General features: G+C 69.2%; 36 protein-coding genes and 3 riboswitches. Of the genes, 13 read left to right on the top strand and 23 right to left on the bottom strand.

Translation table 11 applies throughout. The annotated features are described in order from the left end of the window. Window positions 1–461: 461 nt before the first annotated feature. Complete coding sequence (gene dapD, locus NCG93_RS01505) at window positions 462–1,418, top strand: 2,3,4,5-tetrahydropyridine-2,6-dicarboxylate N-succinyltransferase (RefSeq protein WP_194413666.1); 957 nt, start codon at window positions 462–464, stop codon at window positions 1,416–1,418. Window positions 1,419–1,474: 56 nt separating this feature from the next. Here the strand turns inward: dapD and NCG93_RS01500 are convergent, their stop codons facing one another. Further along, complete coding sequence (locus tag NCG93_RS01500) at window positions 1,475–2,044, bottom strand: TetR/AcrR family transcriptional regulator (RefSeq protein WP_194413665.1); 570 nt, start codon at window positions 2,042–2,044, stop codon at window positions 1,475–1,477. A gap of 183 nt (window positions 2,045–2,227) precedes the next feature. Here NCG93_RS01500 and NCG93_RS01495 point away from each other — a divergent pair, with 183 nt between their 5' ends. Continuing rightward, complete coding sequence (locus NCG93_RS01495) at window positions 2,228–3,670, top strand: MFS transporter (RefSeq protein WP_194413664.1); 1,443 nt, start codon at window positions 2,228–2,230, stop codon at window positions 3,668–3,670. Window positions 3,671–3,778: 108 nt separating this feature from the next. On the opposite strand, the gene NCG93_RS01490 is transcribed toward NCG93_RS01495, so the two are convergent. From NCG93_RS01490 to NCG93_RS01465, 6 genes are all read right to left on the bottom strand, one after another. Beyond that, window positions 3,779–5,077, bottom strand: a complete 1,299-nt coding sequence (locus NCG93_RS01490) for a citrate synthase (protein WP_194413663.1) — start codon at window positions 5,075–5,077, stop codon at window positions 3,779–3,781. 188 nt (window positions 5,078–5,265) lie between these two features. Next, window positions 5,266–6,387 (bottom strand): succinyldiaminopimelate transaminase, encoded by a 1,122-nt coding sequence (gene dapC / locus NCG93_RS01485; protein ID WP_194413662.1) that lies wholly within the window; start codon window positions 6,385–6,387, stop codon window positions 5,266–5,268. Window position 6,388: 1 nt separating this feature from the next. After that, window positions 6,389–6,709: a ferredoxin gene (gene fdxA, locus NCG93_RS01480; RefSeq protein WP_018170155.1), complete on the bottom strand. Its 321-nt coding sequence runs from the start codon at window positions 6,707–6,709 to the stop codon at window positions 6,389–6,391. A 38-nt stretch (window positions 6,710–6,747) separates the two neighbouring features. Then, the gene (locus NCG93_RS01475) at window positions 6,748–7,113 is read right to left on the bottom strand and encodes a DUF6113 family protein (RefSeq protein ID WP_194413661.1); all 366 of its coding nucleotides are present in this window, start codon (window positions 7,111–7,113) and stop codon (window positions 6,748–6,750) included. A 32-nt stretch (window positions 7,114–7,145) separates the two neighbouring features. Then, window positions 7,146–7,460 carry an AzlD domain-containing protein gene (locus NCG93_RS01470; RefSeq protein ID WP_194413660.1) on the bottom strand — a complete coding sequence of 105 codons (315 nt, stop codon included), beginning with the start codon at window positions 7,458–7,460 and terminating at the stop codon, window positions 7,146–7,148. Then, the gene (locus NCG93_RS01465) at window positions 7,457–8,230 is read right to left on the bottom strand and encodes an AzlC family ABC transporter permease (protein WP_194413659.1); all 774 of its coding nucleotides are present in this window, start codon (window positions 8,228–8,230) and stop codon (window positions 7,457–7,459) included. The genes NCG93_RS01470 and NCG93_RS01465 overlap by 4 nt, the downstream gene beginning before the upstream one ends. 207 nt (window positions 8,231–8,437) lie before the next feature. Here NCG93_RS01465 and NCG93_RS01460 point away from each other — a divergent pair, with 207 nt between their 5' ends. Next, complete coding sequence (locus NCG93_RS01460) at window positions 8,438–10,513, top strand: pectate lyase family protein (RefSeq protein ID WP_194413658.1); 2,076 nt, start codon at window positions 8,438–8,440, stop codon at window positions 10,511–10,513. A gap of 64 nt (window positions 10,514–10,577) precedes the next feature. Here the strand turns inward: NCG93_RS01460 and typA are convergent, their stop codons facing one another. Together typA and NCG93_RS01450 are read right to left on the bottom strand one after the other, a co-directional pair. Beyond that, a complete protein-coding gene (typA, locus tag NCG93_RS01455; RefSeq protein ID WP_194413657.1) occupies window positions 10,578–12,488 on the bottom strand; it encodes a translational GTPase TypA in 1,911 nt (636 codons plus the stop codon). Between the two features lie 90 nt (window positions 12,489–12,578). Further along, window positions 12,579–14,378: a dipeptide ABC transporter ATP-binding protein gene (locus NCG93_RS01450; RefSeq protein WP_194413656.1), complete on the bottom strand. Its 1,800-nt coding sequence runs from the start codon at window positions 14,376–14,378 to the stop codon at window positions 12,579–12,581. Between the two features lie 32 nt (window positions 14,379–14,410). On the opposite strand from NCG93_RS01450, the gene NCG93_RS01445 reads away from it, so the two are divergent. Continuing rightward, complete coding sequence (locus NCG93_RS01445) at window positions 14,411–15,019, top strand: PH domain-containing protein (protein WP_194413655.1); 609 nt, start codon at window positions 14,411–14,413, stop codon at window positions 15,017–15,019. A 10-nt stretch (window positions 15,020–15,029) separates the two neighbouring features. On the opposite strand, the gene NCG93_RS01440 is transcribed toward NCG93_RS01445, so the two are convergent. From NCG93_RS01440 to NCG93_RS01430, 3 genes are all read right to left on the bottom strand, one after another. Further along, window positions 15,030–16,217 (bottom strand): ABC transporter permease, encoded by a 1,188-nt coding sequence (locus NCG93_RS01440; RefSeq protein ID WP_194413654.1) that lies wholly within the window; start codon window positions 16,215–16,217, stop codon window positions 15,030–15,032. Window position 16,218: 1 nt separating this feature from the next. After that, the gene (locus NCG93_RS01435) at window positions 16,219–17,736 is read right to left on the bottom strand and encodes an ABC transporter permease (protein ID WP_194413653.1); all 1,518 of its coding nucleotides are present in this window, start codon (window positions 17,734–17,736) and stop codon (window positions 16,219–16,221) included. Between the two features lie 173 nt (window positions 17,737–17,909). Next, window positions 17,910–19,754 (bottom strand): ABC transporter family substrate-binding protein, encoded by a 1,845-nt coding sequence (locus tag NCG93_RS01430; protein WP_194413652.1) that lies wholly within the window; start codon window positions 19,752–19,754, stop codon window positions 17,910–17,912. 197 nt (window positions 19,755–19,951) lie between these two features. Between NCG93_RS01430 and NCG93_RS01425 the strand changes: the two genes are divergently transcribed. Together NCG93_RS01425 and NCG93_RS01420 are read left to right on the top strand one after the other, a co-directional pair. Beyond that, on the top strand, window positions 19,952–20,782 hold the full coding sequence (locus NCG93_RS01425; RefSeq protein ID WP_252787401.1) for a CPBP family intramembrane glutamic endopeptidase: 831 nt from the start codon (window positions 19,952–19,954) through the stop codon (window positions 20,780–20,782). Between the two features lie 266 nt (window positions 20,783–21,048). Further along, a complete protein-coding gene (locus NCG93_RS01420) occupies window positions 21,049–22,080 on the top strand; it encodes a type IV toxin-antitoxin system AbiEi family antitoxin domain-containing protein (RefSeq protein ID WP_194413650.1) in 1,032 nt (343 codons plus the stop codon). Between the two features lie 110 nt (window positions 22,081–22,190). Here NCG93_RS01420 and gcvP read toward each other — a convergent pair whose 3' ends face one another. From gcvP to glyA, 5 genes are read right to left on the bottom strand one after another with little or no spacing between them, the layout of a single operon-like run. Next, window positions 22,191–25,100, bottom strand: coding sequence for an aminomethyl-transferring glycine dehydrogenase (gene gcvP / locus NCG93_RS01415; RefSeq protein WP_194413649.1), 2,910 nt, complete (start codon window positions 25,098–25,100; stop codon window positions 22,191–22,193). Continuing rightward, window positions 25,097–25,480, bottom strand: coding sequence for a glycine cleavage system protein GcvH (gcvH, locus tag NCG93_RS01410; RefSeq protein ID WP_194413648.1), 384 nt, complete (start codon window positions 25,478–25,480; stop codon window positions 25,097–25,099). Before gcvH ends, gcvP begins: the two co-directional genes overlap by 4 nt. After that, entirely contained in the window at window positions 25,477–26,616 is a 1,140-nt protein-coding gene (gene gcvT / locus NCG93_RS01405; RefSeq protein ID WP_194413647.1) for a glycine cleavage system aminomethyltransferase GcvT, read from the bottom strand. The genes gcvH and gcvT overlap by 4 nt, the downstream gene beginning before the upstream one ends. Before the next feature lie 12 nt (window positions 26,617–26,628). Further along, a complete protein-coding gene (locus NCG93_RS01400; RefSeq protein WP_194413646.1) occupies window positions 26,629–27,996 on the bottom strand; it encodes an L-serine ammonia-lyase in 1,368 nt (455 codons plus the stop codon). After that, entirely contained in the window at window positions 27,993–29,315 is a 1,323-nt protein-coding gene (gene glyA / locus NCG93_RS01395; RefSeq protein ID WP_194413645.1) for a serine hydroxymethyltransferase, read from the bottom strand. Before glyA ends, NCG93_RS01400 begins: the two co-directional genes overlap by 4 nt. Before the next feature lie 41 nt (window positions 29,316–29,356). Then, window positions 29,357–29,447: riboswitch (glycine riboswitch) on the bottom strand. After that, window positions 29,448–29,536, bottom strand: a riboswitch (glycine riboswitch). Between the two features lie 206 nt (window positions 29,537–29,742). Beyond that, a riboswitch (glycine riboswitch) is annotated at window positions 29,743–29,831 on the top strand. Window positions 29,832–29,972: 141 nt separating this feature from the next. Here glyA and NCG93_RS01390 point away from each other — a divergent pair. The 4 genes from NCG93_RS01390 to NCG93_RS01375 all read left to right on the top strand — a co-directional run bounded on the left by NCG93_RS01390 (window position 29,973) and on the right by NCG93_RS01375 (window position 33,674). After that, window positions 29,973–30,734, top strand: coding sequence for a DUF5058 family protein (locus NCG93_RS01390; protein ID WP_194413644.1), 762 nt, complete (start codon window positions 29,973–29,975; stop codon window positions 30,732–30,734). Between the two features lie 32 nt (window positions 30,735–30,766). Further along, window positions 30,767–31,507 (top strand): hypothetical protein, encoded by a 741-nt coding sequence (locus NCG93_RS01385; protein WP_252787400.1) that lies wholly within the window; start codon window positions 30,767–30,769, stop codon window positions 31,505–31,507. 40 nt (window positions 31,508–31,547) lie between these two features. Further along, window positions 31,548–33,011 (top strand): M20 family metallopeptidase, encoded by a 1,464-nt coding sequence (locus NCG93_RS01380; protein WP_194413643.1) that lies wholly within the window; start codon window positions 31,548–31,550, stop codon window positions 33,009–33,011. A gap of 63 nt (window positions 33,012–33,074) precedes the next feature. After that, complete coding sequence (locus NCG93_RS01375; RefSeq protein WP_194413642.1) at window positions 33,075–33,674, top strand: TetR/AcrR family transcriptional regulator; 600 nt, start codon at window positions 33,075–33,077, stop codon at window positions 33,672–33,674. 3 nt (window positions 33,675–33,677) lie between these two features. Here NCG93_RS01375 and NCG93_RS01370 read toward each other — a convergent pair whose 3' ends face one another. The 6 genes from NCG93_RS01370 to NCG93_RS01345 form a co-directional block, all read right to left on the bottom strand. Beyond that, a complete protein-coding gene (locus tag NCG93_RS01370; protein WP_194413641.1) occupies window positions 33,678–34,850 on the bottom strand; it encodes a MarP family serine protease in 1,173 nt (390 codons plus the stop codon). 110 nt (window positions 34,851–34,960) lie between these two features. Next, entirely contained in the window at window positions 34,961–35,827 is an 867-nt protein-coding gene (locus tag NCG93_RS01365) for an ABC transporter ATP-binding protein (RefSeq protein ID WP_194413640.1), read from the bottom strand. Beyond that, complete coding sequence (locus NCG93_RS01360) at window positions 35,824–36,723, bottom strand: ABC transporter ATP-binding protein (protein ID WP_194413639.1); 900 nt, start codon at window positions 36,721–36,723, stop codon at window positions 35,824–35,826. The genes NCG93_RS01365 and NCG93_RS01360 overlap by 4 nt, the downstream gene beginning before the upstream one ends. After that, window positions 36,720–37,793 carry an ABC transporter permease gene (locus NCG93_RS01355; RefSeq protein WP_372495929.1) on the bottom strand — a complete coding sequence of 358 codons (1,074 nt, stop codon included), beginning with the start codon at window positions 37,791–37,793 and terminating at the stop codon, window positions 36,720–36,722. Before NCG93_RS01355 ends, NCG93_RS01360 begins: the two co-directional genes overlap by 4 nt. Before the next feature lie 10 nt (window positions 37,794–37,803). Beyond that, window positions 37,804–38,799 (bottom strand): ABC transporter permease, encoded by a 996-nt coding sequence (locus tag NCG93_RS01350; RefSeq protein WP_194413638.1) that lies wholly within the window; start codon window positions 38,797–38,799, stop codon window positions 37,804–37,806. A gap of 43 nt (window positions 38,800–38,842) precedes the next feature. Then, the gene (locus NCG93_RS01345; protein ID WP_194413637.1) at window positions 38,843–40,519 is read right to left on the bottom strand and encodes an ABC transporter substrate-binding protein; all 1,677 of its coding nucleotides are present in this window, start codon (window positions 40,517–40,519) and stop codon (window positions 38,843–38,845) included. A gap of 255 nt (window positions 40,520–40,774) precedes the next feature. Here NCG93_RS01345 and NCG93_RS01340 point away from each other — a divergent pair, with 255 nt between their 5' ends. From NCG93_RS01340 to nadB, 3 genes are all read left to right on the top strand, one after another. Further along, window positions 40,775–41,479: an NUDIX hydrolase gene (locus tag NCG93_RS01340; protein ID WP_194413636.1), complete on the top strand. Its 705-nt coding sequence runs from the start codon at window positions 40,775–40,777 to the stop codon at window positions 41,477–41,479. Between the two features lie 23 nt (window positions 41,480–41,502). After that, window positions 41,503–42,855, top strand: a complete 1,353-nt coding sequence (nadA, locus tag NCG93_RS01335) for a quinolinate synthase NadA (protein WP_194413635.1) — start codon at window positions 41,503–41,505, stop codon at window positions 42,853–42,855. Continuing rightward, a partial coding sequence (nadB, locus tag NCG93_RS01330) for an L-aspartate oxidase (RefSeq protein ID WP_252787399.1) occupies window positions 42,852–44,536 on the top strand: 1,685 nt, incomplete at its 3' end. The genes nadA and nadB, both read left to right, overlap by 4 nt.

The following is a 44,536-nucleotide window of genomic DNA, read 5'->3' as shown; positions in this document are numbered from 1 at the left end:
AGGACCCCCACCAACCAAACAAATGGTCAGCGAGGATACAAAAATTGGCATTTGACAAGTGCACGCTGTTGAGTTCTCAAAGATCGGACGCACCAACGCTCAGGTCTCTCAACCTTCGCCGCTGGGCAACTTCTCTATCTTACACATCTCGTTTCGCCTGTCAAACCGACGCTGCGAGGTACAAGACCCCACCACGACGCCGACCGACGCACAAGAGTGGAAGACACCCATCCTAAGCCGAAACCGGCAGACTCACCAGGAGCAGTTCGGATGGGGTTGTTCACTGCTTGAGGGGAGCCAGGCCTTCCGGCCTTCCGCTCTACCCTTTGGGGCGAACAAGTAATACTTTACGTGCGACCCGCCCACCCGTCGAATCCAACCCGCACCCCGGGCGTGTCGCACCCCCACAACCGCGGAAACATGCGGAACCTGGCGCGGGGGACCGCGCTACCGTTGATGCCATGACCGAAGAACGATGGGTGTGGGGCATCGGCCTCGCGACGACCGCTGAAGACGGAACCGTGCTCGACACCTGGTTCCCCTCCCCTGCGGCAGGGCGGATCCCCTCGGGGTTCGATCCGCAACTGGCACCGGACTCGCTCGATCACCTTGCGGTCGCCGATCCTCGCCGGGCCGTCACGTCGGAGGTGGTGGCGGTCGAGATCGATCTCGACGCAGCGCCGTCATCGACACCCGACGCGTACCTGCGGCTTCACGCGCTCTCGCATCTGCTGGTCCGCCCGAACGAGGTGAACCTCGACGGCGTCTTCGCCCATCTGCCCAATGTCGCTTGGACGACCGCCGGTCCGGTCCACCCGGACGCCCTGACCCGCCTTCGTCCTTTCCTCGCGCGCGACGGCATCCAGGTGCAGGGGCTCGACAAGTTCCCGCGTCTCCTCGATTACGTCACTCCCGCGGGAGTCCGCATCGCCGACGCGTCGCGCGTGCGGCTCGGCGCATACCTGTCTCCCGGCACAACCGTCATGCACGAGGGATTCGTGAACTTCAACGCCGGCACGCTGGGCCAGAGCATGGTCGAGGGCCGTATCTCGCAGGGCGTGGTCGTCGGCGACGGCAGCGACATCGGCGGCGGCGCCTCGATCATGGGCACTCTCTCAGGCGGCGGGACGCACAAGGTCTCGGTCGGCGCGCGCACGCTCCTGGGCGCCAACGCCGGCATCGGCATCTCGCTCGGCGACGACTGCGTGGTGGAGGCCGGACTCTACGTGACCGCGGGGACGAAGGTGGTGCTGCCGGATGAGCCTCGGCGTGCGGACGGCTCCCTCGCGACGGCAAAGGGCGCGGACCTCTCCGGGCGCGCGGGCCTGCTGTTCCGCCGCAACTCGCTGACGGGTGCCGTCGAGGCCGTGCGCCGCAGCGGCGTGGGCGTCGCCCTCAACGAGGCGTTGCACGCCTGATACGCGCGACTCGACAGCGTTCCGGGCGCCCACTCAGGCGGCGGATGCGCCGGTGATCAACGCCGGATGGCGTTGATCGCGAGATTCAGCACGCGCTGGCGCTGCGCGTCGTCGTCGAAGGACGCGACCGCCGCGACGCCCGACACGAGCTTGACCACATCGCCGATGGTGATGTCGGGGTCGACTTCACCCGCGGCCTGTGCGCGCTCGAGCAGAGGCTCGCCGGCCGACAGCATGATGGCGCGGCATTCCGTGAGCACCGGCGACCGGCGGTTCAGTCCGTCCAGCAGCGCGTGCTTGGTGCCGACATACGTCACGAAGCGGTCGAGCCAGGCGCGCAGCGCGTCCCAGGGCTCGAGGTCGACAACCTCGTCCGCCGCGCGCGCGAGCGCATCGACCTCGCCGAGGTAGAGCGTCTCGATCAGGTCGTCGCGCGTCGGGAAGTTGCGGTACAGGGTGCCGATACCGACGCCCGCACGACGGGCGATGTCCTCGAGGGAGGCTGCCGACCCCTCCTCGGCGAACGCCTCGCGCCCGGCGACGACCAGTGCGTCGAAGTTCCGCGCCGCGTCAGCACGCTGGGGACGCCGCACGTCCAGGGCGGACACCCGCTCGACCACCGACATCCCAGCTCCTCCCGTGTTGCTCCGGCCCGATGCTCTGCGTCGACAGATTCGAGGACCGCAAGTTCTGGTTGCGAACCGGAGGCAACCTCCGCTAATGTTCAAAGCGGAGGCTTCCTCCGTTCGGAGACCTACCTCCACTTTACTCCGCATTCATCGGATCCGCACCCATCGGAAGGCCCGTCGATGCCCACCATCCCCTTCACCCCTCGCGCAGCGTTCGCGGCGATCGCCCTCAGCGTCGCCTCGCTCGCGCTGCTGCAGAACCTCGTCATCCCCGTCATCCCCTTGATCGCCGCCGACTTCGGCGTCACGGCGGATGCGGCATCCTGGACCAACACCTCGTGGCTGATCGCCGCCGCGGTGGCCACTCCCCTGCTGGGACGGATCGGCGACTTGCGCGGCAGGCGCAACACGTTCCTCGCGGTGCTCGGCGTCGTCGCGATCGGCGACATCGTCGCGTCGTTCGCCCCGAATCTCCAGATCCTCATCCTCGCTCGCGTGCTGCAGGGCATCGGCGGCGCGCTCTTCCCGCTGGCGTTCGGACTGCTGCGCGACGTGATGCCCCGCCACCAGCTCACCGGAGCGATCGGCGCGACCAGCGCGATCATCGGCATCGGCGGGGCGGCGGGCAGCGTGCTCGCCGGCCCCCTCGCCGAGCTGCTGGGCTGGCAAGGCATCTTCGCCGTGCCGTTCCTGGCGGCCGTGGCCGGGATCGCGCTGACCGCGATGCTCGTTCCGCCGGCAGGGCTGCGCGCCACCGGAAGCGTCAACGTCGTCTCGGCGGTGCTGCTCTCGGGGTGGCTCATCGCCCTGCTGGTCCCGCTGAGCTCGGGTGCCCGCTGGGGCTGGACCTCGCCGCTCACACTGGGCATGTTCGCAGCGGCCGCTGTGCTCATCGCGGCCTGGGTGTTCTCGGAGCTGCGCTCCGCCGATCCCCTCGTCGACCTCCGTCTGATGGCGACGCGAGCCGTCTGGCCCGTCAACGCCGCCGCGCTCCTCATCGGCGCCGCCGCCTTCGGCTTCTGGGGTTACCTGCCGCAGTTCCTCGAGACGCCCGTCGCCTCGGGGTGGGGGCTCGGGCTCGGCGTTCAGGCCGCCGGCCTGGCGCTGCTGCCCTTGCTGATCGGCATGTCCAGCGTGGGCTTCGCGACCGGCGCCATCGCACGCATCATCCCGCTGCGGCTGATGATGGGGCTCGGCGCGCTGCTCATGGCGGCCGGTGTCGTGTTCGCCGTCTTCGACCACGACACGGTCCTGACAGTGGCCATCGCGGGCGGGGTCTTCGGAGTGGGCATCGGACTCGCCTACGCCTCTACCGCCAGCATCATCGTCGAGAGCGTGCCTGCCGACCGCACCGGCATCGCGACGGGCGTCAATGCCAACCTCCGCACCATCGGCTCGGCGATCGGCTCGGCGCTCACGACCGCGATCGTGTTCGGCTCCGTCGCCCCGGGCGGGTCGCCCGCCGTCGACGCGTACGCCGTGGCCTGGCTGACGCTCGCCGCGGGTGCCGTCGTCGCGGCCGTCATCGTGCTCGCTGTCCGGCCGCGCCGGCGGACCGATGCCGCGGCCAGCTCCTCAGACGAGGAGGCCGCCGACCAGCCCGCCCTCGCCGAGGTCGCCTGACGACACTGCCGCTCGACCGACGAACGGATGCCGCGCCCCGGTGGGGCGCGGCATCCGCATTCTTGTCCGACGATCAGCGTCGAAGCGCGTTCGGAAGACCGGGTGAGGTCAGGAGAGACCCGGGTAGTTCCGCTCCTCGGCGCCGATGTACAGCTGCTGGGGGCGGCCGATCTTCGTCTGCGGGTCGCCGGCAGCCTCACGCCACTGTGCCAGCCAGCCCGGCAGGCGCCCGATGGCGAACAGGACGGTGAACATGCGGGTCGGGAAGCCCATCGCCTTGTAGATCACGCCGGTGTAGAAGTCGACGTTCGGGTACAGGCGACGCTCCTGGAAGTACGCGTCGTTGAGCGCGATCTCTTCGAGCTCCTTGGCGAGGTCGAGCAGCGGGTCGCTGACGCCGAGCGCGGTCAGCACCTCGTCGGCCGACTCCTTCACGAGCTTGGCCCGCGGGTCGTAGTTCTTGTACACCCGGTGCCCGAAGCCCATGAGCTTCACGCCGTCTTCCTTGTTCTTCACCCGCTCCACGAAGCGCTGAACGCTCTCGCCGGAATCGCGGATGCGCGCCAGCATGTCGAGCACCGCCTCGTTCGCGCCACCGTGCAAAGGCCCGTAGAGCGCGTTGATGCCTGCCGAGATCGAGGAGAACTGGTTCGCGCCGGTCGAGCCGACGAGCCGCACGGTCGACGTCGAGGCGTTCTGCTCGTGGTCCTCGTGCAGGATGAGCAGGCGTTCGAGCGCCCGGGACATCACCGGATCGACCTCATAGACCTCGGACAGCACACCGAAGTTCAGCTTCAGGAAGTTGTCGACGAAGCCGAGCGAGTTGTCGGGGTAGAGGAACGCCTGACCGATGCTCTTCTTGTGCGCGTACGCCGCGATGACGGGCAGCTTCGCGAGCATGCGGATGGTGTTGAGCTCCACGTGCTCGGGGTTGTTCGGGTCGGACTGGTGCTCGTAGTAGGTCGACAGCGCCGACACCGCGGACGACAGCACCGACATGGGATGCGCCGTGTGAGGCAGGGCCGAGAAGAACCGCTTGAGGTCCTCGTGCAGCAGGGTGTGCCGCCGGATCTTCTCATCGAACTCGCCCAGCTCGTCGGCCGTCGGCAGCTCGCCGTAGATGAGCAGCCACGCCACCTCGAGGTACGTGCTGTTCTTCGCCAGCTGCTCGATCGGGTAGCCGCGGTAGCGCAGCACGCCCTGGTCGCCGTCGATGTACGTGATCGCGGACTTCGTCGCCGCGGTGTTCACGAAACCGTAGTCGAGGGCGGTGTAGCCGGTCTGGCGGGTGAGGGTGGACAGGTCCACGCTCGGCGAGCCGTCGGTGCCCCGCAGCAGCGGGAACTCGGCGGACCTTTCACCGATTGTGAGGGTGGCCTTCTCCTGCTGGGTGCCCGCGTCGCTCACGGCGCCTCCTCGCGATTTCTGGTCGTACCGGGGGTGTCGTCCGGTCCTGACCGGCACCGTGGGGCGGGCTGTGTCAGAACGGAGGGGCGGGACGGGGGATGCCGCGTCGCCGCGTTCTTACAGCCTAGTGCGCCGTCGCGCCTACTGCTGACACGGCCAAAGGGACGCGGCATCCGATAGAGGAATCCTCAGACGGACGCGACGGCCGCCGCCCGCAGGCGCTGCGCCGCCGCGGAGACGCGCTCGTCGGTCGCAGTGAGGGACAGGCGGATGTGCTGCGGGAAGTGCACGCCGTAGAAGTGACCGGGGCCGGCGAGGATGCCGAGCTCGGCGAGGCGACCGACACTCTCCCAGGCGTCGCGACCCTCGGTCGCCCACAGGTACAGGCCCGCCTCGCTCGCGTCGATGCGGAAGCCCGCCGCTTCGACCGCGGGCCGGAGGATCTCGCGCCGGCGACGGTAGAGCTCCTTCTGCGCCGCGACGTGGACGTCGTCCTCGAGGGCCGCGGACATCGCTGCCTGCACCGGCAGCGGCACCATGAGGCCGAGGTGCTTGCGGGCCGTGAGGAGGCGCGCGACGATGTCGCGGTCGCCGGCCAGGAAGGCGGCGCGGTAGCCGGCGAGGTTGGACTGCTTGCTCAGCGAGTACACCGACAGGATGCCGCGCAGGTCGCCGCCCGTCACCCGCGGGTCGAGCGCAGAGGGAACCGGCTCGTGGTCCCACGGGGCATCCCATCCGAGTTCGGCGTAGCACTCGTCGGACGCGAGCACCGCCCCGAGCTCCCGGGCCCGCGTGGCCGCCGCCCGCAGGGCGTCGACCCCCAGCACACGACCGTCGGGATTGCCGGGCGAGTTCAGCCAGACGAGGCGCGTTCCCTCGGGCCACTCCACAGGGTCGTCGGACGCGACCGGCGTGGCGCCGACCAGTCGAGCCCCGACCTCGTACGTGGGGTACGCCGCACGCGGATGGACGACGACGTCTCCCGCACCGAGGCCCAGGAGCAGCGGCAGCAGCGCGACGAGCTCTTTCGAGCCGACGGTCGGGAGCACATCCTCCGGCGTCAGGCCCGATACGCCGCGGCGTCGCTCGTACCAGTCCGCGATCGCCGCGCGCAGGGACGCCGTGCCGACGGTCTGCGGGTAGGCGTGAGCGTCGGTCGCGGCGCGCAGCGCGTCGGCGACGACATCGGGCGTCGGATCGACCGGCGACCCGATGGACAGGTCGACGATGCCGTCGGGGTGCGAGCGGGCCCGCTGCGCGTACGGCGCGACCGCGTCCCAGGGGTAGTCCGCGAGGTCGGCGACCCCCACGTCAGTGTTCCTGGGGCGGGAGCGCCTCGATGATCGGGTGGTCCTTGTGGATGACGCCGACCTTCGCCGCGCCGCCGGGCGACCCGATGTCGTCGAAGAACTCGACGTTGGCCTTGTAGTAGTCCTGCCACTCGTCGGGCAGGTCGTCCTCGTAGTAGATCGCCTCGACGGGGCACACCGGCTCGCACGCGCCGCAGTCGACGCATTCGTCGGGGTGGATGTACAGCGACCGGTCGCCCTCGTAGATGCAGTCCACGGGACACTCGTCGATGCAGGCGCGGTCCTTGACGTCCACACAGGGCAGGGCGATCACGTACGTCACGCGATCAGTCTACCGGCGAGCCGTCGTCGCTCGTCCGCTCAGACGGTGGTGCGCACCCGATCGGGCCAGGCCACGGCGAGCGCCACCAGGATCGGCACGGCGAAGGTCCAGAACACCGCGAGGCCCGTCTGCGGCACGACCACCGAGCCCCCGGGTCCGCTTCCCGAGAAGACCAGCGTCGAGATCATCATGCCGGCGCCGGTGGCGAGGGTCGCCCATCGGTCGGAGGTGAGCAGTCTGACCGCGAGCAGCAGCGCCGCCGATCCGACCACCGCCAGGATGAGCCCGAGCGGGAACCAGCCGATCTCGTAGGCGTGGGCGACCGTGCCGGCCACCCCGTAGACCAGCCCGACGAGCAGCGCGATGATCCAGCTGCCGATACGGGCGGGGACGGAGGAGCGCATGACTCGATGCTACCGACCGCCTCCGTGCCGGCCTACGCCGCCCAGCCCCAGAGCCGCAGCATCGCCGCCACCAGCGCCGCAGCCACCACGACGACGAGGAACGGCGCCCGCAGCAGCAGCAGCCCCGCGGCCACCAGCACCGCGGGAACACGGGCGTCGACGACGACGGCCTGGCCGACGGCGAGGGTCTGCACCGCCACGAGGGCTGCGAGCAGCGCCACCGTCAGCAGATCGGCGATCCGCAACGGAGTGGGCGCCTCCACCCAGCGGGCCGGGATCAGGTAGCCCACGGTCTTGAGCCCGACGCACACGATGGCAGCGACGAGCACAGCGGTCCACATCGTCACGGCAGCCCCTCCCGTTCCGCGACGTCGTCGGGCTCGACGGCATCCGTAGCGGTGCTCCTGCCGAGCCAGTTGGTCCAGCCCACGACGATCGCAACGACGGCCGCGACGATCACGGGCAGACCCGGCATGAGCACCGGCGTCAGCACCGTCGCGACGACCGCGGCCGCGACGCCGACCACGATCGGCTGGCGGGCTCGGAGCCGCGGCCAGAGCAGCGCGAGGAACGCAGCCGCCGCAGCGGCATCGAGCCCGTAGGCCCGCGGGTCGCCGAGCACGTCGCCGAGGAGGGCGCCGGCCAGGGTCGAGAGGTTCCAGCCGACGTAGATGCCGATGCCGGTGACCCAGAAGCCGAGCGTCCGCGCCCGCGCCGTGCGCTGCGCGAGGGAGACGGCGGTGGACTCGTCGATCGTGAACTGCGCGGCGGCGGCACGACGCCAGAACCCGGCGCCGATCACAGGCGACATGCGGATGCCGTACGCGACGTTGCGGACTCCCAGCAGCGCGGCGGAAGCGATCGCCGACGGCGCCGCGGCCAGTCCCCCGGCGGCCACGATGCCGACGAACGCGAACTGCGACCCTCCGGTGAACATCACGAGACTCAGCACGCACGTCTGCCAGATGTCCAGTCCCGCGGCGACCGCGAGCGCTCCGAACGAGATGCCGTAGGCACTTGTGGCGAGGGCGACGCCGAGGCCTTGGCGCACCGCCCGCTTCGCCTCGCCGGCGCTGTGCGCGTCGTCGAAGTGCGGGTCCAGGGTCACCTTCGTCATGCTAGCGACGCGCCCGACAGGGATCGCCGTCCACTGCCGGACGCGCGGCCCGCCTGGCGCGCCGGCGCCCCATCGCACTCCGCCAGGTGGGGATTGCGCTTTCCTGCCTTCGCGACCATGCTGGTCGCACACGCAGAAAACGCTTCCTCGCTTGTGGGTGCCGCCACCCGTTCTCATCACGGATTCTGCCCTGGACGAAGGAGTCCCATGAGAACGACGCTGCCCGCGCCCGCCGGCGCACCGCACGGCCGATCGTCGCGCCGATCACTCACCGGAGGCATCGGCCTGGCGACCGCGCTGGCACTGGCCGCCGCGCCGGTGATGGCTGCACCCGCGGCCGCCGCGCCGGTGCCCGGCATCCCCTCCCCCGCCGTGGATCTCGGGCACGAGGTGATCACCCCGGGTGACGGCTGGGCGTCGTGGACCGGGCCGACGTACCCGGAGCGCGTCCAGCGGATCGCCGAGCCCGTCACCGGAGGCAGCACCGCCGCCGCCGCAGAGGTGTACGTCGTGGACGACTGGCAGCAGCTGCGCGACGCCCTCGCCGGCGCACCGGGCGGATCGCAGAACGACGCGCGGTACAACCAGGTGCCGAGGATCGTCTATGTGACCGGCACGCTCGACCCCTGGCTGCGAGCCGACGGCACGCGGACCACCTGCGACGACATCGCCGCCCAGGTCACGGTCGCCGGCTCGGGCGCGCACTTCGACATGGACGACTACATCGCGGCGTTCGGTCCCGGCATCGATCCCTCCGGGCCCCTCGAGCAGGCACGCGTCGAGGCGGCCGCGCTGCAGGCGAAGATCACGCTTCAGCACATCGGCTCGAACGTCACGCTCGTCGGCGTGGGCGACGATGCGCGCGTCGTCGGAGCTTCCCTGCGCATCCGCGACGCGCACAACGTGATCGTGCGCAATCTGACGCTGTCGGACGCGTACGACTGCTTCCCGCAATGGGATGCCGGTGACGCCGGCGGCAACTGGAACTCGGCCTACGACAACCTGTCGGTCTGGACGTCGACGAGCGTGTGGGTCGACCACAACACGTTCGATGACGGCGCACACCCCGCTGCCAGCCTCGACACCGTCTACGGCCGACCGTTCGAGGTGCACGACGGACTGCTCGACGTGACGCACGGGTCCGACCTCGTGACGATGTCGTGGAACTGGCTGCAGCATCACGACAAGACCGACATCATCGGCTCGTCCGACTCTCGGACGCAGGACCGCGGCCAGCACCGCGTCACGCAGCATCACAACCGCTGGACGGACATCGGGCAGCGCGGTCCCCGCGTGCGCTTCGGCGACGTGCACGTCTACAACAACCTCTACGAGCAGACGGATGCCACCACCGCGGCCTCCTCGGCGGACCACCCGTTCTTCCAGTACTTCTGGGGCGCGGGCAAGGAGAGCAGCATCGTGGCGGAGGCGAACGCCGTCGAGCTCGTCGACCCGTCGAGCGCGTCGCGCATCATCGCAGGCTGGGGCGGAACGCAGCTCCGCGCGAGCGACACGCTCGTGAACGGCGCGCCCGTCGACGTGCTGGCCGCCTACAACGCCACGGCGGCGAGCCCGCTGTCCGCCGACGTGCGATGGGACCCGGCCGACGCGTACCCCTACGCCCTCGACGCCGCCGACGACGTGGCGGACATCGTCCGCGCAGGCGCGGGCGCCGGCATCCTCTCGTCCGGCACTCCCGTCGCGAGCGATGCACCTGGATCGTTCGCCGTCTCGGACGACAACGGGCGCGACACGGGGCTGCGTGACGGCGACTACCGGATCCTGGCCGACCTCTGGTGGGGGCAGAACGCGACAGTCGTGAAGCTGTACGAGAACGGCGTGCTCGTCGACGCCCAGTGGGTCGACGGCACGTCACCCGCCGCGCAGCACGCGGCATTCGACATCGCCGGGCGCATCGACGGCACCTTCGAGTACACGGTCGTGGCGCTGAATCCGCACGGAGCGACGACCTCGCGCACGCACACGGTGAGGGTGACGGATGCCGCTCCCGGCCGAGCCGTGCTCACGGCGTCCGGCGCGCGAACGGGCACCGTGACGGTCAGCGCCGACCTCTGGTGGGGCACCAACGCGACGCAGTACGTGCTGCTCCGGAACGGCGTCGAGATCGACCGGCAGTCGCTCGCCGCGGCGACCCCGGGCGCCCAGCATGCGGTCACCATGGTGGGAGAGCTGGCTCCCGGCACCTATGAGTTCACCGCGCTGCTGTCGAACGCGGCCGGGTCGACAGAAGCCCGCCCGGTCACCGTGACAGTGCGCGGCTGACAAGGATGCCGCGGCCGGTGCCTCTGAGAGGCGCCGGCCGCGGCATCCGTATGACAGTTCTTGGTTACGCGTTGGCGTCCTGGCGCTTCAGGCGTGCCGTCGCACGCGCACGCTCGGTGGCGTCGAGGTTCACCTTGCGGATGCGCACGATCTCGGGCGTGACCTCGACGCATTCGTCATCGCGCGCGAACTCCAGGCTCTCTTCGAGCGACAGCTGCCGCGGCGGCGTCATCGACTCGAACGAATCCGAGGTGGAGGAGCGCATGTTGGTGAGCTTCTTCTCCTTGGTGATGTTCACGTCCATGTCGTCGGCGCGCGAGTTCTCGCCGATCACCATGCCCTCGTAGACCTCCTGCGTGGGCTGGACGAAGAACGACATGCGCTCCTGCAGGGCGATGATCGCGAACGGCGTGACGACACCGGAGCGGTCGGCGACGATCGAGCCGTTCTGGCGTGTGACGATGTGACCCGCCCACGGCTCGTAGCCGTGCGAGATCGCGTTGGCGATGCCCGTGCCACGGGTCGTGGTGAGGAACTCGGTGCGGAAGCCGATGAGCCCGCGCGACGGCACGATGAACTCCATCCGCACCCAGCCGGTGCCGTGGTTCGTCATGTTGTCCATGCGGCCCTTGCGCGCGGCCAGCAGCTGCGTGATGGCGCCGAGGTATTCCTCGGGCGCATCGATCGTGAGGTGCTCGAACGGCTCGTACGTCTTGCCGTCGACCTTCTTGGTGACGACCTGCGGCTTGCCGACGGTCAGCTCGAAGCCCTCGCGGCGCATGTTCTCGACGAGGATCGCCAGTGCGAGCTCGCCGCGGCCCTGCACCTCCCACGCGTCGGGGCGACCGATGTCGACCACCTTCAGCGACACGTTGCCGATGAGCTCGCGGTCCAGGCGGTCCTTCACCATGCGCGCCGTGAGCTTGTGCCCCTTCACCTTGCCGACCAGCGGCGAGGTGTTCGTGCCGATCGTCATCGAGATGGCGGGGTCGTCGACCGTGATGCCCGGCAGCGGGCGCACGTCTTCGGGGTCGGCGATCGTCTCGCCGATCGTGATGTCTTCGAATCCGGCGATCGCCACGATGTCGCCGGGGCCGGCGCTCTCCGCCGGGTAGCGCTCGAGTGCGCGCGTCTTGAGGAGCTCGGTGATGCGGGCGTTGCTGGTGCTGCCGTCCGCGCGCACCCAGGCGACGGTCTGGCCCTTCTTGAGCGTGCCGTTGAAGACGCGCAGCAGCGCGAGGCGACCGAGGAACGGGCTCGAGTCGAGGTTCGTCACCCACGCCTGCAGGGGCGCCTCATCGTCGTACGACGGGGCCGGGACGTGCTCGAGGATCGCCTCGAACAGCGGCTCGAGATCGTCGTTGTCGGGCAGGGTGCCGTTCTCGGGGCGGTTGCGTGAGGCGGCGCCGGCCCGGCCCGAGGCGTAGACGACGGGAACGTCCAGAAGCGCGTCCACGTCGAGGTCGGGCACGTCGTCGACGAGGTCCGACGCCAGGCCGAGCAGCAGGTCGTGCGCTTCTTCTTCGACCTCGGGGATGCGCGCGTCGGGGCGATCGGTCTTGTTGACCAGCAGGATCACGGGCAGCTTCGCCTCGAGCGCCTTGCGGAGCACGAAGCGCGTCTGCGGCAGCGGACCCTCGCTCGCGTCGACCAGCAGGACGACGCCGTCGACCATGGACAGACCGCGCTCGACCTCACCGCCGAAGTCGGCGTGCCCGGGGGTGTCGATGACGTTGATCGTCACCGGCACGTCGGTGTGGACGCCCTTGTACGTGATCGCGGTGTTCTTCGCGAGGATCGTGATGCCTTTTTCACGCTCGAGGTCGTTCGAGTCCATGGCGCGCTCCTCCATGTGCTCGTGCGAGCCGAAAGAGCCGGTCTGGCGCAGCATGGCGTCGACGAGGGTGGTCTTGCCGTGGTCGACGTGAGCGACGATAGCCACGTTGCGGAGGTCCGGACGGAGGGCGCGCGCCATGAGGGAATCCTTGAAAGAGTATGGGGATGCCGGAATGCCGGCACCCCCATTCTATTAGGCGCTCCTGTGTGTCGCCTTTCGGCGACCGCGTCAGCCCTCCAGACCGGCCCGCAGCAGGGCGGCACGCGCCTCGCGGCGCACGCGCTGCTCTTCGGGGTTAGGAACCGGAACCGCGGCGATGAGCCGCTGCGTGTACGGGTCCTTCGCACCACGGAGGATCTCGTCGCGGGTTCCGGCCTCCACCAGCTTGCCGTGGTGCATCACCGCGATGCGGTGGGCCAGGATGTCGACGACGGCGAGGTCGTGGCTGATGAAGAGGCAGGCGAACTGCAGCTCGCGCTGCAGCTCCTGCAGCAGGTCGAGGAAGCGCGCCTGGACCGACACGTCCAGCGCCGAGGTGGGCTCGTCGGCCACGAGCAGCTCCGGCGCGAGCGCGAGCGCCCGGGCGATGCCGACGCGCTGACGCTGACCACCGGAGAGTTCGTGCGGGAACCGGTTGCGGTACGACGCGGGCAGCTCCACCTGGCTGAGGAGGCTCTCGACGCGGCGGTCGAGATCCTTGCCCTTCGCCTGACCGGCCAGCAGGATCGGCTCGCCGATCGACTGGCCGATGGGCATGCGCGGGTTCAGCGACGAGGCCGGGTCCTGGAACACGATCCCGGTGCGGCGGCGGATCGCGAACAGGTCCTTCTGCGACGCGTGGGAGATGTCCGTGCCGACAGTCGTGAGCTTGCCCTCGGCGATCGGCAGGAGCCCGATCGCGGCGCGCCCCAGTGTCGTCTTGCCGGAACCCGACTCGCCCACGAGTCCGACGATCTCACCCTGATAGATGGCGAGGTCGATGTCTTCCGCCGCCCGGAAGGCGGGAATCCGGCCGCGCTTGGGATAGTCGATCGCGACGCCTTCGAAAGCGAGCACCGGCGTCCGCGTCTCGATGATCTCGTCCGCCGCCTCGCTCGCACGCTCGCGGATCGACGACACCGAGGGCACCGTCGAGGTCGCGGTCGCGATCTCCGCCGGGCCGGCTTCCGCGTCCTCCAGAACGCCGAGGCCGAGGTGGGGCACCGCCGCCAGCAGCTGCTGGGTGTACGGGTGCTCGGGCGCGTGGAAGATCTTCTCCACGGAACCCGACTCGACGACCACGCCGTTCTTCATCACCATGATGCGGTCGGCCAGGTCGGCCACCACGCCCATGTCGTGCGTGATCAGGATGATCGCCGAGTCCAGACGCTTGTGGAGGTTGCGGAGCAGGTCCAGCACCTCCGCCTGCACCGTGACGTCCAGCGCGGTCGTGGGTTCGTCGGCGATCAGCAGCAGCGGATCGCACGAGATCGACTGAGCGATCATCGCGCGCTGGCGCTGGCCGCCGGACAGCTGGTGCGGGTACTTGTGGAAGGACTGCTCCGGGTTGGGCATCTCGACCATCCGCAGCAGCTCGACGGCCTTCTCGCGCGCCTCGTTGGGCGACAGCGAGCGGTCGTGCGAACGCAGCGCCTCCATGATCTGGAACCCGATGGTGTACACCGGGTTCAGCGCCGTCATCGGCTCCTGGAAGATGACCGCGATCTCGTTGCCGCGGAGGGAACGGAGCGTGGCGTCGTCGACGCCCCGCAGCTGGCGCCCCAGGAGCTTGATCGAGCCCGTGACGCGTGAGTTCTCGGGCAGCAGGCCCAGCAGAGCCATCGAGCTGGTGCTCTTGCCCGACCCGGACTCGCCGACGATCGCGAGCACCTCGCCGCGGCGGACGCGGTAGTTCATGTCGATCGCGGCCGGGTAGAACTCGCCTTCGACCCAGAACTCCACGCCGAGATTGTCGACCTCGAGGATGGTCTCGGGGACGGCGCCGTGCGAGGCGGTCAACTCGGCGTCGATGCCCGTTGTGTCAGTCATTCAGTGGTGTCCCATCTGCGAAGCTTGTCAACATGTCGTTCCAGGAAGTCCGCTACAGGCCGGTTTTCGGCCGCGTCCTCGCCCTCGTGACCGTGGTCGTGTGCGCCCTCGGCGCCGTGGCTCTGTTGGTGACCGATCCCGCGTCGACACTGCGATACATCTGGCCGGTCCTGCTGGTGGGCGTGCTCGCCTGGGCCGTGTTCTGGCGACCGAGCCTGCTCGTCCAGGAGCACGGCATCACCGTCGAGAACGTCCTGCGCACGAGCTTCGTGCCCTGGCCCTCGATCACCGCCATCGACACCCGCTACTCGCTGACGCTGCACACGGCGAACGGTCGCATCGCGGTGTGGGCCGCGCCGGCGCCGGGACGGCATCGCACACTCGGCCTCGCCCCGAAGGACTTCGACGGAGTGGGCGAGACGGCCCAGGGCTCGGTCGGCGAACTGCGCCCTGCCGACGCGCTCACGACGCCCAGCGGCAACCTGGCCCAGCTCATCCGCGGTCGCTGGGAGCGGCTGCGCGATGCCGATGCCTTCGCGCCCGGAGTGGACCCGGATGCCACCACGACCACGTGGCACTGGGCGACGATCACGGTGGTCGTGGCGCTGACCGCGGCCACCGTGATCGGTCTGCTGGTCTAGCAGTCGCACGTCACCGCTCCGGATCGAGCGGCTTGTGCTGTACGTCGCCCGGCTCCTCGCGGCGAGGATCGTTGAAGTTCACGATGTCCTCGCCCGCGTAGGCCGTCTGGATCCCGACGTCCACCATGTGGGCGTCCGTCGAGGGCGTCGTGTCGACGCTCGGCGCGAGGGGGCCGCTGGCCCGCCCGGCGCGCGCCATGGCCCGTTCGGTGGGCATCTTCTTCTGGCGCGGGTCGAACGCGTCGCGCAGACCGTCGCCGATGAAGTTCACGCACAGCGCGATGGCGATGATGAAGACGCCGGGCCACCAGAAGATCCACGGACGCGTCGAGAACGCCGCCTGGTTCTCGGAGATGATCTTGCCCAGCGAGGTGTCCGGTGACTGCACGCCGAACCCGAGGAAGCTCAGCGACGACTCCAGCAGGATCGCACCCGCCATGAGCAGCGTGGCGTTGACCACGATCACCCCGACGGAGTTCGGCAGGATGTGGCGGAAGATGATGCGTCGGTCGCGGGCGCCGGAGACGCGCGCGGCGTCCACGAACTCCCGCTCGCGCAGCGTCAGGAACTCGCCGCGCACCAGTCGCGCCATCGTCGTCCAGGCGAACAGGCCGATCACGACACCGAGCACCGCCGCGCCTAGGCTGCCGAACGCGTTGCCGAGCACGGAGCCGATGACGATCAGCGGGATGGTGATGATGATGTCGGTGAAGCGCATCAGCACCGAGTCGGTCATCTTGCCGTAGTAGCCGGCGATGGCGCCGACCACGACGCCGATGATCGAGGCGACGACGCCCGCGATGACCATGACCATCACCGACTGCTGCGTGCCGCGCATCACGACGGCGAAGATGTCGCGACCGACCTCGTCCTGACCGAACGGGTGGTCGCCGAACTGCAGCGGCCACAGCGTCATGGTCGGCACGCCGTTGTTCACCTTCGGCGGGATCTCGTCCCACGAGTACTGCCACCAGCCGGGGATGCGCAGACCCCAGAGGTTCACACCCACCGACGTGAACGCCAGGATGATGATGAAGGCCAGGACGATCATCGAGATCAGCGCCGCACGATGCCGGAAGAACCGCCGGCGGACGATCTGACCCTGACTGAGACCTTCGGTCTCCTTCTGCTCGATCGTGACCTCGGCCTTGGCCTCGTTCTCGCGGGCGTCGGGCTCATTCATGGTTGTGGTGTTCATGTCAGCCCACCTTGATTCTCGGGTCGAGGGCCGCATAGACGAGGTCCGCGATGAGGTTGAAGATCACTGCCAGGGTGCCGGTCACCACGAAGAACGCCATCACGGGGTTCGGGTCGTGGGCGTCCAGGGCGGTCACGAACAGTCGCCCCATGCCGCTCCAGCCGAAGACTGTCTCGGTGACGACGGCGCCGCCGATGATGGCGCCCACGTCGAAGGCGATGATCGTGGTGATCGGGATCAGCGCGTTGCGGAAGGCGTGACGCACGACGACCGTGCGCTGGGTGAGACCCTTCGCCCGCGCCGTGCGGATGTAGTCCTGATTCATCACCTCGAGCAGGCTCGCGCGGGAGTAGCGCGTGTAGCTGGCGAACGAGATCAGGATGATCGCGATCGTCGGCAGCAGCAGGTGGGTGAACAGGTCGATGCCCTGCACCCAGAAGTTGCCGCCGAGCCCCGGCGTCGACGCACCCACCGTGGCGATGGGGCGACCACGCACACGGCTGGAGTTCGAGTAGGCGGCCCAGTACGACATGTACTTGTCGAGCGCAGTGAGGGCCGCCACCAGGAAGCCGACGATCGCGGTGGTCCGCACGACGGGCGCACGATCGGGGCTGCCCATGAACCAGCCCACCGCGCCGGAGACGACCACCGCGAGCAGGGCGAGCGCGAGGAACACCCACATCGTCATGCCGTTGAGGATGTAGTTCATCATCGGCGAGTACAGCGCGATGCCGATGGCCGCGACGATCAGCGAGGCGTACACCGCCTTGCGGTTGCGCAGGCCCGTCGAGACGGCGGTGACACCCACGGCGATGCCCACAGCGAGGAAGGCGTAGACGACGATCCCGATGCTCGGGTCCGCGAACCACTCGGTGACCGACAGGAACGTCAGCACCGCAGCCGTGGCCAGCGTGGCCACACCGAGGACGATGAGGCGTCGTCGCCATCGTCCGCCGATCAGCGACATCCAGATCAGACCCGTCACGATCGACATCCCGATGATGACCGGGACGGTGATCGTAGGACTGGCCAGCCAGTTGTTCATCCGGATCGCGCCGTACTGCTTGAGCAGCACCGCGACCCAGAAGATCGGCAGCGAGAAGAACAGGAAAGCCAGCAGCGTCACGCCGTAGTCGAAGCCGGTGTACTGGCGCAGAGCCGAGACGATGCCGACCGAGATGCCGAGCACGATGGCGACGACGGTCGCGGTCGTGACCAGCGTCAGCGTCGACGTGATCGCGTTGCCCAGCAGGGCGTTGACCGCCTGGTTCTGGATGCTGACGCCGAGGTCGCCGCGGAAGAGCCCGGCGAGCCACAGGAAGTAGCGCAGGGGCGGCGGGACGTCGAGGTTCAGGAGCTTGGTGCGGGCTTGGATCAGCTCCGCTTTGTTCGGGGCGTTGCCCTGCCGAAGGTCCTCTAGGGGATCGCCCGAGAAGGACACCAGCAGATACATCAGGAATGTCGCGGCGAAGAGCACGAAGATCGACGCGATCAACCGCCGGATGATGAATGAAGCCATGGTGTGGCCGCCTGCCAATCGATGAATCAGCGCAGGAGCGGAACCGGCGAGACGTCGGTCCATGCTCCGCCGCTGGGAGGAGTCTAACGCGGTGGGGTGCAGGCCCCTTCGGGGACCTGCACCCCACCTCGGTCACTGACCGAGCGTGAACTCGGCGTGTGCCGTGTCGGTGATTACTCCTCCGAGCCGCTGTCGGCGACCTGCCAGTCCCAGGCGTTCCAGAACACCGTGGGGGCGAGGATGGACGACGTCACGTTGGTGACGCGGTCGCTGACGGCCGTGACCTCAGGGAACTGGAAGATGGTGACTCCGTAGAAGTCGGACCACAGCGTCTTGTCCAGCTCGATCTGAAGGTCGATCTTCTTCTGCTCGTCGAACTCGGTGTTCAGCTGCGCGATGACGTCGTCCGCCGGCGCGCTCGAGTAGAAGTTCATGTTGTTGATGCCGCCGGTCTCGAACGTCGGAAGCGAGTTCGTCACTCCGAGGCTCGTCGACTGCCAGCCGAACAGCGACGCGTCGTAGGCGCCGGGCGTACCGAGCAGGCCGCCCCACTCCTCCGAACCGCAGTCCGTCACGTTGAAGCCGGCCTGAGCGGCCGAAGCCTGGATCAGAGCGAACTCGTTGACACGGCGCGGGTTGTTCGACGCGTACAGGATGCAGACCGAGGTGTCGGTGATGCCCGACTCGGCCAGCAGCGCCTTGGCGCCCTCGATGTCGACATCGGCGTAGGCGTCGGAGCCGTTGGCCTCGACGGACTCGTCGTAGCCCTCGGCACCCGGGACGAAGATCTGCGAGTTACGCACGATCGCCTCGTCGCCGATGATCGGCTTGATGAGCGTGTCGACGATCTCCTGACGCGGGATCACCTTCATGAACGCCTCACGAGCCTTCGCGTTCGAGAAGATGTTCTGCGGGTTCTTGCCCTGGTCGAACTGCAGGTCGACGTGCTCGTACGTGCCGCCGAGGCTGGTGTCGACGGTGATGCCGTCGATGCCGTCCAGAGCGGTGGTGATGTCGGCGGTCGCCTGCGGCTGGATGATGTCGACCTCGCCGTTCTCCAGCGCCTGCACGGCGGCAAGCGGGTCGGAGATGAAGCGGATCGTGATCTCTTCGATGTTCGGCGCGTTGTCTCCGGTGTACTCCGGGTTGGCCGTCAGCGTGACGTACTGGTCGGCGACGTAGTCGCTGATCATGTACGGGCCGCTCGCGACGACGAGGTCGGCGTCGTCAGGCATCTCGGTGAAGTTGAAGCCCGAGTTCCAGAACGCCGAGACGGGCGCCAGGTCAGCGGCGTCGTTGTTCTCGATCGCGTCGAGGACCGCCTTCGAGGCCTCTTCGTTGTCGTCGATGCCGAGGGCCTTCTTGCCGACGATGTGAGCCGGCAGCATCGAGCCCATGGTCGCGAATGCGAGCTCCCAGTCCACGTACGGGGCGTCGTACGTCAGGGTGACGCTGCGACCGTCGTCGCCGACCTCAGGCGTCGCCGAGACCAGGCCGAGGCCCGACGTCGGGGTGGCGCCGGAGTCGAAGTAGACGACGTCGGTGGGGAACTCTTCGGTGAACTCACCGGTGTCCGGGTCGGTGAAGTCCGCCGGGTCGAAGTCAGGGGTGTCCAGCGCGCGCGACAGGGCGGCCCAGTGAAGCATGAGGTCCGACGCGTCGACGGGAGCGCCGTCCGACCACTTGGCATCCTCGTTGATGGTGTACTTCACCGTCAGCGGGTCTTCGCTGACCATCTCGTAGGAGCCGAACGACGTGTTCTCCACCAGCTCCGGAGTGTTGTTGTAGTAGTTGAAGCCGTCGAGCACCAAGTAGTTGATGTTGTTGTTCGCAGTGGCGTTACCGAATGACGTGTTGCCGTTCATCGAGTAAAAGGCCTGGTTCCACGCGGCGGTGATCGACGAGCCCTCAACGAGACCGGAGTCATCGTTGTTGCTGTCGCCACCACCGGCGGCGCAGCCCGAGATCACCAGTGCGCCGGCTGCGGCGAGTGCCACCGCAGCCGAGATGCGCTTCATTCTCACTGTTCCTCCTGTGCAGGGTTGTGCGGGCACGCCGGGCATGAACCCGACGGCGCGCGGATGGGAAAACGATAAGCACCAGTGGTGAGATGGTCAAAACGATCGGGGAAAACGTTACAGAGCCTTAACTCAATCGACCCGGAGTGTGACAATCTGACAAGATGACGCCCGCAAACCCGCCCACAGGCGTGAGAGTGTCCACTAAGGTGGCTGCGCCCGATAGTTACGGCCGCCGGCGTCTCACGTGGGAGGTCTGGATCGTCCTGGCGATCTCGGTCGGGCAGTCGGCTCTGTACTCGGTCCTGTCGCTGGTCCGGAAGCTCCTCGCGCCCGTGCCGCTGGGGCAGCAGCAGACCCAGGTGAATCCGGCGCGCGACGTGCAGGCCTTCTGGGACGTGACCTACCAGCTGCTCTCCGTCTTCTTCGACCTCGCGCTCGTCGCGCTCGTGGTGTACCTGCTCTGGGAGCCCGGCGGCAACGCACTGCGGCGCGTGGGTCTCGACTTCACCAGGTTCGGAGGCGACCTCGGCCGCGGCATCCTGCTCGCCGCGGTCATCGGCCTGCCCGGGCTCGCGCTGTACGCGGCGGGACGGGCGCTCGGGATCACCGTCGCGGTCGTGGCGTCGCCGCTCGACGCCGCATGGTGGACGGTGCCGCTCCTGGTGCTCTCGGCACTGCGCGCTGGCCTCACCGAAGAGGTCATCTTCATCGGCTACCTCTTCGACCGGCTGCGGCGGCTCGGGTGGAACGACTGGTCGATCATCCTCACGACCGCGGCCCTGCGCGGGGCCTACCACGCCTACCAGGGCATCGGCGCGATCGTCGGCAACTTCGTCATGGGCCTGGTATTCGGCTGGTGCTACCGCCGATGGGGGCGCATCATGCCGCTCGTGATCGCGCACACCCTCCTCGACATCGTCGCGTTCGTCGGGTACCCGCTGGCTGCCGCGCTCTGGCCCGGCGTCTTCGCCCCGATCCCCGCCCCCACCCCGACGCCGACGCCGACGCCGTCGGCGTCCGCGTAAGCGCGCACGCCCCGACCGCGTAAGGTCGCCCGCCCCGACTGCGAGAGTGCACATGGTGGACGAGAGATAGGGAACTCGCCCATCCCTCGTCCACCAAGTGCACTCTCGGGGCGAGCCGCATCCCCGACGGGGACGCTGGGGTGGGGCGAGTGAAGACGGGGGCAGAGCGGTCCGGCGGTTCCTCCACCGTCCGGGCCGGCGAGGCGCCGTCCACAAATCGGCAGGGAGGGGCTCTCTGACCGCTCCTCTCCGGCGATGGTGGACGGATGCCGCTCATCGCCGTGTCCACGATCGTCAGGCCGAGTCCGGTCCCCCTGATCCGCTGGACGGATGCGCCGCATCCAGAACGAGGTGTTGCGAAGGGGGTACTCGTAAGGGTCCGCCACGGGGTCTATGCATCCGCCAGGCTGTGGCAGGCGCTTGCGCCATGGGATCGCTACCTGGCCCATGTCCACGCCGTGGCCCTCATGCTGCCGGACGTGGTCTTTTGCTGCGAGTCGGCAGCGGCTCTCCTCGGCATGCCGGTCTTCGGCGATCCGGTCGTCGTCCACCTCCTCGTCGAGAGCTCGGGCACCTCGCGTCTGGCTGCGGGGGTGCGGTCGCATCGGGCCGCTGACGACAGGATGATCATCGAGGCGAGCGGACTCGCCCTCACGTCTCCTGCCGATACAGCGATCGATCTCGCACGCCACCGCCACCCGGCGATCGGCCGATCAACCGCTGACGCAGCTCTGCGCGCCGATCCCGCACTAACCCGGGAGCTCCTGGTCTCCGGCAATGAGACGAGGACGAGCAGCCGCGGCCGGAACATCGCGCGCTGGTCACTCAGCCGCGGCACCGCACGGGCTGAGACGCCGCTCGAGTCCGTCAGCCTGTGCGTGATCGAATGGCTCGGGTTCCCCGAGCCCGAACTGCAGGTCTCGTTTCCATCGGACTCAGGGGAGGTGGATCGGGGGGATATGCTCTGGCGTTCGCTTGGCGTACTCGGCGAGGCGGACGGCGACCTGAAGTACGACGGCCGATTCGGCGACGCCGCGACAGTACTCCGTCGACAGCACCTGCGCGACCGGCGCCTGCGCAGCCATGCGGAGGTGAACTCGATCGTGCATTGGGGGTGGGGCGACGCTTCGTCGGTCACGCCCCTCCAGCAGATCCTCCTCGGCGCCGGAATGCGTCCGATCGCACCGGAGCAGTCGGTCCCGCTCCACTCGCTGAAACGGGAGCTGTCTGCGCGCGCCCCGCACCGCCAGATTGCCCGATCCGAATCGGCGAGAGTGCAGCCGGCGGACGAGGTGTAGGGACTTCACCTACCTGTCGTCCGTCAACTGCACCCTCGCGGACCGGGCGGGCTCGCGAACCGGAGGGCGACGGGATGCCGGGGGCACCGGCATCCCGTCTCCACCGGCCGTCAGGCGAAGGCCTCGATGGGCGGGCAGGCGCAGACGAGGTTGCGATCGCCGTACGCCTGGTCGATCCGGCGGACCGGGGGCCAGTACTTCGTGCGGATCTGCGTGGGGACGGGGTACACGGCCGTCTCTCGGGAGTAGGGATGCGTCCACTCGCCGACCACGACGGCCTCGGCCGTGTGGGGCGCGTTCACGAGAGGGTTGTCGTCGGCGGGCCACTCCCCCGACGCGACGCGCTCGGCCTCGGCCTTGATCGCGATCATGGCTTCGATGAAGCGCTCGATCTCGCCGAGGTCCTCCGACTCGGTCGGCTCGACCATGAGCGTTCCCGCGACCGGGAACGACATCGTCGGGGCGTGGAAGCCGTAGTCGATGAGCCGTTTGGCGACGTCGTCGACCGTGATCCCGGTCGCCTCGCGCAGCGGTCGCAGGTCGAGGATGCACTCGTGTGCGACGAGGCCGTCCTCGCCCGTGTAGAGCACCGGGTAGTGCCCGCGCAGGCGCACGGCGATGTAGTTGGCCGCGAGCACGGCGGCCGCGGTGGCATCGCGCAGCCCCTCGGCACCCATCATCCGCACGTACGCCCAGGAGATCGGCAGGATGCCGGCCGACCCGTGGGGTGCGGCCGAGATGGGTCCGCCGTCGAAGACGCCGCCCGCGTGATCCCGCCGCTGCGAGAACGGATGCGACGGCAGGAAAGGTGCGAGATGAGCCTTCGCAGCGACCGGACCGACGCCCGGTCCGCCGCCGCCGTGCGGGATCGCGAAGGTCTTGTGGAGGTTCAGGTGCGAGACGTCGCCCCCCAGGTCGCCGAACCTGGCGTAGCCGAGGAGCGCGTTGAGGTTCGCGCCGTCGATGTACACCTGTCCGCCCGCGTCGTGCACGGCCTGCGTGATGTCGAGCACGTCGTGCTCGTACACGCCGTGCGTCGACGGGTACGTGATCATCAGGGCGGCCAGCTCGTCGGCGTGCGCCGCGATCTTCGCGCGCAGATCGTCGAGGTCGACGTTGCCGGCGTCGTCGCAGGCCACGACGACCACCCGCATGCCGGCGAGCACGGCGGACGCGGCGTTCGTGCCGTGCGCCGACGACGGGATGAGGCACACCGTGCGCCCTTGATCGCCGTTGGCGCGGTGGTAGCCGCGGATCGCCATGAGTCCGGCGAGCTCGCCCTGCGAGCCGGCGTTGGGCTGCAGAGAGACCGCGTCGTAGCCGGTGACCTCGGCGAGCCAGACCTCGAGCTGCTCGATCAGCGCGAGGTAGCCGTGCACGTCGGCCTCGGGCGCGAACGGGTGCACGCGCGAGAACTCCGGCCACGACACCGCCGCCATCTCGGTCGCCGCGTTGAGCTTCATGGTGCACGAGCCCAGCGGGATCATGCCGCGGTCCAGGGCGTAGTCCCGGTCCGAGAGCTGCTTGAGGTAGCGCATCATCGCCGTCTCGGACCGGTGCGTGTTGAACACCGGATGGGTGAGGAACTCCTCGACGCGGCGCAGCCCCGAAGGCACCCCGGCCAGCGGCGCGGCATCCGTGAACGGCAGCGTGCGCTCGCCCTGCTCGCCCGCACCGAGGAACTCGTTCTCGGGCAGCCCGAAGGCCCAGGCCACGGCCGCGAGGTCGTCGGCGGTGGTCGTCTCGTCGACGGAGACGCCGACCGTCGCGTCGTCCGCCCAGAAGAGCTGGTAGCCGCGTTCGCGGGCGCGCTCGATCACGCGGCGAGAGGCGCCCGGCGTCGCGACGCGGATGGTGTCGAAGAACGCGTCGGAGCGCAGCGACAGGCCGTACGAGCGCAGCCGGGCGGCGAGCGCCTCGGTCTTCTTCGCGACGTCGGTGGCGATCGCGCGCAGCCCGTCGGGGCCGTGGTACACGGCGTACATCGAGGCCATGACGGCCAGCAGCACCTGCGACGTGCAGATGTTCGAGGTCGCCTTCTCGCGGCGGATGTGCTGCTCGCGCGTCTGCAGCGCAAGGCGGTACGCGGGGTGGCCCGCGGTGTCCTGCGAGACACCCACGAGGCGTCCGGGCAGCTGGCGCTCGAGCCCCTGGCGCACGGCCATGTAGCCGGCGTGGGGTCCGCCGAAGCCGAGGGGCACGCCGAAGCGCTGGGTCGTGCCGACCGCGACGTCCGCCCCGAACGAGCCGGGCGAGCGCAGCAGGGTGAGCGCGAGCAAGTCGGCAGCCGCCACCACGAGTGCACCCGCGACATGGGCGGCGTCGACGACGCCGGACGGGTCCCAGATATGGCCCGAGGCGCCCGGGTACTGGATCAACGCACCGAAGAGCTCATCGGGCAGCGTCGCTCCGTGGGCGAGGTCGAGCTCCACGAGCTCGATGCCGACCGCCGCCGCGCGGTGGGCGAGCAGCGCCTTCGTCTGCGGCAGGGTGTCGGCGTCGATCACGAAGACGTTCGACGGCGACTTCGAGCCGCGCCGGGCGACGAGCATGCCCTCGACGACGGCCGTCGACTCGTCGAGCATCGACGCGTTCGCGGTCGTGAGCCCGGTGAGGTCGGTCACCATGGTCTGGAAGTTGATGAGCGCCTCCAGGCGCCCCTGGGAGATCTCGGGCTGGTACGGGGTGTACGCGGTGTACCAGGACGGGTCCTCGAGCACGTTGCGCGCGATGACCGACGGCGTGAGCGTGTCGTAGTAGCCGAGGCCGATCATCGGGCGGGCGGTGCGGTTCTGCGAGGCCAGCTCGCGCAGCTCGGCGAGCGCCTCTGCCTCGGTCGCGGCGGGCGGGATGTCGGTCGTCTGTGCGGGGCTCCCCTCCGGGCGCGGCTTCGCATGGATGGATGCCGGAACCGCCGCCTGCACGAGGGAATCGACGCTGTCGTAGCCCAGGGCGTCGAGCATCGTGCGCTGGGCTGCGGCATCCGTTCCGATGTGACGATCGACGAACAGGCCCGTCATTCGGCGCCACCCGTGAGCGAGATGTACGCGTCGCGGTCGAGCAGCTCGGCGACGGTCGCCGGGTCGACGGTGAGCTTGACGAGCCAGCCTGCCCCGAACGGGTCGGCGTTCACGAGCGACGGGTCGTCGACGACGGCGTCGTTGACCTCCACGACCTCGCCCGTCAGGGGCGCGTAGAGCTCGCCGACGGACTTGGTGGACTCGATCTCGCCGACGACGGTGGCCGCGGTGACCGCGCTGCCCACGGCGGGCAGCTCGACGAACACGACGTCGCCGAGCTTGTCGGCGGCGTAGGACGTGATGCCGACGGTCGCGGTGTCGCCGTCGAGGGCGACCCACTCGTGCTCGGCGGTGTACTTGAGGGTGGTGAGGTCGGTCATGAGTTCCTCCGGTAGAAGGGCAGGGCGGTCACGGTCGCGGGGATACGGGTCCCCCGCACGTCGATGAAGAGCGGGGTGCCGGGGGCGCTCGCCTCCGGCGAGACGAACGCCATGGCGATGGGATGCCCCAGCGTCGGGCTGAGCGCACCGCTGGTGATCTCGCCGACCGGGGTGTCGGCGTCGGCGGCATCGAACACGGCGTAGCCGGCGCGACCTGCGCGCCGGCCCTCCGAGACGAGACCGACGAGCACCGGGGCGTCGGGCGTCACGACCGCCGCGAGCCCCGCCTTGCCGACGAAGTCGTCCTTGTCGACCGCCACGACGCGGCCGAGGCCGGCCTGTGCCGGCACGATGTCGCGCGAGAGCTCGTGGCCGTAGAGCGGCATCCCGGCCTCCAGGCGCAGCGTGTCGCGCGCGGCGAGACCCGCGGGAACGAGTCCGAGCGGTGCGCCGGCGGCGAGCAGCGCATCCCAGAGCGCCGGGGCGACCGCGTTGGGGACCAACAGCTCGAAGCCGTCCTCTCCGGTGTACCCGGTGCGGGCCGCGAACAGTGGCGCGTCGTCGAACGAGCCAGACGACCACGCGTAGTACCCGAGGTCTGCGAACGACGGCGTCACATCGGCGATGCCGTCCGTCGCTTCCACGACAGCACGGGCGACGGGGCCCTGCACGGCGATCAACGACATGTCGTCGGTGTGGTCGTCGAGCTCCGCCTCGAACCCGTCGATGCGGGCGGCGAACGCGCGCGCGACGGCCTCGCGGTTGCCCGCGTTGGCGATCACGAGGAAGCGGTGCTCGGCGATGCGGTACACGATGACGTCGTCGACGATGCCGCCTGACTCGTCCAGCACCAGCGAGTACTTCGCCTTGCCCACGCGCATCGGAGAGAGCGCGCCGGCCAGCGCGTAGTCGAGGAATGGGCCGGACCCCGGCCCGTCGACGGCGAACTCGGCCATGTGCGAGATGTCGAAGAGTCCGGCCGCCGTCCGCACCGCGTGGTGCTCGGCGAGGTCGGAGCTGTAGCGCACGGGCATGAGCCAGCCGCCGAAGTCGGTGAACGACGCGCCGAGGGTCTCGTGGCGGTCGTGCAGGACCGTATGGCGCTCGGGCGCCGCGGGAAGGTTCTCAGGGGGCAATCTCTCGTCTCCTCAACACTCGACGACGTTCACGGCGAGACCGCCGAGCGCGGTCTCCTTGTACTTGATGCTCATGTCTCGCCCCGTCTCGCGCATCGTCGAGATCACTTGGTCGAGAGAGACGTAATGGTGCCCGTCGCCCCACAGCGCCATCTTGGCGGCATTGATCGCCTTGGCAGCGGCGATGGCGTTCCGCTCGATGCAGGGGATCTGCACGAGGCCCGCGATCGGGTCGCAGGTCAGACCGAGACTGTGCTCCATGGCGATCTCCGCGGCGTTCTGCGCTTGGCGCGGGGTCCCCCCGAGGATCTCGGCGAGTGCGCCCGCTGCCATCGACGACGCCGAACCCACCTCACCCTGGCACCCGACCTCAGCACCCGAGATGGAAGCCCGCATCTTGAACAGTACCCCGATGGCCGCGGCCGTCAGAAGAAACGGAACGATGATCTCCTCGCGGCTGCGGGCCGGCCTCAGATCGGCGTGGTGCAGGGCGTAGGAGAGGACGGCCGGAACGATTCCGGCTGCGCCGTTGGTGGGCGCTGTGACGACACGGCCGCCCGAGGCGTTCTCTTCGTTCACGGCGAGCGCGACGAAGTTCACCCACTCCTGCCAGAGCCGGGGGTCGCTCCGCTCCGGATCCTCGGCGCGCAGGCGCGCGTGCCACTTGGGTGCACGCCGCTGGACGCGGAGGCCTCCGGGCAGCACACCGTCGCGCGCCACGCTGGCGGCGACGCAGGCCTCCATGACCCCCGCGAGATGAAGGATGCCTTCGCGGATCTCAGCGGCGCTGCGCGTGGCCAGCTCGTTGCGGAACATCACCTCGGACATCGGTGCGCTCTCTCGGTCGCAGTGGGCGAGCAGCTGCGCGGCGGTCTCGAACGGCAACGGCGCCGCCGCGACCTCGCCCGCGCCGGGACCGGGCTCACCCTCGCGGACGATGAAGCCGCCGCCGATCGAGTAGTAGACCGCCTCGTCCACGACGGCGCCGGCCGAGTCGGCCGCGCGAAGGCGCATCGCGTTGCTGTGACCGGGCATTACGGTGCGCGGCGACAGCCGGATGTCACCTTCGGCGAAGGGCACCGCGCGGATCCCGCCCACGCGCACGCGACCGTCGCGTTCGATCCGGTCCCGGCGTGCCTCGACCTCGTCGGGAAGCACCGTCTCAGGATCGACGCCGTCCAGCCCCAGCAGCACCGCGGTCAGCGTCCCATGGCCGCGTCCGGTTGCCGCCAGCGAGCCGAACAGCTCGACGTCCAGCGAGGCGACCCGTTCCAGATCTAGTCGACCGGCGAAGTCGCCGGCGGCTTTCATCGGGCCGACGGTATGGGAGCTCGACGGCCCGATGCCCACGCGGAAGAGATCGAAGACGCCGATGGTCATGATGCCGCCTCGCCCAGGAGCGGCGCCTGGCCCGGGTAGAGCGGATGCTGATCCACCAGGTGCTGCACGCGCGCAGCGAGCCCGCTGAGGTCTGCATCGCCCGGGGCTACGAGAGCGCGGGCGATGATGTCTGCCACTTCCGTGAACGCCTCGACTCCGAAGCCTCGCGTGGCGAGGGCCGGCGTGCCGATGCGCAGTCCGCTCGTCACCAGCGGCGGACGCGGGTCGTCGGGCACGGCGTTGCGATTCACCGTGATGCCGATGCTCTCGAGCCGGTCCTCGGCCTCGCGGCCGTTCAGGACACTCTCGCGCAGATCGACGAGGACCAGGTGCACGTCGGTGCCCCCACCGACCAGGGCGATGCCCGCAGCGACGCAATCCCGCTCCGACAGCCGTTCGGCGAGGATGCGCGCACCCGCGACCGTCCGGCGCTGCCGCTCGCGGAACCCGTCAGTCGCCGCGAGCGCGAAGCTCACCGCCTTGGCGGCGATGACGTGTTCGAGCGGGCCGCCCTGCTGACCGGGGAACACGGCGGAGTCGAGCTTCTTGGTCAGCGCCGCATCGCTCGAGAGGATCAGCCCGCCGCGGGGTCCCGCGAGCGTCTTGTGGGTCGTGGTGGTGACGACGTGCGCGTGCGGGACCGGAGAGGGATGGATGCCGGCGGCCACGAGGCCTGCGAAGTGCGACATGTCGACGAGCAGGTACGCGTCGACGTCGTCGGCGATGGCGCGGAACGCGGCGGCGTCGATCACCCGCGTGTGCGCCGACCAGCCGGCGATGATCAACCGCGGCCGGTGCAGCCGGGCGAGCTCCGCGACCTCCGCCATGTCGATCACGCCGTCGCGAACGTGATACGAGACCACGTTGTACAGCCGCCCGCTGTAGTTCAGGCGCATGCCGTGGGTGAGATGACCGCCGTGCGCCAGGTCGAGGCCGAGGATGGTGTCGCCCGGCTGGATGAGGGCGTGCATCGCGGCCGCGTTCGCCTGCGCACCGGAGTGGGGCTGCACGTTGGCGTACGCCGCACCGAAGACCTTCTTCGCCCGCTCGATCGCCAGCGTCTCGACGACGTCGACGAATTCGCAACCCCCGTAGTAGCGGCGCCCGGGGTAGCCCTCGGCGTACTTGTTCGTCAGCACCGATCCCTGGGCCTGCATCACGGCGAGCGGCGCGTGGTTCTCGGATGCGATCATCTCGAGGCCGCGGCGCTGACGCTGCAGCTCGCGGTCGATCGCGGCGGCGACGACGGGATCGAGAACGCTGAGGGGGGCGTTGAGCGATTCGGGGAGCGTTTCGACGGTCGCGAGGACATGGGACATGGGGAACTCCGGTCTCTGCAGGCACTGCGGATGTGGTGAGTTCCTCCCCCTCTGTGATGGGCCTGAGAGATTTCGCGCGCTGCGCTTGCCCCGCCGGCGGGCGCCCTGTCGGGCACCGCTTTTCAGAGTGACCACACCGTCTCGGTACTTGAGCCTGAGAGATTCCGGGGAGGAGTTGCTCCTACGGCAGCCGCGCTGCGGCATTCTCCCGAGACGATCGTCGGTCCGTTGTTCGATTGCCCGGCGAGCCTACGCAGAAGCGCGGACCACTGTCAACTCCGCGAGAGCGACCGAGAATCGGCTCTTGTGACGCCTTCACAAACCTGTAACACTTCAGGTCTCGTGCCGTAATCGGACACTGTCCATTATGGATCTACCAACTTCACACGCACCAACGTCGGCCGCACACCCCGCGGCTTGACGCCCGCACAGTCGCCGGGGAGAGTTCCGCTCATGCGGACGCCGAAGGGGCAAGCACCCGCCAATCTCTCAGGCATCAAGGACCCGGCGACTGGGGAACTCTGGAGAGCGGCCGATACGGCCCGCCGAAGGGGAAGCGCTCAGCGCGACACTCTCAGGCTCAAGGACAGAGGGGAAACCAGAGGGCTCCGATGAGGGAGCCCCCTGCACATCCGCAAGCCCTCGAAGGAGCTCATGATGAGCCTGGTCCCAACGACCCTCGATCCCGATTCGACGGATATCCTCGCCGCCGCGGATCAACCCATCCTCTGGTTGTGCGTCGCGGGGGTGTTCGCCGTCATCGCGGCGCAGACTGTGATCTACTTCCTCGCCGTCCGCAGGGCGGCGCCGGCCGTGGGAATGTCGGGCGGTGAGGTGAAGAGCTCATTCCGCGCCGGCGCCGTCGCGGCGATCGGCCCGTCGATGGCGGTCGCGCTCATCGCGATCACGCTCATCAGCGTTTTCGGCACGCCCGGCGTGCTCACCCGTATCGGCCTGATCGGCTCCGCGGCCTTCGATGTCGCTGCCGCCGGCATCGCCGCGGGCACCCAGGGTGCGACCCTGGGTGGCGAGGGCTACACCCAGGCCGTCTTCGCCACCGTCCTGCTCTGCATCGCGCTCGCGGGAGCGGGGTGGATGCTCGTGACCCTCATCGCGACCCCGCTGCTCAAGCGCGGCACGCGGCGGCTCGAGTCCGGGGGAACGGCTCGCACCGCCGCCGCAATGGCCATCATCCCCACCGCGGCCCTGCTCGGCGCGTTCGGTACGTTCGCGATCCAGCAGTTCCAGAAGGGCCTCGCCGCCACCATCGTCGTGCTCGCGAGCGCCCTGGCGATGCTCGTCTGTCTGTGGATAGCCAAGGCGGCTCGGCAATCGTGGCTGAGGGAGTGGGGGTTGGGCATCTCCCTGGTCGTCGGCATCGTCGTCGGAATCCTCGTCAGCGGCGCAGGCATCGCATGAGCGCCACGAATCGCACCACAGGAGAGAACAACGTGACCGATTCCATCGCCACCACTGACACCGGCACCGCGGCCTGGGCGGCCTTCGACAAGACGACCTCGCGCTGGGGCCGGATCACGATGATCCTCGCGATGATCATCATGATCACGGGCCCTGGCATCGTCGCCGCGCAGCTGGGCGTGCAGCCGGTCGCCGTCGTCACAGGCGTACTGGCCATCGCGGTGGCCTTCGGCGCCCTCTGGTTCATCGAGCCGCTGTCGTACTTCCCGATCCTGGGACCGGCGAGCATGTACCAGGCCTTCATGATCGGGAACATCGCCAACAAGCTCCTCCCTGCCGCGGTCGTGGCCCAGTCGACGATCGGCGCCAAGCCCGAGACCCGGCGCGGCCAGCTCGCCGCAGTTCTGGCGATCTGCGGCGCCGCCATGACCCACCTGTTGAGCCTCCTCATCTTCGTCGGCGTCCTCGGCACACTCCTGCTCAACGCCATCCCGCCCGAGATCGTCACGTCCATCCAGACATTCGTTCTTCCGGCCGTCATGGGGGGAATCATCGTCCAGATGATCGCCAGCAACCCTCAGCCGCGCATCCTCATCATCGCGATCGCGGTCGGCCTCGTCGTCCAGCTCGTGCTGACGCCGCTGTTCCCGGTCGTCGCGTTGTTCGGAATCGCGATCTCCGTCGTCGCGACCATCTTGCTGGCTCTTCTCCTGCCGGGCCGCAAGACGTCCGGCCCGGTCGTCGAGGACCCGGCGCTGGAGGACATCTCGTGACGACGCAGGCCTTCGACCACCTCGAGAGAAAGGCACAGTGATGACGACTGTGGAAACGGACACCAAGACCTCCGTCACGGCGGTGAAGCCGATCGTGGATGCGCTCGCGCCGAGATTCACGCGGCTGAGCGACGAGATCTGGGACCATCCCGAACTGCGGTGGGAAGAGCACCGCTCCATGGCGAAGCAGATCCAAGCGGCCGAAGAGTTCGGAGGACGCATCACGAGGGCAGTCGGCGGCGTGCCGACCGCGTTCTCGGCCGAGTGGGGCGCGGGCTCTCCGATCATCGGCTTCCTCGGCGAGTACGACGCGCTGGCCTCGCTCAGCCAGGCGGCCGGCGCAGCTGAGCGAATGCCCGATACCGACAGCGGCACGGACGCGGGTCACGGCTGCGGGCACAACCTGCTCGGCACGGGTTCACTGCTCGCGGCGATCGCGGTCGCACAGCACCTCGAGGCTTCCGCTCTGCCGGGGACGGTGCGCTACTACGGCTGCCCGGCCGAGGAGGGCGCTGCGGGCAAGACGTTCATGGTTGCGGCGGGAGCTTTCGACGACGTGGATGCCGCCGTGACGAACCACCCCGGTGACGCGATGTCGGCGGACCAGTGGAAGTCGCTCGCGTACACGCAGGCGTACTTCCGTTTCCGCGGGGTCGCCGCGCACGCGGGCGGCATGCCCCAACTCGGACGCAGCGCGCTCGACGCTGCGGAGCTCATGAACGTGGGCGTGAACTTCCTGCGCGAGCATATGGACGACAGTGACCGCATCCACTACGCCTTCATCGACGCGGGCGGCCCGTCCGCGAACGTGGTGCAGCCGACCGCAGAGCTGTACTACATCGTGCGCTCCCCCACGGTCGCGCGTATGCGCAAGCTGTACGAGCGTGTGAAGAAAGTCGCACAGGGAGCGGCGCTCATGACCGAGACCGAGGTCGAGATCGAATTCGACGGCGCCTGCGCCGAGCTGCTCCCCAACCGGACGCTCGAGGAGCGCCTCTACGCGAACGTGCAGGAGATCGGCGGAGTCCCGTTCGACGACGATGACCAGGAGTACGGCCGCCGGATCACGCGCGGGTTCCCGGAAGGGTCACTCGAGTTCGCGCGGAGCATGCGCGCGCTCCCCGACGACGCACCTCCCTACTTCGACGGCGTCCTGCCGCTCGTCGATCCCATCCACCGCTTCCAGATGACGGGTTCGACCGACGTGGGAGATGTGAGCTGGGTTACCCCGACAGTCCAGATCGTGGCGGGCACCGCCGCCCTGGGCACTCCTGGGCACTCATGGCAGATGGTTGCCCAGGGGAAGAGCGCCGCGGCCCACAAGGGGATGATCCACGGCGCAACGGCCATGGCTGCGACCGCACTGGAACTGCTCACCGACCCGGCGCTGCTGGCGGAGGCGCGGGCCGAGTTCGACGGCATCGTCGCCAAGACGCCGTACGACCGGCCGATTCCGGAGGGCACCGTGCCTCCGCCGCTGCGCCCGACGTACCGCCCGGCGTGATCCTCTGGGGGCGGGCCGGCACGGCCGACCCGCCCCCAGGCATAGCCTCAGTAGGTTGGACTCGTGAAGGCCGAATCCAAGCAGGACGGTCTGCGGACCCGCAGAGTGGACAGCGACGACGCCCGCGTCGTCAAGACCCGCGAAAGACTCGTGCGGGCCTACCGCCAGATCCTGGACGAAGACCCCCGCCACCCCGTCACGGTGACAGAGGTGGTACGGCGCGCAGGCGTCACGCGCTCCTCTTTCTACGCGCACTTCGCCGGAGCGGATGACCTCGCGGCAGTCGCCCTGACGGAGTTCAACGCTGCGGTGGTGGCACTCGCCCGGTCAGAGGTGCGCGAGGGACTGCCCAAGAGCGAGGTGAACCGACGGGTCATCGCCGAGATCGCTGCGTTCGTCGCCGAGCGCCGCGACACGTACGGTGCGCTCCTCGCACGTGGCGACGATTTCGCCCGCTCGGTCACCGCGGCCTTCGCGGAGCAGGCGCTGGTCACGCTGCGGACACGCGAGACGCTGCATGCCGATCCCGAGATCACGGCGCGCTACATGGGCGCGGGCCTCATCGGCGTGCTGTCGTGGTGGCTCGACAACGACGACGACCGATCGCCCGAAGAGCTCGCACAGGCGCTGATCGCGATCGCGCCCCCCGATTTCGTCGACTGACGGTCAGCCGACGCAGGACCCGGTCGACACGATGTTCGAGAGCGACGGCGCGCGGGCGATCACCGGGTCGAGTTCGGCCATGGTCATCGCATAGCCGAGGTTCTCGTCGTTCTCGGCGCGTGCGAAGACGACGCCCGCCACGGCGCCGTCGTCAGTCAGCAGCGGGCCCCCGGAGTTGCCGGGACGCACCACCGCGTCGAGAGCGTAGATCTCACGCGGGTTCGAGGACTCGTCGTAGACGTCCGGCACCTGCGCCGTCCCCACCGACTCCACCCCGGCCGTCACCATGGTGAACGGCCCGCCGTAGGGGTAGCCCTGCACGGCCGCCGCGTCGCCGGCGGCGAGGGTCGGCGAAAACGGCAGGGCGTCGGCGCCGAGATCGTCGACGGCGATCACCGCGAGGTCGTCGATCGGGTCGAAGTAGACGACACGCCCCTCGCGCGCCGCCACGCCCGGCAGTTCGACGATCGGGGTGTCGACGCCTGCGAGGACGTGGGCGTTCGTGACCACCCGGTCCTCGGCGATGACGAATCCGCTCCCAGCCGATCCCCGCCCACAGGCGTAGGCATTTCCCGAGACGCGGGCGACGGATGCCGCGGCCCGCTGCAGCTCGGGGTCGTCCAGGGCTACCGGGGGCGCGGGATCGACGGTCGCGGGCCCGAGCAACTGGCCGAGGCCCGGCAGGCTGTCGTCGAGCACTGCACCGCGCAGCTGTGCCAGCGCGGCCGCGACGGGGTCGGGGGTGGCCGCCTCGATCCCGCGGAGGATGTTCGACGAGGCGACGGCGGACGAGACGACGGGGATGCCGGCGACGGCGATCGCGGGAGCGACGAAGGCGAGCGCGAGGAGGGCGGCGAGCACCGAGGCGATGCCGCCGAGGAAGCGCTCGACGCCGCGGAGCTTGAGCCGGTCGGCACCGGAGCGCAGCGCCGATCCGATGGCCGCGCCGATCGCCGCCCCGGCGAAGACGAGTCCGATGGCGGCGACGATCACGGCCGGGCCACGCCAGACGGGCGATGGCACCCACCCGCTCACGAGCGGTGTGAGCCAGAAGGCCGCGAATGCGCCCGCGGCGATGCCGGCGAACGTGCCGATGCTGGCGAAGAAGCCGCGCTGGACACCGGCGATGCAGGCGGCGATGAGGAGCAGGACGATCACCACGTCGACGACGACCATCCCACCTCCTCCACGCCTCAGGATCCGTCTCGACAGGCTACGCACCCAGCCTGGGAGAACGACCCCGTCGACGCCGCCCGGCGTGTCGGCGGGCGGGCGAAGGCGGCGTGTCAGGGCTGCTTCGCCGCCAGCTCCCTGCGCACCTCGTCGCGCAGCATCCCCTGGTTCTCGGGATCGGGAGCGGCCCCGAGCAGCGTCCGCGTGTACTCGTGCTGGGGGTCGAGGATGACGGTGTCGGCGGGCCCTCGCTCGACGATGTCGCCCCGGAACATCACCAGGATCTCGTCGGAGAAGTGCCGCGCGGTCGCGAGGTCATGGGTGATGTAGAGCACTCCGAGGTGGTCTTCGCGCTGCAGCTGCGCCAGCAGGTTCAGCACGCCCAGGCGGATCGACACGTCGAGCATCGAGACGGGCTCGTCGGCGATGATGAACTGCGCCCCGGGCGCCAGCGCCCGCGCGATCGCGACGCGCTGGCGCTGACCGCCCGACAGCTCGTGAGGGCGGCGCTCGGCCATCTTGTCGGTCGGCGTGAGGCGCACCCGGTCCAGCAGCTCGAGCACGCGCCGGCGCACCTCCGCCTTGCTCATTCCGGGATTGTGGATGCGCAGTGGGCGCTCGAGGTGATGCTCGATGGAGTGAAAGGGATTCAGTGACGCGAACGGGTCCTGGAAGACCATCTGCACGTCACCGCGATAGGACGCGACCTCCCGGCCGCGGTTGCCGGTCGGTGCGCCGTCGAGCAGGATCTGCCCGCTCGTCGGGTTCTCGAGCCGCGCCAGCATCTTCGCGATGGTGGACTTGCCCGAGCCGGACTCCCCGACCAGCGCGATCGTGCGCCCTGCCTCGATGGTGAACGAGACGTCCTTCACCGCGTGGAGGGTGGAGAAGCTCAGCCCGCTGCGGAGGCGGAAGTCCTTGACGAGGTTCCGCGCTTCGAGCGTGCGAGGCCCGGACGCGGTGGGTGGCTGGGCGCTCATGCGGCTCCTTCTTCGAGCGGGACGGCGCCGGCCGCCGGGGCCGGCGTCGCCGAAACGGGGTGCGTGCCGGTGCGCACGAAGTCGCCCCTGTCGCCGCGCAGGCTCGGGAAGCTCGACAGCAGCTTCCTGGTGTACTCGTGCTGCGGATCGCGGTAGATCCCGGACGCGGTGCCGAGTTCCACGATCTCGCCCTGCAGCATGACGGCGATGCGGTCGCTGATCTCGATCAGCATCGGCAGGTCGTGCGTGATGAAGATCACGGCGAACCCGAGCCGTTCCCGCAGGCGCATGATCTCGCGGATGATGCCGCGCTGCACGACCACGTCGAGCGCGGTGGTGGGCTCGTCCATGATCATGACCTGGGGGTCGAGGGCCAGCGCCATCGCGATCATGACGCGCTGGCGCATACCGCCGGACAGCTCATGGGGGAAGCTCGACAGGCGGCTCGGGTCCACGCCCACGAGCTCCAGGAGCTCCTCACAGCGCTGCTGCTTCTCGCGCTTTGACATCTCCGGCCGATGCGTCGTGAACACGTCGAAGAGCTGGGCGCGGACGTTGATGACCGGGTTCAGCGAGTTCATCGCGCCCTGGAACACCATCGAGACCTTGTCCCATCGGAAGCGCCGCAGCTCCTCGTCCGCGAGGCCCACGACGTCGATGTCCTCGCCGGAGCGGTCGTGCAACACGATCTCGCCGGAGGTCATCAGCGCCGGAGGCTTGAGCAGCCGGTTGATCCCGTACGCGAGCGTGGACTTGCCGCAGCCGGATTCGCCCGCGAGGCCCAGGATCTCGCCCCGGTGCAAGGTGAGCGACACGTCGCGGACGGCCTTGACCGGCGGATCGACCTCGTACTCGATCGACACGTTCCTCGTGGTCAGGACGGCGTCGCCGTTCATGCTTCGGCTCCGTTCAGGACGCGGCTCGACTCGACGCCGCGGCCAGCGCGCTTGGCCTTGCGCACGCGGCGCGCGTTCTCGGGTGCGAGACGCAGCTTGGGGTTGATGATCTCGTCGATGGAGAAGTTGATCAGCGACAGGCCGGCGCCCAGGAGCGCGATCATGAGCCCGGGCGGAACGAACCACCACCAGGCGCCGGTGCCGAGGGCCTGACCCGTCTGCGCGTCGTTGAGCATCGTGCCCCACGTGATCGACCCGGTGGGTCCCAGACCGAGGTAAGAGAGCCCCGCCTCGCCCAGGATGGCGAAGATGATCGCGAAGAGGAACTGTGCGGCGAGGAGCGGCAGCAGGTTGGGGAGGATCTCTACGCGGATGATGCGCGTCGTCCGCTCTCCCGCCACCCGGCTGGCAGCGACGTAGTCGCGCGACCGCAGCGAGCGCGCCTGCGCCCGCAGGACCACCGCCGAACCCGCCCACCCCGTGATCCCGAGCACCAGGGCCACCAGCATCCAACTGCGTCCCGGGATATAGGTGGCGATCACCATCACCAGCGGCAGTCCCGGGATGACGAGCATGATGTTCGTGAAGAGGGACAGGATCTCGTCCCACCAGCCGCCTTTGTAGCCCGCGATGATGCCGAAGACGATGGACAGCACCAGGGCGATGAGACCCGCGGTCATGCCGACCATGAGGGAGCCTCGGGTCCCCCACGCGAGCTGGGCGAGGACGTCGTAGCCCAGCTTCGTGGTGCCGAGGAGATGCTCCGGGCTCGGAGGTGAGAGCGCCGGGTTGTCGGAATCCATCGGGTCCTGGCAGAACAGCGGCCCGAGGATCCCGAACAGCACGATCCCGCCGACGATGATGAGGCCGAGCGCGAGCTTGAGCGACATCCGCGGCAGGAGCTGACGGATGCCGCGGCGAGCGGCGGACGCTTCGTCCCGTGCCGCGACGACCTCGGCGTCGACGGGCGGGGTCATCAGCGCACCCGGGGCGACGATGGCGGGGTCGATGGTGCGGTCGGAGAGCGTCTCAGGGGCGCTCTCGAGGTCGCTGATCGACGGTTCTGTCACTTCGACCCTCTCAGACATTGTGACGCGCTCTCGGGTCGATGAATCCGTAGACGATGTCCATGATGAAGTTCGCGGCGAGCACCGCGACCGTGATCACGAGGAACACGCCCTGCATGAGCGCGTAGTCGCTGTTCTGCACCGACTGGATCATGAGCTTGCCGATGCCGGGGTAGGTGAACACCTGCTCCATCACGATCGAGCCGGCCACGACGAAACCGAGCGAGATGCTGAAGCCCGCGATGGAGGGGATCGCCGCGTTGCGCGTCGCATAGGTGCGGAGGATGCGCATCGGCTTCAGCCCCTTGGCCTCGGCCGTGACGATGTAGTCCTCCGACACGGTCGAGACCATCATGTTGCGCATGCCGAGCAGCCACCCGCCGATCGAGCTCAGCACGATCGTGAGGGCCGGGAGGAACCCGTGGTAGATCGCGCTGCCGATGAAGTCCCAGCTCCACTCCGGGCCGTCCGGGAACGCCCACACGTCGTAGCCGCCGAAGATCGGGAAGACGCCGAGCGCCACCGAGAAGATGGCGACCAGCACGAGTGCGAGCCAGAAGTACGGGATGGACTGCAGCACCGTCGTGAAGGGCACGAGGTGATCGACCCAGGTGCCCCGTCTCCAGCCCACCCAGGCGCCGATGCCGACGCCGAGCACGAACGAGATGACGGTGGCGATGCCCACCAGGATGACCGTCCACGGCAGTGCCGCGGCGATGAGCTCGGTCACCGGCGTCGGGTACTTCGTGACCGACACGCCCAGGTCCCCCTGGAGCATCCGGCCCCAGTACGCGACGTACTGCTCCCACATCGACGACGAGTCGCCACCGAGCAGGGCCTTGATGTTGCGGACGGTGGTCTCGTTGAGCTCGCCGCCCGCCCGCTGCATCTTCGCGAGGAGGATGTCGGCGGGGTCACCGGGCAGAAGCCTCGGCAGGAGGAAGTTGAGGGAGATCGTCGCCCACAGTGTCACCACATAGAACGCGATCCGCCGCGCATAGAACTTCATTGCGGCCTGCTCCTCCGTGCCGCGGCCTCTGCCCGGTTCCGCATTACTTGACCGGCTCCAGGTGCTGGAGGACGTAGCCGGACGCGACCGAGCCCCATGCGGGCGGGAAGGCGTACAGGTCCTCCTCGGTCGGCCAGCCCGTGAAGTCCTTCGTGTTGAAGAACGTCTGCGTGGCGTTGATGACCAGCGGGATGTACGGCAGGTCGCGCACGATCTCGGCCTGCACCGCGGCGTACGCCTCCTGCTTGACGGCCTCGTCGTTCGTGGCGGCCGCCGCGGCGACGGCCTCGTTCACGACGGCGTTGTCGTAGCGGCTGAAGTTCCAGCGCCCGGTCGGGACCTCCTCGCCGACCTGCGAGGTCGACTCCCCGGTGAACCAGTCCTTGTAGATCTGGAACGGGTCGGCGACCGAGGTGCCGATGACGCCGCCCATGATGAGCTGGTACTGACCGGTCTGGCGGGCGTCCGAGAACTCCTGCCATTGCACCGTCGATGCGTTGACCTTGATGCCGGCCTCCGCCGCCTGCTCGGCGATGAGCTTCGCGGCGTCGTTGTAGTCGGTCCAGCCGTCGACCGAGACGAGGCTGAGCTCGAGCGGCGCGCCGTCCTTCGCGTAGAAGCCGTCGCCGCCCTTCGCGTAGCCCGCGGCCTCGAGGATCTCACCGGCGGCCGCGGCGTCGGGCGACTGCGGGCTGACCTCGTTCGCGAGGTCGGCGACCCACTTCTGGTCGCGCGGCAGCAGGGCGAACGTGGGCGAGATGTCGCCGGTCAGGCCGACGAACGCCTTCTCTTTGATCGTGGCGCGGTCGATCGCGACGTTGAGGGCCTGGCGGACTGCCACGTCGGTCTGCGGGCCGGTGCAGCCGAGCTCGGCGTTGGAGCAGGTGTACAGCACCGTCGGGTCCTGCGGCGTGTTCAGCATGCTGATGACACCGTTGGACGTGACCGAGTCGGGGTTCGGCACGAACATCCCGGTCCAGTCGAGCTCGCCGGCGGTCAGCAGGTCCTGCGCCGACTGGTTGGCGTCGATGCCGATGTACTGCACCTTCTTGATCGCGGGCACGCCCTCGTCGCGGAACTCGTCGTTCGCGACGACGCTGTACGAGGCATCCGTCACCTTGTCGACCACGTACGGTCCCGTGCCGACCGGCTCCTCGTCGGTGAACGTGGTGTAGTCGTCGACCTCGGACCAGATGTGCTCGGGCAGCATCCACGTGGTGCCGAGGATCTGGAACTCGTTGGTGAACTGCGGCGTCTCGTAGGTGAGCACGACGGTGCTGTCATCCGTCGCCTCCGCCGAGATGAGACCGTCGCGGTGGTTCGGCTCGTAGTTGAACGTGAACGCGGCATCCTCGGCGGTGAAGTCCTCACCGTCGTTCCACTTCACGCCGTCCTTGAGCTTCACCGTGATGACGGTGCCGTCCTCGTTGTACTCGAAGCTCTCGCCCAGCATGGGCTCGGGCGCCTCGTCGGCCGTCTTGTTGTAGAAGAACAGCGGCTCGTAGATCGGGCCGAGCGCAGCGTGCAGCACACTCGGCGAGAACGGGTTGAAGTTGGCCTCGATCGGCGTCTGGCTGCCCGCCCAGACCCGGAGGGTGCGTCCGTCGGACTCACCGCTGTCGTCGCCGCCACCACCGGCGCAGCCCGACAGGCCGATGCCGAGGATCGCTGTCCCGGCCACGGCGATGAGCGCCGCTCGGCGCTTCGCGTTTCGAATCATCGTTGGTTCTTTCTCTCGTGCGACATTGCAGGGAGGAGTGCGAGGGCACCCGGGGCATTCATTAGTACTGAGTCCTAACAAATGTTTGAACGTAAACCTAACAAACACCGCACCACTTCGCACCCCTCCCGGGCCGCCGGTACGTCACGTCTTCACAACGGTTGGTCCGGAATGCGGGCGGACGCGCGAGGTTACGACTGCGGTTTGGCTTCTGGTCGTCATGACACTATGATCGAATCGACAGTTAGAGTCACTATGACCAGAACAGCTCCCGAAGTCCCCTCCCCCGCCGACGCGATCCGCGTGGCGGTGTCCACCGTGATCTTCACGCTGCGACGCCTCCCCGGCAGCGACGCCGTGCAGGTGGTGCTCCCGCTCGTGCGACGAACGCGTGATCCGCACGAGGGACAGTGGGCGCTGCCCGGTGGCTGGCTCGACGCGACGGAAGGCCTCGCGGCCGCGGCATCCCGCACCCTCGGCGAGACGACGGGACTCGCCCCGAGCTATCTGGAGCAGCTGTACGCCTTCGGCGCCGTCGATCGCTCCCCCACCCGTGTCGTCTCGATCGTGTACTGGGCCCTGTTGCGCGCCGACGAGATCACCGACAGCACCGTCGAGAACGTCTCGTGGTTCGATGCCGCGTCCCTCCCCCGACTGGCCTTCGATCACAACGAGATCGTCGAATATGCGCTGTGGCGCCTGCGCAACAAGGTCGGCTACAGCCGCATCGCCCACGGCCTGCTCGCCGACGAGTTCACGCTGGCGGATCTGCGAGAGGTGTACGAGGCCATCCTCGGTCGGCGGCTCGACCCCGCCAACTTCCGTCGGCAGGTCGAGAACTCCGGCACCCTCATCCCCACCGACCGCTTCCGCACCGGCAGCCACCGCCCGGCGCGCCTGTACCGCTACAACCAGCACGTCGAGCTCGCCGACCGCGGCCCGCTCGACGCCCGCGACTGACCCATCCGAACGGAGCGCCCGACATGCCTGCCGTCAACATCACCCTCAGCCCTCGACCCGAGCTCGATGCATCCGTGGATCACGCGATCCAGGCGATCATCGCGGGCGCATCGACCGGCGAGACCTGCAACACCGACCTCGCCGCCGGCCCGTGGGACTTCGACACGCGCCCCGGGTACGGTCCGGGCTCGTCGATGGGCGACGTCATCCCGACGGGCTCACCACGCCAGGGCGAGCTGCCTCGCGAGTACCGCGAGGCGTCCGAGCCCGAGCTCGCCGAACGCATCCGCATCGCCAAGGCGACGCTCGGCGACAGGGTCGTGGTGCTCGGCCACTTCTACCAGCGCGAAGAGGTCGTCGTGCACGCCGACTACGTCGGCGACTCGTTCCAGCTCGCGAACGCGGCGCTGGAGCACCCGGATGCCGAGGCCATCGTGTTCTGCGGCGTCCACTTCATGGCCGAGACCGCCGATCTGCTGTCGCGTCCCGAGCAGGCCGTGATCCTGCCGAACCTCGCCGCCGGCTGCTCGATGGCCGACATGGCCGACATCGACCAGGTCGAGGACTGCTGGGAGCAGCTCGCCGAGGTCTACGGCGACATGGACGCCGTCGACGCGGACGGCCTCGTGCCGGTGATCCCGGTCACGTACATGAACTCCTCGGCGGCGATCAAGGGCTTCGTCGGTCGCCACGGCGGCATCGTCTGCACGTCGTCGAACGCGCGGACCGTGCTCGAGTGGGCGTTCCAGCGCGGCCGCCGCGTGCTCTTCTTCCCCGACCAGCACCTGGGCCGCAACACCGCGAAGGCGATGGGCGTGCCCCTCGAGCAGATGCCGATGTGGAATCCGCGCAAGCCGCTGGGCGGGGCATCCGTCGACGCCATCGAGGATGCGCGCGTCATCCTCTGGCACGGCTTCTGCTCGGTGCACCGACGCTTCTCTGTCGAGCAGATCGAGAAGGCGCGCGCCGAGCACCCCGGCGTGCGCGTCATCGTGCACCCCGAGTGCCCGATGGACGTCGTGGACGCGGCCGACGAGTCAGGTTCGACGGACTACATCCGCAAGGCGATCGAAGCCGCGACCGAGCCCACCACGTTCGCGATCGGCACCGAGGTCAACCTCGTGCAGCGGCTCGCCGCGCAGTACCCGCAGCACGAGATCTTCTGCCTCGACCCGGTGGTGTGCCCGTGCTCGACGATGTACCGCATCCACCCGGGGTACCTGGCGTGGGTGCTCGAGGGACTCGCCGACGGCGAGGTGCGCAACCGCATCACCGTGCCGCAGGACGTCGCCGACCCGGCACGCCTGGCATTGGAGCGGATGCTGGCGGCAAAGCCCCCGGCGGCGCCCCCGGCCGCGTGGGAGAACGCGTCATGACCGTGCCGACGGATGCCGCACCCCGCGCCGTCGTCATCGGCTCGGGCATCGCGGGGCTGCTGACGGCCCTCCACGCCGTCGAGCGCGGCTGCCTCGTCACCCTCGTGACCAAGGACGTCCTGGAGCACGCGAACACCCGCTACGCCCAGGGCGGGATCGCCGGTGTCATGTTCGAAGACGACCGGGTGGACGACCACGTCCACGACACCCTCGTGGCAGGCGCGGGACTCAGCGATCCCGCCGCGGTGCGTGTGCTCGTCGACGAGGGGCCGCAGCGGATCCGCGAGCTCATCGCGCTCGGGGTGGCGTTCGACCGCGACGAGAGCGGCGGATTCGTCAAAGGTCTCGAGGCGGCACACTCATACCCGCGCATCCTGCATGCGGGTGGCGACGCCACCGGCACGGCGATCGAGAAGGCGCTCGTCGCGCGGCTGCGCGCCAGCGCCGTGACCGTGATCGAGCACGCGTTCCTCATCGACCTGGTCGTCGCGGACGGCCGCGTCACCGGGGTGGAACTGCTCGTCGGTGAGACGGATGCCGCGCCCGGCCGCCGCGAGACCGTCCACGCCGACGCGATCGTGCTGGCCACCGGCGGCGCGGGCGAGCTGTACGCGCACTCCACCAACCCCGAGGTCGCGACGGGCGACGGCATCGCCGCGGCGATCCGCGCCGGGGCGGCCGTCGCGGATCTCGAGTTCTTCCAGTTCCACCCCACGGTGCTGGAAGGCAAGGCTGACGCCGCCGGGTTGGAAGGCAAGGCTGACGCCGCCGGGATGGCGGTGGGAAAGTCCTTCCTGGTGTCGGAGGCTGTGCGCGGCGAGGGCGCCACCCTGGTCGACGAGAACGGCCGCCGGTTCGTCTTCGACATGCACCCCGACGGAGAGCTGGCGCCCCGCGACGTCGTCGCCCGGGCGATCGCACGGCAGATGGACGCCCAGGGCGGGCGCCCGGTGCTCCTCGACGCGACGCACATCCACTCGTCGGATGCCGGCGAGCGCGCGGCGTTCCTCGGCCGACGCTTCCCGACGATCGACGCCGCCGTCCGCGAGCGCGGCCTCGACTGGGCGCGCGAGCCGATCCCGGTCACACCGGCCGCGCACTACCTGATGGGCGGCGTCTCGACCGACCTGTTCGGCCGCACCACGCTGCCCGGGCTGTACGGGGTCGGCGAGGTCGCCCGCACCGGCGTGCACGGCGCCAACCGCCTTGCCTCGAACTCGCTGCTCGAGGGCGCGGTGTTCGGCGCCCGCGCGGGCGACGCGATCGCGGCCGATGCGGCATCCTCTTCCTGGCCCCAACCCGCCTCTGCTCCGCAGTGGGAATCTGCGACCACGCCCGCCCTCGAGCCACGGATCCTGACCACTGAGCGGCGGGGGTCGTCTGCTCCGCCGTCACGAAGTGCGCCGCCAGACGGGGTTCGACCGCAATTCGTGACTGCGGAGTCCGGGGACGACGCGGCGAACGAGGCGCCCGCGTTCAGCCGCGCGGCGCTGCAGGAGCTGATGTGGGAGCGGGCGGGTCTCGTGCGCGACGAGGAAGGACTGCGGCGCGCGGCAACCGTCCTCGCGGCATGGCAGGCGCAGCGCCGCGTTCCCGTCACGGAGCACGACTACGAGGACCAGAATCTCCTGCTCGTCGCGACGGAGCTCGTCGCTGCGGCCCGCGCGCGCCGCGAGTCGGT

This window comes from Microbacterium yannicii (genome assembly GCF_024055635.1).
GTDB classification, from domain to species: Bacteria; Actinomycetota; Actinomycetes; order Actinomycetales; family Microbacteriaceae; genus Microbacterium; species Microbacterium yannicii.
This window is presented reverse-complemented; position numbering and strand designations above follow the sequence as displayed.

Excerpts from the sequence above, each read along its gene's own strand:
- NCG93_RS01460 (WP_194413658.1), top strand. The coding sequence starts at position 8,438 with ATGAGAACGACGCTGCCCGCGCCCGCCGGCGCACCGCACGGCCGATCG.
- NCG93_RS01430 (WP_194413652.1), bottom strand. The coding sequence starts at position 19,754 with ATGAAGCGCATCTCGGCTGCGGTGGCACTCGCCGCAGCCGGCGCACTG.
- NCG93_RS01435 (WP_194413653.1), bottom strand. The coding sequence starts at position 17,736 with ATGGCTTCATTCATCATCCGGCGGTTGATCGCGTCGATCTTCGTGCTC.
- NCG93_RS01370 (WP_194413641.1), bottom strand. The coding sequence starts at position 34,850 with ATGGTCGTCGTCGACGTGGTGATCGTCCTGCTCCTCATCGCCGCCTGC.
- NCG93_RS01345 (WP_194413637.1), bottom strand. The coding sequence starts at position 40,519 with ATGATTCGAAACGCGAAGCGCCGAGCGGCGCTCATCGCCGTGGCCGGG.
- NCG93_RS01440 (WP_194413654.1), bottom strand. The coding sequence starts at position 16,217 with ATGAACACCACAACCATGAATGAGCCCGACGCCCGCGAGAACGAGGCC.
- NCG93_RS01365 (WP_194413640.1), bottom strand. The coding sequence starts at position 35,827 with ATGAGCGCCCAGCCACCCACCGCGTCCGGGCCTCGCACGCTCGAAGCG.
- NCG93_RS01350 (WP_194413638.1), bottom strand. The coding sequence starts at position 38,799 with ATGAAGTTCTATGCGCGGCGGATCGCGTTCTATGTGGTGACACTGTGG.
- glyA (WP_194413645.1), bottom strand. The coding sequence starts at position 29,315 with ATGTCCCATGTCCTCGCGACCGTCGAAACGCTCCCCGAATCGCTCAAC.
- NCG93_RS01495 (WP_194413664.1), top strand. The coding sequence starts at position 2,228 with ATGCCCACCATCCCCTTCACCCCTCGCGCAGCGTTCGCGGCGATCGCC.
- NCG93_RS01380 (WP_194413643.1), top strand. The coding sequence starts at position 31,548 with ATGACGACTGTGGAAACGGACACCAAGACCTCCGTCACGGCGGTGAAG.
- NCG93_RS01450 (WP_194413656.1), bottom strand. The coding sequence starts at position 14,378 with ATGACTGACACAACGGGCATCGACGCCGAGTTGACCGCCTCGCACGGC.
- NCG93_RS01400 (WP_194413646.1), bottom strand. The coding sequence starts at position 27,996 with ATGACCATCGGCGTCTTCGATCTCTTCCGCGTGGGCATCGGGCCGTCG.
- NCG93_RS01340 (WP_194413636.1), top strand. The coding sequence starts at position 40,775 with ATGACCAGAACAGCTCCCGAAGTCCCCTCCCCCGCCGACGCGATCCGC.
- typA (WP_194413657.1), bottom strand. The coding sequence starts at position 12,488 with ATGGCGCGCGCCCTCCGTCCGGACCTCCGCAACGTGGCTATCGTCGCT.
- NCG93_RS01360 (WP_194413639.1), bottom strand. The coding sequence starts at position 36,723 with ATGAACGGCGACGCCGTCCTGACCACGAGGAACGTGTCGATCGAGTAC.
- gcvH (WP_194413648.1), bottom strand. The coding sequence starts at position 25,480 with ATGACCGACCTCACCACCCTCAAGTACACCGCCGAGCACGAGTGGGTC.
- NCG93_RS01500 (WP_194413665.1), bottom strand. The coding sequence starts at position 2,044 with ATGTCGGTGGTCGAGCGGGTGTCCGCCCTGGACGTGCGGCGTCCCCAG.
- NCG93_RS01475 (WP_194413661.1), bottom strand. The coding sequence starts at position 7,113 with ATGCGCTCCTCCGTCCCCGCCCGTATCGGCAGCTGGATCATCGCGCTG.
- dapD (WP_194413666.1), top strand. The coding sequence starts at position 462 with ATGACCGAAGAACGATGGGTGTGGGGCATCGGCCTCGCGACGACCGCT.
- NCG93_RS01390 (WP_194413644.1), top strand. The coding sequence starts at position 29,973 with ATGAGCCTGGTCCCAACGACCCTCGATCCCGATTCGACGGATATCCTC.
- NCG93_RS01420 (WP_194413650.1), top strand. The coding sequence starts at position 21,049 with ATGCCGCTCATCGCCGTGTCCACGATCGTCAGGCCGAGTCCGGTCCCC.
- gcvP (WP_194413649.1), bottom strand. The coding sequence starts at position 25,100 with ATGACGGGCCTGTTCGTCGATCGTCACATCGGAACGGATGCCGCAGCC.
- NCG93_RS01465 (WP_194413659.1), bottom strand. The coding sequence starts at position 8,230 with ATGACGAAGGTGACCCTGGACCCGCACTTCGACGACGCGCACAGCGCC.
- nadA (WP_194413635.1), top strand. The coding sequence starts at position 41,503 with ATGCCTGCCGTCAACATCACCCTCAGCCCTCGACCCGAGCTCGATGCA.
- NCG93_RS01445 (WP_194413655.1), top strand. The coding sequence starts at position 14,411 with ATGTCGTTCCAGGAAGTCCGCTACAGGCCGGTTTTCGGCCGCGTCCTC.